Genomic DNA, 57671 nt, shown 5'->3' on the forward strand with positions numbered 1-57671 from the left:
GGCTGAGAGTTTCAGCAGCGTCAAAAAAGCCCGTCTGTGTATGCAGACGGGCTTTTTTAATGGGATTATTTCCACTCCTAAAAGGCACTCAGGGTAAGTAAGTGCTTACAAGAGGATTACCATTCGACGGTCACCAGCGTGGAATCCACCTTGATGCCGGGCGCTGCTGCCAGTACCGTTTCACTGATATGTGGCGGGCTCATGCTGCGGTTGGTGCAGATCACGGAAGTGCCCGAATGCGCTGCGTTCACCTGGCATGAAGGTAAAATAGTCAGACTGATGTGGATCTCGCCACTTGTCATGCCCGCGACAGCCGCCAGCGGGCTCAGGGCGAGTAACGCACTGAGTAATAAAGCTTTCATTTCTGTTTCCTGCTGGTGTCGTTCAATTTTTAGAGCAATAAAATCAGCGTGGCTGATTAAGGTTATCGGTCTTATTTTTGCGGTCTTTAATCCAAAACGTTTCCGTCCGGGAGCGTCGCCGCTGAGTCGTCGTATCAGATACCGTTATTTTATTATTTCGTTTGTATAACAAAGAGATAATCTTAAAGCGAAGGCAGTCATCGTACGAAGGATTTGACGACGCACATACTAACAGATAAAAGTGGCGGTTCATTGATTTTGGTTAATAAAGCAACGATTCAGAAAAGTGCCATAGCGGCGAGGGGCAAGAAAGTCACTGTACTGTTAGTGAGTATTCACCTCTGAGGCAGGGCCGCAATCCGGGGGCAAAGCTGTTGTGCTGCCAGTAAAATTCGCGGGCCTGCGCGGCTGAACCAGTCTGAATCCAGCGTAATGACCTGTGCGCTGAGCAGGGAACGCCAGTAATCTTCAATGACCTGCTTTTGTGATGGTCCGCCCGCAACCACAATCACCTGCGGATGACGGTTCAACACCTGCTCCCGGCTGACCTGAGGCCAGGGGACACGGCTGTCTGCGAAAATGTTTTTGGCACCACAGAGTTCCAGCACTTCACTTTGCATCGTCGCCGATGAGGCGGTAAACAGCGGCTGTGTGCCGAACTGAATAAAAGCCGGCACCGGTTTCTCACGGTGATATTTCAGCTTAAGCGCCTGCCATTGCTGACGGAAATCCGTTGCAGCGTGCTGCGCGGTGGCGGGATCGGCACTGTAGGGCGCCAGTTGTTCCAGCGCCTGGGCAATCTGCGCCGCATTTTGCGGATCGAGATACACCACGTTGATACCCAGCGAAGCCAGTTGCTCCAGTGGTCGCTGCGGATTGCCGCCGCGCCAGGCGAGCACCAGATCAGGTTTGAGCGTCACGATGCGTTCAACGTTGATGCCCTGCCAGTTCGCCACCTGCTCAATCTTTGCAGCCTGAGGCGGGTAATCGGAGTAAGCACTCACGCCAACCAGCTTATCGCCCAAACCGGCGGCAAACGCCAGTTCTGTCAGATTAGGTGCCAGAGTGATCACCCGTTGCGCCGGGGCCGCCGCGGCCACCCACGGCAGCATCAGAAAACCCGAAACCAGACAGAACCGGCGCATCATCACTCTTGTGAATCAGCCAGCGTTTTGAGCATAGCATCCACCATCAGGGTGGATTGCTGCGCCGCGGTGACCAGAAACTCTTCGAAGCTCAGGTGCGATTCGCCGTCGGCGACATCAGAAATGGCACGCACCACCACAAATGGTGTATCGAACAGATGACACACGTGGCCGATGGCGGCAGCTTCCATTTCGACGGCTGCCACATTCGGGAAGGTGGCGCGAATGCGGGCCAGCGGGGCGGCGCCGTTGATGAATGCGTCGCCGCTGCACACCAGACCGCGCACGGCGTTCAGATCCAGCTGACGGATACAGGTTTCAGCCAGTTCGATCAGCGCCGGATCGGCCTTGAACGCCGCCGGGCAGCCTGCCATCTGGCCGGGTTCGTAACCGAAAGCGGTAACGTCGGCGTCGTGATAACGCACTTCGTCAGACACCACGATATCGCCCACTTTCAGGGTTTTCGCCAGGCCACCGGCGGAACCGGTATTGATGACGACGTCTGGCTGGCAATGCTCGAGCAGCAACGTGGTACCCATCGCCGCCGACACTTTACCGATGCCGGATTTCAGCAGGGCAACGTCCACGCCGTGTAACTGGCCGGTATAGATTTCGCAGCCCGCGCGTTCGATAGTCTTGCGGTTAATGATTTTGTCGCGCAGCAGAGTCACTTCCTGCTCCATAGCGCCGATGATGCCTACTTTCATATGAATACTCGCAGATGTGGGTGAAATGGGCCGCAGCAGAGGCGGAATTGACGCTTTAATACCGAAAACAATGCGCGATAGTCTATCATGGCTAAAGGTAAGAGATAATGCGTTTGGGATGCGGGTTCCGCGTCTGCCGGGCGCGTGAGTGGCTGAAAGGGTGGAAAAGTATGTCCGGGATCGATTTTAAAGCGAAATTCAATTTTCAGCGTCCTTTCAGCTCGCCCATTGAGGCGCGGGATGAGTACGATGTGGTGCGTCAGTTTGAAAGCGATCGTGGCCGTATTATCAACTCCGCCGCGATCCGCCGTTTACAGCAAAAAACACAGGTTTTTCCGCTGGAGAAAAACGCAGCCGTCCGCAGCCGTCTGACCCATTCTCTCGAAGTTCAGCAGGTAGGCCGTCACATCGCCAAAGATGTGCTGCACCGTCTGCGCAAGCAAGAAAAGCTGGACACCTACGGGCTGACGGAGGTTACCGATCCTTTTGAAAGTGTCGTCGAAATGGCCTGTCTGATGCATGACATTGGCAATCCGCCTTTCGGGCATTTTGGTGAATCGGCGATCAATAACTGGTTTGGCAAACGCATGGATACCGCCAGCTGCGGCAAAGAATTTCAGCTGACGGATGCCTGCACTATCGGCTGTCTGCGTCTGGAAAAGAGCGCCGAACCGCTCAATGAACTGCGCAGTAAGATCCGCTACGATCTTTCCAATTTTGAAGGCAACGCCCAGGCGATCCGTCTGGTGTATACCCTGCTTAAACTCAACCTGACCTACAGCCAGACCGCCTGCATCCTGAAATACACCCGCCCGGCCTATTCCACTGAAAAATTGCCTTCGCATGATTATCTGATGAAAAAGCCCGGTTTTTATCTGGCGGAAGAGCCGTTTATCCAGCGTCTGCGCAGCGAGCTGGGGCTGGGCGAGTTCAATCGTTTCCCGCTGACGTACATCATGGAAGCGGCAGATGACATCTCCTATTGCATCGCCGACTTAGAAGATGCGGTAGAAAAGAACATTTTCAGCGTCGAACAGTTGTACGCCTATCTTTGTCGCGAATGGGGGGAGATCGAAAAGGGCGATTTCTTCGATAAAGTGGTGCGCACCGCCTATGAAAAAATGGATAAAGCCAAAACGTTCCGTAATCCGGTGGATTATTTCTTTATGGAACTGCGGGTACAAACGGTGAAACAACTGGTGCCACACGCGGCGCGAAGATTCATTGAAAACGTGCAGGAAATTTATGAAGGCACCTTTAACCATGCGCTGCTGGAAGATGACAGTCAGGCAAATCGCTTGCTGGAAATTTATAAACGCGTGGCCTTCAAACAGGTATTCAATCACCCGGAAGTGGAAGAGCTGGAATTACAGGGTTACCGGGTCATCAGCGGTTTGCTGGATATTTACAGCCCGCTTCTCGATATGTCTTTGAAAGATTTTACTCAGCTGGATCAGGAAGATACGCACCGTGCTTATCCGATTGAAACCCGGCTTTTGCATAAGATATCGGCCAAGCATCGTTTAGCCTATACCAATGCTGTGGTGGGGCTGGAGGGCAAACCGGAGAAAGTGTTTGCGGCGCTGGAGTTTTATTACCGGGCAAGGATGTTACAGGATTATATCAGCGGGATGACCGATCTCTATGCGTATGATGAATATCGCCGCCTGATGGCCGCAGAGTAATTATCATTCACATCAAAAAGGAAGACTTCTTTATTCTTCTTTACGAATCTGTCTGAAAAACCATCTTTTGTAAATATCGACAATACTTTTTTACTATTAACCGATCGACCCTGATGAACTTCGCGCTATTAATTACATCTCAGTATCACGACTACCAAGCAATGCAACTATTTTGGTTGCCACAATAATTTTAAGAGATCCTGAAAATGAAAAAATCGAGTTTATTCCTGAGCGCATTAGCGTTAAGTATCGGTATGGCAATGGCCCCGGTTTCTTCTGCACTGGCTGCTGAAACAGCCTCTTCCAGCACGTCACAGCTTCCAAGCCTGGCGCCTATGCTGGAAAAAGTCATGCCCTCCGTGGTGAGCGTGAACGTTGAAGGCAGCGCCCCGTCCAAGACGCCGCGTATGGGCCAGCAGTTCCAGCAATTCTTTGGTCAGAACTCGCCGCTGTGCCAGGACGGCTCGCCGTTCCAGGGTTCACCTGTTTGTCAGGGTGGCGGTCAGGAAGGCCAGCAGCAAGCGCCTGAGCAGAAAGAAGATTTCCGCGCTCTGGGTTCCGGCGTCATCATTGATGCCGCTAAAGGCTATGTCGTGACCAACAACCACGTGGTTGATAACGCCACCAAAATCAGCGTTCAGCTGAACGATGGCCGTAAATTTGATGCCAAAGTGATCGGCAAAGATCCACGTTCTGACATCGCGGTTATTCAGCTGCAGGATGCTAAAAACCTGACCGCCATTAAAATGGCTGACTCCGGTCAGTTACGCGTCGGTGATTACACCGTGGCCATCGGTAACCCGTATGGTCTGGGTGAAACCGTCACGTCCGGTATCGTTTCTGCGCTGGGTCGTTCTGGTCTGAACATCGAAAACTACGAAAACTTTATCCAGACGGATGCGGCGATCAACCGTGGTAACTCCGGCGGCGCGCTGGTTAACCTGAACGGCGAACTGATCGGTCTGAACACTGCGATCCTGGCGCCGGACGGCGGCAACATCGGTATCGGTTTTGCGATCCCAAGCAACATGGTGCAGAACTTGTCCAAACAGATGATCGAATACGGCCAGGTGAAACGTGGCGAACTCGGCATCATGGGGACTGAGCTGAACTCCGAGCTGGCGAAAGCGATGAAAGTTGACGCACAGCGCGGCGCGTTCATCAGCCAGGTCATGCCGAAGTCTGCGGCAGAAAAAGCGGGTATCAAAGCCGGTGACGTGATCCTGAGCATGAACGGTAAACCGATCAGCAGCTTTGCGTCGTTCCGTGCGGATATCGGCACCATGCCAATCGGCACCAAAGTGACCCTCGGCCTGCTGCGCGACGGTAAACCGGTGAACGTCGATGTGACCATTGAGCAAAGTACACAGACCGCGAAAGTCGAATCCGGCAATATCTATACCGGTATTGAAGGCGCAGAGCTGAGTAACAATGCAGCTGCCGATAAGAAAGGCGTGAAAGTGGACGAAGTGAAAGCCGGTTCCACCGCGGCGCGTATCGGCCTGAAAAAAGGCGATGTGATCCTCGGTGTTAACCAGCAGAAAGTCGCTAATCTGGGCGAACTGCGTAAAATCCTCGACACCAAACCTTCGGTGCTGGCGCTGGATATCTTACGTGGTGACACCTCAATTTACCTGTTAGCCCAATAATTCTTCATCCGTGAAATGATAAGGCACGCTCCGGCGTGCCTTTTTTATTTCTGCTTTGCCCCCGCCTCTCATCTTCGGCCCTGCGCGTCTCTGTGCAGGTGCATAAAACTGTGACTTTCCCCGCAACTTCAACGGGTTCTCCTGCTCTTTGGGCATTTGCATAATGTCTGGCTGACGGCGACTGAGTATGCTGGTCAAACTAACAAGAACAGCCAAGGCAGGAACCCCATGTCGGCGTATCATCTCGATGCAAAACTGGCGCAGCAAATTGTTGCCCGCACGATGCAAATTATTGATAGTAATGTGAATGTCATGGATGGCCGTGGAAAAATCATTGGCAGCGGCGACGATCAGCGTCTTGGCGAATTGCACGAAGGTGCTTTGCTGGCCATTTCACAGGAACGCATTGTCGATATTGATGAAGGCGTCGCACGGCATTTGCACGGAGTGCGTCCGGGCATCAACTTACCCCTGCGCATCGACGGCCAGATTGTCGGTGTGATCGGCCTGACCGGTAACCCGTTACAGCTGCGTCAGTACGGTGAACTGGTGTGCATGACTGCCGAAATGATGCTCGAACAGGCGCGTTTGCTGCACATGCTGGCGCAGGACAGCCGCTTGCGCGAAGAGCTGGTGCTTAATCTTATCCGGGTGGACGAACTTTCTCCGGCATTGAAAGAGTGGGCACAGCGTCTTGGTATTGATTTGAACCGTCCGCGCGTGGCGGCGGTGGTTGAAGTGGACAGCGGACAGCTGGGCGTGGATTCGGCGATGGCCGAACTGCAACAGCTGCAAACCTTGCTGACCACGCCGGAGCGCGACAACCTGATTGCGATCGTGTCCCTGACCGAAATGGTGGTGCTGAAACCGGCGCTCAACAGCTATGATCGCTGGGATCCGGACGGTCATCGCCAGCGCATCGATCACCTGTTGTCCCGCATGACCGAAACCGGGCGCCTGCGTGTGCGTATTTCTCTCGGCAACTTCTTCACCGGCCCCGGCAGCATCGCGCGTTCATACCGCACAGCGCGCACCACCATGACGGTCGGCAAACAGCGGATGCCGGAACAGCGTTGTTACTTCTATCAGGATCTGATCTTACCCGTGCTGCTCGACAGCCTGCGCGGCGGCTGGCAGGCCGACGAACTGGTGCGTCCGCTGGCGCGTTTAAAAGCCACCGACAGCAACGGCTTACTCCGGCGCACCCTGGCGTCGTGGTTCCATAATAACGTCCAGCCGACAGCCACGTCGAAAGCGTTATATATTCACCGTAATACACTGGAATATCGCCTCAACCGCATCTCGGAATTAACCGGATTAGATTTAGGAAATTTCGACGACCGTCTCCTGCTGTATGTGGCGCTGCAATTAGATAATGATCAGATTTGAATATTATTCCGTTCTGAAAGTATTCTCCCTGAGGGTATTTTCAGGATGGTTTATCTTTTCGCTTTTTTTATCGGTGTGATGCTCATCACAGCCGTTTCATTTTTTGTGAAACAACTCGCATGGCGCTGGGCATTCGCCTCAAGATAAATGCAAATATGCGCTGATGCCTGGCATTTTGCCTAATGAGTTGGTCACGGGTTGTTCTTATACTGGCAACGTTCCTTCCTCTCTGAACCCTACAGTTCTGTCGTGCGGAGGAATGGCTTGCCCTTCGGGTCGAGGCATTGTCATTAATTCCGGAGAACACCATGGAAACAATCGTTTCATCAGCCAGTGCCGTAAAAAAAAGAACGAATGCGCGCTACTGGATAGTGGTGATGTTATTTATTGTCACCTCATTTAATTACGGCGACCGTGCGACATTATCTATTGCCGGTTCGGCAATGGCGAAAGATATTGGCCTGGATTCCGTCGGAATGGGCTATATTTTCTCTGCATTTTCCTGGGCCTATGTCATTGGGCAAATACCCGGCGGATGGTTGCTGGATAAATTTGGTTCCAAGAAAGTTTATTTCTACAGTATTTTTATTTGGTCTTTATTTACCTTACTGCAGGGCTTTGTCGATGTATTCAGCGGCTTTGGCATTGTGGTTTCCCTGTTCGCTTTACGTTTCCTGGTAGGGCTGGCGGAAGCGCCGTCTTTTCCGGGCAACAGCCGCATCGTTGCCGCCTGGTTTCCGGCGCAGGAACGCGGCACTGCCGTCTCGATTTTTAACTCCGCACAGTATTTTGCCACCGTCATTTTCGCGCCAATCATGGGCTGGCTGACCCATGAAGTGGGCTGGTCACACGTGTTCTTCTTTATGGGTGGCCTTGGGATCATCCTGAGTTTTATCTGGCTGAAAGTGATCCACGATCCGAAAGATCATCCGGGCGTCAACCAAGCCGAGCTCGATTACATGGAAGCCGGTGGCGCGCTGATCAACATGGATCAGAAAACCACTAAAAAAGCCGCCGTCAAAGGCGAAAAACTCTTCCAGATTAAGCAATTAATGAAGTCACGCATGATGATTGGCATCTACATCGGCCAGTATTGCATCAACGCGCTGACCTACTTCTTCATCACCTGGTTCCCGGTATATCTGGTGCAGGCGCGCGGCATGTCGATCCTCAAAGCCGGCATGGTGGCGTCGGTTCCGGCGATCTGTGGTTTCCTCGGCGGAGTGCTCGGCGGGATCATTTCCGACTGGCTGATGCGCAGAACCCGCAACCTGACGCTGTCGCGCAAGGTGCCGATTGTGGTTGGCATGCTGCTGTCGATGTCGATGATTGCCTGTAACTACGTCGATACCGAATGGATGGTGGTTGGCATTATGGCCTTCGCCTTCTTCGGCAAAGGTCTGGGTGCACTGGGCTGGGCGGTAATGGCTGACACCGCACCGAAAGAGATCAGCGGGCTGAGCGGCGGGCTGTTCAATATGTTCGGCAACGTTTCAGGCATCGTGACGCCAATCGCTATCGGTTACATCATCGGCACGACAGGATCCTTCAACGGCGCCTTGATTTACGTCGGGATCCACGCACTGCTGGCGGTGGTGAGCTATGTATTTATCGTCGGCAAAATCGAACGCATCCAGCTACGCCCGTTCTGATCCCCGGCACAGAAAAGGAGACACATGATGAATACGCAATCCTCGCCGATCATCACTGACATGCAGGTGATCCCTGTGGCAGGGCACGACAGTATGCTGATGAATATCGGTGGCGCACATGGCGTTTACTTCACCCGCAATATCGTGATCCTCAAAGACAGCGCCGGGAATACCGGCGTGGGCGAAGCGCCGGGCGGCGAAGTGATTTACAACACGCTGATGGAGGCGGTTTCCCAGGTCAAAGGCCAGGAAGTGGCGCGAATGAACCGCCTGGTGCATCAGATTCATACCGGTAATCAGTCATCGGATTTTGATTCGTTCGGCAAAGGTGCCTGGACGTTTGAGCTGCGGGTCAACGCCGTTGCCGCGCTGGAAGCGGCCCTGCTTGATCTGATGGGCAAGTTTCTCGGCGTGCCGGTGTGCGAACTCCTCGGGCCGGGCAAACAGCGTGATGAAGTGACGGTGCTCGGTTACCTGTTCTACATCGGCGACCGTCAGAAAACTGATTTGCCGTATCAGGAAGGAGAACGCGGCAGCCACGACTGGTATCACCTGCGCCATCAGGAAGCGATGAGCAGCGAGGCGGTGGTGCGGCTGGCCGAGGCGGCGCAGGATCGTTATGGCTTTAAGGATTTCAAACTCAAAGGCGGCGTGCTGCCGGGCGAGCAGGAGATCGACGCGGTAAAAGCGCTGGCAAAACGTTTTCCGGATGCGCGTATCACCGTTGATCCCAACGGGGCGTGGCTGCTGGATGAAGCCATTGATTTATGCAAAGACCTGTACGGGATCCTCAGCTATGCGGAAGATCCGTGCGGCGCGGAGCAAGGCTTCTCGGGGCGCGAAGTGATGGCGGAGTTCCGCCGCGCCACCGGTTTGCCGGTCGCCACCAATATGATCGCCACCAACTGGCGCGAGATGCAGCACGCGGTGATGTTGCAGTCGGTGGATATTCCGCTGGCGGATCCGCATTTCTGGACCATGCACGGTGCGGTGCGCGTCGCCCAGCTGTGTGACGACTGGGGCCTGACCTGGGGCTGCCATTCCAACAATCATTTCGACATTTCTCTGGCGATGTTTACCCACGTCGGTGCTGCTGCACCGGGTAAACCCACGGCCATCGATACGCACTGGATCTGGCAGGAAGGCAATCAGCGCCTGACCAAAGAGCCGCTGCAGATCGTCAACGGAAAAATCAAAGTGCCGGAAAAACCGGGGCTGGGCGTGGACGTCGACATGGATCAGATCCATCGCGCTCACGCGTTGCACAAGACGCTGCCGACCGGGGCGCGCAACGATGCTGCCGCGATGCAGTATCTGATCCCCGGCTGGACATTCGATCGTAAGCGCCCGGCAATGGGGCGCGGTTAACGGAATCTGAATTCACTAAGGAGTAAGCATGACCTCTTCATCTGCACCTAAAATTGTCTCCATGCAGGTCATCCCGGTGGCCGGGCACGACAGCATGTTGCTTAACCTCAGCGGTGCGCACGCGCCGTTTTTCACCCGTAACATCCTGATCCTCAAAGACAGCAGCGGCAACACCGGCGTCGGTGAAGTGCCGGGCGGCGAAAAAATCCGCCAGACGCTGGACGATGCCGCGCTGCTGGTGATCGGCAAAACGCTGGGCGAATACAAAAACGTGATGACTGCGGTGCGGGAGAAATTCGCCGATCGCGATGCCTCCGGTCGTGGATTACAGACTTTTGATTTGCGTACCACTATCCACGTGGTCACCGCCATTGAAGCAGCGATGCTGGACCTGCTCGGCAAGCATCTTGGCGTGACCGTGGCGTCGTTGCTCGGCGACGGTCAGCAGCGTGATGAAGTCGAGATGCTCGGTTATCTGTTCTACGTCGGTGACCGCAATAAAACGTCGCTGGGCTATCAGAGCCAGCCGGGCGAGAGCTGCGACTGGTATCGCCTGCGCCACGAAGAAGCGCTGACACCCGCAGCGGTAGTGCGGCTGGCGGAAGCCGCGTACGAAAAATATGGCTTCAATGATTTCAAACTCAAAGGCGGCGTGCTGGCGGGCAGCGAAGAAGCGGAAGCCGTGACGGCGCTGGCGCAACGCTTCCCGCAGGCGCGGATCACGCTCGATCCGAACGGTGCCTGGTCGCTGAATGAAGCCATCGCGCTCGGTAAACAACTGCGCGGTGTGCTGGCGTATGCCGAAGATCCGTGCGGCGCAGAGCAGGGCTTCTCCGGGCGTGAAGTGATGGCGGAATTCCGTCAGGCGACCGGCCTGCCGACGGCGACGAATATGATCGCTACCGACTGGCGTCAGATGGGGCATACCATCCAGCTGAAATCGGTGGATATCCCGCTGGCGGATCCGCATTTCTGGACCATGCAGGGGTCAGTGCGCGTGGCACAAATGTGTCACGAATGGGGTCTGACCTGGGGCTCGCATTCCAACAATCACTTTGATATCTCGCTGGCGATGTTTACCCAGGTGGCTGCTGCGGCACCGGGCAAGATCACGGCCATCGACACGCACTGGATCTGGCAGGAAGGCAATCAGCGCCTGACCAAAGAGCCGTTGCAGATCAAAGGCGGCAAAGTGCGGGTGCCGGAACAACCGGGTCTGGGCGTTGAGCTGGATATGGATCAGGTGATGAAGGCCCACGAGCTCTACAAAGGCATGGGCCTCGGTGCGCGTGACGATGCGCAGGGCATGCAGTTCCTGGTGCCGGACTGGAAGTTTGATCCGAAAAGGCCGTGTCTGGTGCGTTGATCGCCGGGTGGATCCGCGCCATTAAAAAAGCCTCTCGTCTGAGAGGCTTTTTGTATTCATCAGGCGGGATTAACTGCGCGCATGTACCGCTGCCGCTTCAATCTGATCATCTGACGGGCGCACGCCGGTGTACAGGACGAATTGCTCGACGGCCTGTAATGTCGCGACTTCCGCGCCGGTGATCACTTTCTTACCGTGATCGCGACCATAACGGATCAGCGGTGTTTCTGCCGGTAAGGCAACAACGTCAAAGACGATGCTGGCGCGGTCGATCACCGCCGGTTCGAAGGCCAGTGAATCCACTTCCGGGCCACCGGCCATGCCGATTGGCGTGACGTTCACCACCATATCGACGGCCAAATCGCCGACTTCTGCCTGCCATTCGTAACCGTATTCTTCTGCCAGAGCGCGGCCATTGGCTTCATTGCGGGCAATGATGTAGCCCTTTTTGAAACCGGCATCACGGATGGCGGCAACCACCGCTTTGCCCATGCCACCGCTGCCGCGCAGTGCGAAAACGGCATCGCGCGGGACTTTGTGGCTGTCGAGCAGTTTAGCGACCGCGATGTAATCGGTGTTGTAAGCGCGCAGGAAGCCGTCATCATTGACGATGGTATTCACCGACTGAATGGCGGTGGCGGAAGGATCCAGTTCATCGAGGAAAGGAATGCAGGCTTCTTTAAACGGCATCGATACCGCGCAGCCGCGGATGCCCAGCGCACGCACGCCTTTGACAGCGGCTTCAATGTCTTTGGTGGAAAAGGCTTTATAGACGAAGTTCAGGTCTAACGCCTGATACAGGCTGTTATGAAAACGGGTACCGAAATTTCCCGGACGACCGGAAAGGGACATACACAACTGCGTGTCTTTATTGATTTCCCGACTCATTATGTTCTCCTGATAGGGTATTTAAATCTTCTCGAACCATAGCTGAAACGATACAACCCTACAATAATCCTCTTCCCCGCCCGGCTGAATAATGGCGGCGCTAAGCGTGGATGATTACGTTAAAACCTTCTTCCGGTTGCGGCGCAACAAAGTGACGGGATATCAGCTCAAACTGCTCATCAGTGACTCTAAACGGGTGCGTTCCGGCCTGATTGCGTGCCCGCAGCCGGGCTTTACACTCGTCTTCCGGCACGTTCAGATAATGCAGGCGGTGGTCTGCGCCTGACGCCGTGATGAGGCTCATCATCCACTCGCGGTTCGCCACCGTATTGGCCGGGAAATCCAGCACGACCGAGACACCGGCTTTGAGCAGGGAAATGGCATGAGGCGCAATGGCTTGCCTGAGTCTGGCGGCACAGCGCAGATAATCCGCCACCGTGTGCATCTCATCCTGATACAGATGAGCAAGCCAGGTGTCTTCACTCAGCACCACCGTGCCGGGGGGCTTGCCAGATTGCGGGACAGGGTGGATTTCCCGGAGGCTATTTTCCCGCATAAAATATGCAGAACTGCCTGATTTTCGGGCATGACATTGTCGGGGCGGGCTGTGGAATTCATGTTACCTCTCATGTTCAGTCGGGGTCTGCGTCGTTAAAACATCGCATTAATTTCTGAATAAGGCGCGGCATTTTCCAGCATCGGCATCATTTTATCGTGTTGTAAAAATCCGCTGACTAACTGCGCATGGTGCGCCCATAAGGTTTGCGGCAACCAGGAACCGGCGCTCAGGCGGCGTACGCCAAGGGCTGCGAGATCGCTGACCGGCGGCAGTCCCGGCCAGACCGCCACGTTGAGCAGCAGAGTTGTGCCCTCAGCAATGGCGCGCATTTCCCCTGCCTCCGTCAGCCCGAGCACGAAAAGCCCGTCGGCACCGGCACTGCTGTAACTCTGCGCCCGCGCCATCACTTCATCCGCTTTATCCGCGGCGCAAACCAGGTTACGGGCGTACACATCGGTGCGCACGTTGATATACAGATCTACGCCGCAGCGGACACTGGCGGCTCTGATGGCTTCGATTTTCCGGCACAACGCATGCGGATCGCCTGCGCCGTCCTCAATATTGATGCCCACCACGCCCGTATCCATAAACCGTGAGACGGTTAACGCCACCGTGGCCGGAATATCGCTGTAGCCGCCCTCAATATCCGCAGAAAGCGGCACTGAAATCACCCTGGCGATAGACGTCGCGCGGGCGACATAGTCTTCCACCGGCAACTGATTGCCGTCGCGATACCCCAAAGACCACGCGACGCCCGCGCTGGTGGTGGCAATTGCCGTGGCACCCAGACTCTCTGTCTGGCGTGCGCTGCCCGCATCCCAGACGTTGGGCAATTTCAGCGGAGTTGCTTGCAGATGAAGTTCGCGAAAGACGCTGGCAGACGTGGTTTTCATAAAATGTTCCTCAAAAAAGAAACATTCTAATCATGCTGAATTTTCTTGATAATAGCCGGAAATAACATTCATTCATTCTGTGAGAGCATCAATGAACGCGCCGTCGCTGCACTTGGTACAAACGTTTGTTGCGGTTGTTGAACACCATAGTTTTGCCCGTGCGGCCCACGCGCTCGGCATTACGCCGTCGTCGGTCAGCCGTTTTATCAAGACGCTTGAACGGCAACTGGGCGCGACGTTACTCAACCGCACCACGCGGGCGATGTCGCTGACCGAAAGCGGAAAACGGTATTTTGCCGAATGCCATCAGGCACTTTCGCAACTCACTCAGGCAGCTGACATGGTGCGTGACGAACAGACGTTACCCTACGGCGCACTGGTGGTCAGTGCGCCGGTGGCGTTCGGTCATACCCATCTGGTGCCTTATCTGAGTGAGTTTCTGGCGGCGTACCCGCAGGTGCAACTGGATCTGCATCTGACCGATGACTACGTGGATTTGGTGAGTGAAGGCATCATGCTGGCATTTCGCATCGGGCGTATGAAGGATTCGTCGCTGATCGCCCATAAATTGCTGGAGAACCGGCGGATCCTGGTGGCCGCGCCCGCCTACCTGAAAAAGCGTGGCGTGCCTGAGGTGCCGGAAGATCTTTATCAGCACGAGTGCATCGTCTCTTCGGCCAGTCAGGATGGGGTGCTGTGGCGGTTATTTTCTGCCGGTGAGGAGCGCACGCTGGCCCCGAAAGGATCGGTCAAGGTCGATAATGCCGATGCGGCGCGCAGGCTGTGTATGGATGCACACGGCATCGCTTTTCACTCGGCGGTCACCATGGCAGCGGCCATTGACGCAGGGGAACTGGTGCAGATATTGCCACAATGGACCGGGCGTGAAACCGGTGTTTACTGTGTGCGGCCCAACCGGCGTATCGGCCCGGCAGCGCAGGGGCTTCTCGATTTTTTAACCGCCCGCTGGCAGCAAAAATGACGATCTGGCGACATCCGTTATACTTAACGGACAGGCAAACGCGGAGGCTGACATGAATTTAGATCTTTTTGATCACCCCGATTTCCACCCCAACTGGCGCGAAGATCTGTGCCCCGGCGCGGTGGTGCTGCGCGGTGCGGCGCTGGCAGAGGATGTGGCGTTGCTGGCCGAGATCGACCGCATCGCCGGGCTGGTGCCTTTTCAGTATCGCGCGACGCCGGGCGGTTACGCGATGTCGGTGGCGATGACCAACTGCGGCGATGTCGGTTGGGTGACGGATAAAGCCGGTTACCGTTATCAGGCCATGTCGCCGGAAAGTCATCAGCAATGGCCGCCGATGCCGGAACTGTTTCGTGCTGTTGCGGTGAAGGCGGCCGAGCAGGCTGGGTTTACGGGGTTTGACCCGGACGCGTGCCTTATCAACCGCTATCAGCCGGGGGCGAAAATGAGCCTGCATCAGGACAAAGACGAGCACGATTTCGGCCAGCCGATTGTCTCTGTCTCGCTGGGTTTACCGGCCGTTTTTCAGTTTGGCGGCCTGGAGCGCAGCGATAAAACCCAGCGCGTGCCGCTGCTGCATGGCGATATTGTGGTGTGGGGCGGGCCGTCGCGGCTGCGTTATCACGGCGTGTTGCCGCTCAAAGCAGGCGAACATCCGCTGACCGGATCCTACCGGTTTAACCTCACGTTCCGTAAAGCGACGTAATTCCGCAGGCATCAGGCTGTAAAGCACAGGACTTTGTTCTCATTCTGCTTTACACTGCCGCCCTGCAAAAACTGACATGTTGAATAAATAATTACTTAGGCGGTAAGCGATGAACGGCGTAATCACAACCTGGTTTGAAGATAAAGGTTTCGGTTTTATCAAAGATGAAAACGGCGATAACCGTTATTTCCACGTGATTAAAGTTGCAAACCCTGAGCTGATTAAAAAAGATGCAGTGGTCACCTTCGAGCCGACCACCAACAACAAAGGCCTTTCTGCCTTTGCGGTGAAAGTCGAGCCGGAGAGCAAATACATCTTTATCGCCGGTGAGCGCATCAAAATCACCAGCATCAAATCTTTCCTGGCGTTTAATGAAGAAGTGCCGGGAGAAGCGAAGATCGACAAAGAAAACGCCGTGCTTTCTGTTGGCCTGCTGATGAACCGTATCCGCCCGCAGGAAGAAGAGAAAAAAGCGGAGATGCGCACCATGAAAAAGCTGCTCATCACCACCTTCCAGAACAGCACTTATGTGTTCACGGAAGATGAAATTGATGTGGATGCCACCATCAAAACGCTGAAAGCGCTGTAAAAACGGCGTTAAAACCGGTGCACACTCGCTGCACCGGTTCTGTTTTCCCCTTTCTTAATATCCTAATAAGTCACCGTGACCGTCACCGTATCGCTGTACGCGCCCGCGGGCTGATTGCTTTGTGCAAGATTCACCGACGCGGTATACGGGAACGACTGTGATGTGCCGGAGCCGGTCGCGCTGCTGTTGGTTGACGCGCTCCACACCGTGCTGTCGCTTTTAAATATCTGATATTGCAAATAACTGGTGGTGCCGTTGACCGTTGAGGCCATCCGCCGGTACTGGCCGGACTCCGAAACGCTGCTGGTCAGGTTGACGGAATAGCTGGCGTTGAGCGTGCAGCGCACGCTGAGGGTATTGGCGACCACCGTCGTCAGCCCGGAAGGCAGGGCGGCGCTGCCAAAACCCACGTTCGGCGCGCTGTCGATATAGCAAAAGTTGGTGATGTTGAGCGTCAGGTTGACGGTACCGTTCACGTTGCCGCTGTCGGCAATGCACAATAATGTCCCGATGGCGACCGAACAGATGTTCCACGTCCAGGCGATGGGGACAGTGTCGGTATACGTCCCGGCGGCCAGATTGGACAACGTTTTTGGCATCACATAAATCGGCAGTGTGCTGTTCGGGCCGGTAAACAGCCCGAGCAGGCCGAGTGCGGTGGTGCTGTTCCAGGTAATCACGTCACCTTGGTTATAGACGGTGCCACAACTGCCGTCCTTGCACAGGCTGTACGGCAAATACTGATTGGTGGCTGCACTGTAAAGCCGTGGCTGCGTGCCGCTCGGATGTAGCGTGGCGCCAATTGTTGCCGTCACGATATTGGTGCCGCCAATACTGAGCAAGGGACCGTTACAGCTCAATCCGCTGCTGCCTTGCGTAATCAGCGGAGAAGTGCTGACCGCAAAGGAGTTCTGTGTGCCGAGCGTAATGGTGCTTGCCGCCGTGGTACAGGCCGCCATCACCTGCCACGATGCGCCCAGCATCAACATCAGCAATACGCCATGACGTACCCACGGCCTGAAAATTTTCATGATTTATCTCCTGGCGTTGCGCCACCCGGACATGCCAGCGGGCCAACCTGCTCAATGCTGTGACGTTTAGGATCTAAAGTGAAACTGATCCGGCATACCGAACGGTCTTCCTGCCTGATATTCAGCACGTTGTTTTCCTGTAAGTGCGAGAAGTACACCAGCCCGTCGTAACCGGTGACGGTGGTTTGCTGCGTATTCTGTTCTGTGACCAGCGTGCCGGGCTTCAGCGGTTGTCCGGCGGCGTCGTGCAGCCTGATATTCGCCGACAGCACTTTCTCGACGTTGAATTTCACCACCACGCCGCTGCCTTGTTTCACTGCGATGCGGTCATTGACGTTATTAGCGACCACATCGGCGGGCAGCGGCAGGGTGTCGATTTCCACTTTGGCCGGATAATACGAACTGACGGTCGGGATCAGCAGGTGACCATTTTTATCGGTTTCGCCCATTTTCTGATTCTCGAACAGGACGGGCACACCGGCGTAGTGATCGGTATCGACCACGATAAAGGCGTCGTTGATCTTGTCGGAAAGGAACCAGTCATTGGCCATAAACACCACGGATCCGCTCAGATCTGCCCAGTTGGTGTAATCGCCCTGATTGCCGTAGAACCCGCCCTGAATCGTCGCGACGCGGGATTTCCAGGTGGCATCGGCCTGCTGATACGGATTATTGCCGCCGCTGTAGGCCAGATTCCAGCCGAGGCCGCCGTCGGTTGGCGTGGCTTTGCTGGCGCCAATCTGCTCCTGATAATTGCCCGCGCTGTCACGCTGCACGCCAGCGTTCATGTTGATATTGGTGCCAAGCGGAATGATGAATTGCAGCTGCGCGCTGTAACCGTTATCGCCCAGCGTTTTATTGAGCGATAAAAACATGCTGCTTTGCCCCCACAGCGAGCGGCTGTAGGAGAAATTCACCAGACGGGTATGCGAATTGTCATAGGCTTCGACGTCGTAATAGCCGATGCCCATGGTGCCGTTGGCCGGGCCGAACGGCGAGGTGCTGAACGTCACCTGATCCGACTGACGGCTTAAGCGCGTGTCGCTGGTGTAAGAGGTGATGTCCTGATAACCCACCGTGCGTTTTGAGCGCAGCGCCGAGAGGCTGAACACCGTCGAATAGTAGGAATAACCCAGCGTGTACTGGCTGCCGTCTTTTTTATCCGTCACGCTTTCGCCTGTCGGATTGAGGATCTGACCGCCTGAATTCGGGATGCCCGGCATCTGGCCGTTGTTATCGTTATCCGGCGTGTTGAGCGGAGTATCACTGCTGACCGGCGGGTGATCGGCTTTACTCTGGCTGCCGGAAACGCTCAGCGTGCCCCAGGTGCCGACCGCGATATCTGCGCCGGCACCGCCCAGCGTCAAACCCTGAACCATTTCGGTATGGCCGGAGAGCGTCAGGTAATTGGTCAGCCCGTAACGATAAATACCGCTGAAGGCCGCATCTGAATAATCGCCGTTGGTGACGCCATAATTGTTGCGCACCGCCCCGAGGGACAAATCGAAATCGCTGAGGTTTTTACGCAGCAGCGTGTTGGACACGTAAAAAGGGACGCTGGTGGACACCTGACGCCCGACTGCGTCGGTGGTCACAATGGTCGCTTCACCGGCACCGTTGATATAAGGCACGTTAGTCAGGGTAAACGGCCCGGAATTCAGGTTGTTACTGCTGGCCTTGTAGCCATTAAGGAACAAATCCACCGTGGTTGGCACCGCCGCCGACCCGCTGTATTGCAGTAACGGATAGGTCACCAGATCCGGGCGCACGCCAAAGTTACGGCTGATCCGCACACCGCCCATGCGCGCCGAATTACTCCACGTCAGGGAATCGCTGACGAAATCCCCGACCTGATAGCTGATCAGGTTTTTCTCGTCGGTAAACCGCCAGAAGGTGTCGTAACGCAGATAGCCGTCCTGCGCGGTGCTGCCGCCCGTGTTGCCGTTGCCCGCACTGTCGATGTTATAGCGGTAAGTGCCGGTATTGGTGAGCAGCCCGAGGCTGCTGAATAACCGCTGTTCCATCCAGGTGGCGACGGATTTCGGGCCGCCGGGCGGATCGGTGTAGTACGAATCATAGTTAAACAACAGGCCGGTGCTGCTTTGCGACGGCGTGTAGTTCATCAGCGGATCGCCGCTGACAGTCTGATTGGGCAGCCAGGCATCCGGCACGGTTAACACCAGCTGCTGGCTGGCTGAATCGTATTTCGCTTTCACGTCCGGCAGTTCACCGACGTTAATCAGCCCCTGCTGGCCGTTAATGTGGATGTGATTTTTTGCCAGCACCCCGGCTTCGACGAAATAGGCGTTATTGCGATAGGTCACCGGCACCACCTGATTATCCGTCTGGCCGTTGACCACAATCGACAGATAAAACATGGCGTCCGTGACCACCGGTGCCGCCCGCGGGGCATCGGGCAGGGAACCGTATTCCTGTGCCTGCGCGCTGAACGCACTCAGGCAGATCAGGCACAGGCTTCCCCGGAAACAGAGCGGTCGCTGCTGACCTTCACGGGGAAGACGTCTGATTGGCATGCGTTGCGGCTCCTGCTGTTATTCGCCGCGCGCAATGACAATCGGTTGGGTGTTGTCGGCAATCTGTGCATTCAGCTGCGCCCCCGGCGTCACGCCCGCCGGCACCGGCCAGCGCATCTGCTGCCCCGGCAACACGTACCCCATAAAGCCACCGACCATGGTTTTTACACCCTGTTTCTGGTTGCCGCTGGCTGACCAGAACACGTTGCTCAGACGTGCGTGAACGATGCCGGTATTGCGCACCTGCAGATAGTTTTTGCCGCCTTCCGAAACGGTGCGCCAGGTGAGGACAGGGCGCGTGGCGGTGGAGGCATCGCGTTTCACATCCGCACGGTCGTTGGTCCACAAACCGCCGCCATCCATAAACAGCGGCAGCAGATAACGCATCTGCAATTGCAGCCCGACCACCGCTTTGTCCTGACCTTCACCGGCGCTGTTCAGCGGAGAAGGGATCTCGTCAATGATAATGCGATACGCCTGCTCGGTATTGGCGGGCACCGGCGTGTTGCGGATCAAACGGATCAGCTGGCGCTGGCCCGGCGGCACGGTGGCAAAAGGCGGGCTGGCAACCACGTTGCTCTGATCGGCATACTTCTCGTTAAAATTCTCCTGCTTCCAGGCCAGCACGCGCACCTGCAACGACACCGGTTCCGCGCCCCGGTTTTCCAGCCACAGGGCGGATCCGTTCTGATCGGATTCAATAATCTGGTACACCGGCCAGACGAGCACCGAACTGGCGGCGTGCACCGCCGTACCGGAAAACAGCGCCACCGTCAGGGCCGTGGTGGCAATCATGCGTGAGAATATCGTCGTCATAGCTCATATCCTGATGATTAATAAGTGAGAGTCACGGTCACCGTGTCGGTGTAAGTTCCCGCAGTGGGTGACGTCGTGAAAGAAAACAACCGGCCATACACCGGATACGTTTGGGTGGTGGAGGGAAAGCTGCTGATGGTCATTGCCTGCGCGCCGGTGCCCCAAACCACGGTGCGCGCAGCATTCTGATAAAGCTGATAGGCCAGCGTTGCTGTCGCCCCGCTGTTGGCCATATAACGCCGGGCGGCAGATCCGCCGTGGATGCCGTAATCCATGCCAATCGCCACCGTGGTGCCGGGGGTGCAGGTCACCACAACGGAGCCTGCGCCCGACGTACTGACCACATCGACATTGGTGGGAACGGAAGGAAATGAACCGAAATTGAGGGTGCCCAGATTGGTGGTCGGGCTGGAAAGCGAGCTGCCGAAAACGCAGCCATTGGTCAGCGTTGCCGTCACGGTAAAGGTGGTGGTGGCCGTGGCGGCCAGCGCTGAGCCGCATAGCATCAGCAGCGGCAACAGCAGCAGACGGCCAGGCATGAACACCTCTACCAGGATACGGTGACATTCACCGTATCCTGATAAACCCCGGCAGCGGGCGTGACTTGCCCCGGAACGCGGCCATACACCGTGCTCCACTGGTCCGCGCCGTTGCCGGTTCCGCTCACGCCGGTGACGTTATCCCACACCGTCGTGCGTGCCGCCGTGGTGTAAAGGTTGTACTGCAGAGTTGCTGCGCTGTTGGTGGTGTTGACCATTCTGCGGGCAGTGACCACGCCGCTGCTGCCGCCATCCATCACGATTTTGTAGGTCAGCCCGTTCACGCAGTTCACGCGGATCGAGCCCGCCAGCTGCGCGCTGGTGGCATTGATGGCGCTGGTGAGCGACGCATAATTACCAAAGTTCAGCGTACCAAAGCTGGTGCTGCCGGACGTCGTGGTGCCCGCGCTGCAGGCGGGCAGCAACGTGGCACTGATGCCTATCGTGGCTGCCGGACTGAACGGAATGCGCAACTGCATCGACACCAGCAGGGCAGCTGGCAGGAGCAGCAGTACCTTGATGTCCATGATCTTTCCTTCCTTGAATCAAAAGCCAGTCAGAGGCGCAACCGACTCTGATGGAAAACGCTTACCAGGAAAGAGTGGCAACAACGGTATCGTTATAGGTGCCCGCAGCCGGTGTGGTGCTGGTCTGGTCAGCAGGCAGCACGCGGCCATAAATCGGGATATTTTGTGCAGCGGTGCCCGTACCGAGCGTGATCGGCGTATTGATGGCGATCTCGGTGGTGCGTGCGGTATCGGAATAGAGGCGGTAAGGAATGCTGTTGCCGCTGGAGGTCATGGTGCGCAGCCCGCCGGTTGCCGCCAGTCCGCCGTTGAGTGACAGCGTCGGGGTCAGCCCGGTGCTGCAGGTGATGGTGACCGCGCCGGTGCCGTCCGCACCAAACACCGTACCGTTGATGACGCTGGTCAAATCGGCGTAATTACCAAAGTTCAGCGTACCCCACTGGTTGGTGCCGCCGGTGGCCGTGCCATTACCGACGGTACAGCCGGTACTGATGGTTAACTGAACGCCCACTTGCCCTGTTAAAGTACCAGCCGCCTGTGCGCCTGCGGACAGCGCTAAGGTTGCCGCGGCCAGAATAGCCGGAAATAAAGAATGTTTATCGCCCATGATGACTCCCAATAACTGCTTATACACTGGTGTGCATGCATGCAATCGCGTTGCGGCTGCATGTGGAAATCCTCTGGTGGTCAATTTAAAAGCATAAAAAAATAAAAAGCATCAGTCATTCAGCCGGGATTTGCGTTTTACACTCAAGCAAAAGGGATCCCTGACCGCAGGCGCGTGGTGTCCCACGTCGCTACAGTTAAATATAAGTTAATAAATTTACCTTAAGAGGATCTTTACGCCATTTCGATGAATAAGGATAAAAAGACTAAGAAAACAAAATTAATGGTTTTTTATTCCGGTTTAATGGCTTTTTTTATGTTTAATGATGGGCGTCACGCCGCGTAACCGTGAGTTTTTTTAACCATTTTTTGAGTGGTGTTATAGGTTTATGATGGCTGCCCTTATCCGACGGAGGCTGCAAATGTTTTCTGACGCTGTGATTAACGATATAAACCGGCTGGCGCGTTTTCTCTCTTTTGATCAGACCGGGGGAAAAGGGCCAGCGGGAACCCCTTCGTTGCTGATCCTGCTGGGTAACGCGATTTTACCGACCGCCGAAGCGGCGTTTGAGGCGCTGGCGCAGGGCCGGGTTTCACGTTTGCTGATTGCCGGAGGCGTCGGCCATTCCACGCAATTACTCTGTCAGGCGGTGCAGGCGCATCCGCGTTACCGGCACATTTCCACTGCCGGGCGCAGCGAGGCGGACATTCTTAATGACATCGGCGTGCAGTGTTTTGGCCTGTCGGCGGACCAGATATTGCTGGAAACCGCGTCAACCAATTGCGGCGACAATGCCGTGCAGGCGCGCCGCGTGCTGGAAGCCGCGGGCGATACCCACACCCGGATTACCCTGACGCAGGATCCGCTGATGCAGCTGCGCACCGACGCCAGTTTCCGCCACGTCTGGCGCGACAGGCCGGACATCACCTTCACCAGCTGGCCGACGCTGATCCCGCAGCTTGAGCGGGCAGGCGACGGGCTGCGGTTTGCCGGCGGTCATCAGCAGGGGATGTGGTCGCTGCCGCGATTCGCGTCGCTGCTGCTGGGGGAAATCCCCCGTCTGCGCAATGCGCCGGGCGGTTATGGCCCGCGCGGTGCGGGCTTTATCGCTGAGGTCGACATCCCCGCCGACATCGAAGAAACCTATGCCCGGCTGCGGCCGGTACTGGAAGCCGATTACGGCGACAGATCTTTCTGACCGGCGGCGGTGACCTGGTCGCTTTCCTGATGATTGCCTTTCAGCGCCAGCAATACCACCAGCGCCGAAAACAGCGTGATCGCCATCAGGCACAGCAGTAACGGATGCAGAGAGGCGGCATAAAGCTGCTGAAGCTGGGCGGTGCTGGCTTCAGGGATCAGCTGTTGCGTCACTGTCAGATTACCGGTCGCCAGCCGCTGCGCCGCCTGACTGAGTTCGCCGGAGCTGAAATGTGCCGCCAGCGCGCGGTGGCTCATGGCCGCCAGGATCGCCCCGACGATCGCCAGCGAAATGCCTTCTCCCGCCACGCGTGTGGTGCTGAAAATACCGGTCGCCATTCCCGCGCGCTCTTTCGGCACCACGCTGACCGACAGTCCATCCATCAGCCCCCACGGCAGGCCGGTGCCGATGCCGATAAGCAGCATCGGGGCGATCATCGCCGTGACGTTTTGCGCCAGCACCGCCTGGCTCAGCCAGCCTAAACCGGCGGCGGCAATCACCAGCCCGGCGGTGCACAGCACGCCGGCTGAAATCCAGCGCGTCAGCCACGCCGCCAGCAACGGCACAATCAGCATCGGCACGGAAAGCGCCATCATCATCAGTCCGGCGCGCTCTTCGCTCAGGCCTCTCACGCCGATGAACAGCATCGGTAAAATCACCAGCAACACCACAAAACAGAAACCGGTCGCCAGCGGCAGCGCCTGCACTCCGATGAAGCGTATATAGCGAAAAAGTGAGAGATCCAGCATCGGCTGTTTGACCCGCAATTCCACCCCGACAAATAACACCAGCAACAGCGCCGCACCGGCCAGCAGCGCAACAACCTGTGTGCTTTGCACGCCGTATTGCGGGATCGCCATCAGCGCCCAGGTGAGCAGCGCCAGCATCGCGGTAAAGGTGACGGTGCCCGGCCAGTCGATGCCGGACGCCTGCGGATTGCGGGTTTCCCGCATTTTTGATGCGCCGTTCAGCAGGGCGATCAGCGCAATCACCGTGGCGGAGAAAAACACTGCGCGCCAGCCGAAATGAGCAATCAGCAGGCCCGCGAGAAACGGCCCGAAAGCCAGACCGACGCCAAAACTGCTGCCCATCAGGCTAAACGCGCGGGTGCGCGCCGCGCCGTCGAACTCCTGCGCCAGTGCCGCCGCGCCGCCCGCCAGCGCACCGGCGGCGGCGATGCCTTGTGCGCCACGCAGCACATCCATCCACAGCAAACTGTTGCTGAACGCCTGCAATAACGAAAGCAGCGCAAACAGCGAAACACCGCTGATGAACACTTTTTTACGGCCAATTTCATCGGCCAGCGCCCCGGCGGCCATCAGAAAACAGCCAAAGGTCAGCATAAAGGAATTGGTTATCCAGCTCAGCGCCTGCGCGCTGCCGCCGAGTTCGCGGGCAATCGCCGGGGTGGCTACCGCGCCGCTGACAAAATTGAGCGGCAGGATCACGGCGGCGATGCACACCGTTACCAGCACCCTGAGGCTGCCAGCCGGATGCGACGAGGATGTATTCATGATTTCTCCAGAAAGTGGTGTATAACGATGATGATAAAATGTCGGCAATCTGGCGGAAACAGGCTGGAAGTCCGATGATTCAGGACGAAAACGCTCGAATAGACGGGAGTGGAAAATGGAAAACCTGAACGGCCTGCTGGCCTTTGTGCGGGCGGCGCAGAGCCAGAGTTTTGCGGCGGCGGCGGAGCGCATGGGCATATCGGCGTCGGCGGTCGGCAAAAGTGTGGCGCGGCTGGAGGAAAAACTCAGTGTGCGGCTGTTCAACCGCAGCACGCGACGCATCAGCCTGACGGATGAAGGCCAGCTTTTTTTCGAGCGCTGCCAGAATATTGTCGCGCAACTGGAAGACGCTGAGCAGGAGCTGGTGCGGATTTCCGCCGTGCCGCGCGGCAAGTTACGCATCACCGCGCCGGCCATCGGTTACCGCATGTTGTTGCCGCACCTGCCGGAGTTTCGTCAGCGCTACCCGGAGGTCGAACTGGATCTGGATTTCAGCGACCGGATGGTGAATGTCATCGACGAAGGGTTTGATATCGCCATCCGCAGCGGGGAACTGAACAGTTCGCAGATGATGTCACGCCGCCTCGGGCCGTTCCGTTTTGTGATTGTCGGCGCTGCCGGTTATTTTGCCGAACATCCAGTACCGCTTACCCCTGACGATCTTTATCAGCACGCCTGCCTGCGCTACCGGTTTCCGGGTAACGGCCAGTGGCAGGAATGGGAGATGACCAGCGCGATGCCGCCGGAGCTGCCGCTGGCGCTGAGCAGCAACAATCTGGAATCGATTTTACAGGCGACGGTGCAGGGCCTCGGGCTGGCGTACGTGCCGGAATTTATCGTGCGGCCTTATCTGGCCTCTGGCGAGCTGATCCCGGTGTTGTCACCCTATCTGAAAGAGGGCGGCAAATTCTCTGTGGTGTGGCCGAGCAGCCGCCATATGCTGCCAAAAGTGCGGGTGTTCATTGATTTTCTGACCGAAAAGCAGGTGCTGGACTGAGCCGTTTCCCCCTACTGTTTATCCAGCCATTTGCCCATTTCGCCCAGCGCATCGTCGAGATTCTCCCGCCCGAAACCGATGCGCAGGAAATCTTCAGACACGGCGTTGAGCGCTGAACCGTAGGCCACGGAAGGGATCAACATCACTCCGGCTTCTTCCACCAGCCGCGTGGCGAACGCTTGCGCCCCTTCTGCGCCGGTGTAACGGGGGAAGGCGAGCACACCGGCTTTCGGCACGCTGAGCGTAAACAAGTGCGGGTATTTCGCCAGAAACGTCGTGAGCGTCGCCAGCTGACGGCGGGAACGTTCCATTACCCGTTCGAGAATGGGCGCACGGGCGTTGAGCGCGAGGGCCGTCAGGAACTCACCGGGCATGGAGTTACAGATCGATAAATACTGCTTCATGCGCTCCAGCTCCAGCATCCAGGCTTTATCCTGACAGGCTACCCAGCCGATACGCAGCCCCGGCAATCCGTAAGCTTTCGAGGTCACGTTCAGCGAAATGCCGCGTTCATAAATATCAGCGAGCTGCGGCAGCCGGTCAGCAGGGTCAAATTCGGTCAGCCGGTAGACTTCGTCAGAGAAAATCCAGATCCCCCGCTCGCGGCACATTGCGACCAGTTCGTCGAGTTGCGCGCGGCTTATCAGCGCACCGGTCGGGTTGTGCGGGAAATTTATCACCAGCACTTTGGTGTTGGCGCGCAACGCTGCCCGCACAAGACCTGTATCCAGTGCCCAGTGGTTATTTTCATCCAGCGCCACGCCGGTCACTTCGCAGCGCGACATCGGTACGCTTTCCAGCGACTGATAATTCGGTGTGATGACCACTGCGTGATCGTCCGCGTTCAGCAGCATCTGGAAACTGGCGTAAATCGCTTCATCGGCCCCGGCAAAGCTGATCACCTGCTGCGGCGTGATATGCCGGTACGTGGCGGCGATCGCTTCGAGCAGTTCCGGCGTACCGCGCAGGGGCGGGTAATCCAGCTGGGTTTGCATAAACGCCGCGCGATGCTCTTTCCCCGCCAGTTCAAACAACGTATCGATGCTCATCGATTCGGGATAGGAGGAGGACAACGGGAAACGGACGGCGTGTTCGAGGCGTGAGAGATAGCTGATTAAACGAAAATCTTCAGGAAAAGACATGGCGTATCCGTGATGAAAAAGGGCGAAATTAGCGGCGATGGCCTTGGGCAAAACGGCGCTCGAGGCGGCTTTGCAGCAGTTCTAACACAATCGACATGATCCAGTATATCGCCGCAGCGGTGGCCAGCATTTCCATATACCGGTAGGTGCTGCGGCCATAGGACTGCGCCAAAAAGTTAAGTTCCCACAGCCCCATCAGCGACACCAGCGAGGAATCTTTCAGCATCGAGATAAACATCGACCCGGCGGGCGGAATAATGATGCGCAGCGCCTGTGGCGCGGTAACGTGCACGGCCACCGTCCAGCGCGAGACGCCGAGCGCCAGTGCGGCTTCCTGCTGACCGCGCGGCACCGAGAGCACGCCGCTGCGGATCGTTTCCGCCAGATACGCGCCGTAGTTCATCGACAGCGCGATAATGCCGGAACTGAGTGCGCCGAGCACAATCCCCACCTGCGGTAACGCCAGATAGATAATCAGTACCTGCACCAGCAGCGGTGTGCCGCGAAACAGCGAGGCGTAAAACGTCGCGCAGCCAAACGCCAGCGCGTTATCGGACATCCTGCCCAGCGCGGTGATAAGGCCAATCAGCAGACAGAAAAACATCGAGCAGGCGGTGATCATAATGGTCAGCGCCGCGCCCTGAATAAAGCCGTCCGGCGACAGGCGCAGGCCGAGCAGGAACGGCAGTTTCTGGCTAATCAGGCTCCAGTCCAGCCCCATTTTGCTGAACGTGCCGAGCAGCAGGCTGAGCAAAATCAGCCACGTCAGCCCGGTTTTGAATTTAAACGCGTGTGCCTGGTGCCAGCGTTCGGGCGTTTCCACTTTCGGCTGGCTGTCCGGGATTTGTGGCATCAGGGTACCTCGTGGGTGATATCTTCACCCAGCCAGTGCTGGGAGATTTTAGCCAGCGTGCCATCGTCGCGCAGCGATTTGATGGTGTCCGCCACTTTCTTATCCCACTCGGCGTCGCCTTTGTCGGTCGCTACCCAGTTCGGTTCCGCATATAGCTCGGTGACGATTTTGAACATCGGCGCGCGTTTGATGCGTGCGTTAGCGGTGGCTAAATCCGACACCACGCCGTCAAGGCGCACACCCGGCCCGAGCGCCAGATTCTGGAACGCCACTTCTTCATCGCTTGGAATGACATGAACGTTATCAAACGGGAAGTTGATGGGCTTGCTGCCGGGGATCACCAGCGTTTTTTGCAGATACGTTTCGTAGGTCGAGCCGATGCCGACACCAATCTTTTTATTGCTCAGGTCGGCTGCCGATTTTATGCGGTCGTCTTTCTTATTGACCACTAACACTGCCGGCGAGTTGTAGTACGGCGTCGGGAAATCCAGCACTTTGGCGCGCTCGCTGTTTGGCGTCATCGAGCAGATACAGGTATCCCAGCGCCCCTGCCATTTACCGCCGACAATGGTTTCCCAGCCCGGCGCGATGATCTCAAGTTTCACGCCCATGCGCTGTGCCACGGCTTTTGCCACATCGACGTCAAAACCGGCCAGCTGGTTGTTGTCATCAATAAAGCCGAACGGCGGATAGTCATTCACGATGGCATTGCGCAGCACACCGGTTTTCGTGACGCGATCCAGCGTGGTGCCTGCCAGCGTGGTGGCGGAAAACAGCGTGGTGGCAAGGAGTGTCAGAGCAACAAACGAAGTGCGCATAAGCAGATCTTTCCTTAAATGTAACCAAACCAGGAGAATATTGTAAAAACCTACACTAAGTTTTAGACGTATAGAAGTCTGAATGCACGGTTTTCCGGCTTATAGTGATCTCTGCCGGAAATTTACCTGATGGCAGTGAATTGCTTTGCTCCGCTAGTTTAACAACCCCGCGCCCACGTTAATCGACAGCCCCAGGATCGCCAGATTAAAGACGAAAGAAATCACCGACTGTAACAGGGCAATCTGCCGCATGTCGGTGGTGCCCGTCTCCACGTCGGCAGTCTGTGAGGCCACGGCAATGGTGAAAGAGAAATAGAGAAAATCCCAGTAGCCGGGCAGTTCGGGCTTCTCCGGGAAAATCATCGGCGTCACCTCTTTGCTGCGGCGCAGATAATGATGATGGGCGTAGTGCAAGGCGAAAGAGGTCGGCAACAGCGCCCACGACGCGATAAGCGTGGTCGCGGTGAGCAAAATGTGCAGCACGCGCGGCGTGCCGGTCAGATCTTTGAGCGTACCGAGCTCCATCAGGATCGCCAGAATACTCACCAGACAGGTGAGGGTGACCATGCTCAGCACCAGCGTAGCGCTCTCATCCTGCGTTTTGGCGATGTGCGCAATATCCTTCGCTTCGGTGCGCAACATGCGAAACCACAGGAAAAACAGATACAGCCACGCCAGCACGTTCCAGCCAATCAACAGCCGCTGCAACAGCCCGAGCTGGGCAGGAAGAATAAAAAAACAGACCAGCCCGGCCAGAATCGAGAACAGCAGCCGGGTACGCACCTGAAGGTAATGTTTGAGAGAAAAGCTCATGGTGTTAAGCGCTTAGCAAGGAGGAACCTGTGCTTCAACTGTAGTCGCAGATTGCGGTGTTGTAATGCCACCGGGTGACACTTCCTGACGTCTGCGCAATTTCTTCCAATACCCGCTGTGATGACAGTGATGTAGTGAACTACCTCCCACGCGTACACAGGATTGGAAATCATGTTTACTACGTCATTCTGGCCAGCTGCGGCGGCCTATCAGGTTTCAATGATGGATCTGGATGTTCCGCATCATATCAATCCTAAAGCGGTGCAAACGATCCACTATTGTCTGCGCCTGACCGAGGCGATCAATCAGCTGGAGGTCACCTGCGAAAGTCGTTTGCTGGATGCTTTGCGTGAGGAAATGGCTATCCAGTGTTTCCGCCTCGCGCCGCTGTTTGACGATCCGGATACCCGGCGGGGGCTGTTTCTGCGCGCCGAAATCCTGGCGGACGAATCAAGTGGCAAAACGTTGCTGCCGCAAATTGCAGGTCTGAATGAACAGCAGCTGGTGCTGGGCATTGGCAAAACCTCAACGTGGATTGGAAAATCGAAGCAAAGTTATTACTCGTCATGGTTCGGCGAGCCCGCGCCGGTGTTGCAGGAAATCTCTGACGTGATGGACAGTCTGTTTCCGGAAAGCCTGCTGTTTCTGCAAAAAGAGATCGCCGCCGATTTACTGGCGCTGCCGGGCTGCGCCTACAAAATCATTACTCTTTTCGGCATTGCCGGAGAAGCCAATACCTATCCGAAACACTTCGCCTATTTCTTCCCGGAAGACGAAGGGCTGAAGCATTCCCCGGTCAAACGCACCGTGGTGTTTGCCAATACCTACCTGCAACTGTTCGAAATGTTCTCCCGTACCGAAGCCGTGCGCCTTGGCTGGGCGGAAGAGGATTTGCCGGAAAGCCACGTCTGCCAGCGTTATCTGATCGCCTGGTTCCGCGGGCATGATCTGGGGCATTCGCTGGTGCGTAACGAAAACGTCTTCCCGATGCTCAGCAAGATTGATCGCTGGGGATCGATGATGGTGCAGGAAGCGCTGGCGGATCAGTTCGGATTGCTGATGTGCCTGACGCCACAGGTGGCGGACGGATTACAGCTCGACAGAAATGTGCTGGCGCGGATCTACTTCCTGGAAATTCTGCGCTATTTGCGTCGCGGGCCGTCGAGCTATCCGGATGCCGGAGCGGCGTGGATCCAGTTCAACTATTTACGTGAGCACGGTTGTATCGAACTCTCGGCGGAGACGATCGGTTTCCACCCTGAGCTGTTCTTTACCCAGATGGCAAACCTGACACGCATGATGAGCGAAGAACTGCTGGGCGGCGACGCCGCGCGCGCAAAAGAGTTTATGCAGCAGTATTGCCCGCACAACAATCCGGAAGATGTGGAGATCCTGATGGCGCGTCTGGGCACCACCAACGACATGATTGAATACAACCAGATGATCAAGAGAGTCCCGCTATGATGCCGTTTTCCAATGGCTTTTTACTCAGCCTGTCGCTGTGTCTGGATATCGGCATCGCCAATATCGCCATGATCACGCTGGCAATGCAGCGCGGCTATTTTCACGGTTTCTGGCTGGGGATCGGCACCTGCATTGGTGATCTGATCTACGCGGTGCTGGCGCTGGCGGGCATGACGATTTTGCTGCAATACCAGAGCGTGCGCTGGGTGCTGTGGGTGGGCGGCTCGATGATGCTGATGTGGTTCACCTATAAAATGATCCGCGCGGCGATGGCGCCTGCGGAGGATATGTCCGCCGGGGATAACGGCCAGCCGCGGTCGGTGATGCGTAATTTCGGGCGCGGCGTGGTGCTGGCGATGTCATCACCGACGGCGATCCTGTGGTTTGCGGCGGTAGGCGGCGCGCTTATCTCGCGAATGGGGCAGGGCGGCACAGCGGAAGCGTCCTGGTTCCTGACCGGTTTCTTTATTGCCGGTGTGTTCTGGACCATCGTGCTGTGTTGCGTTGGCAGCTGGGGCGGGAAAATGCTCGGCACGAAAATGCTCAAATACTCTTACGTGGCCTCGGCGATCATCTTCTCGTATTTCGCGATCTACGTGGTGATTTCCGGCTATCGCGAATTTATTCTGGTGTGATCAGCCGCGCGCGACAGAGCCATTGAGCGACTGCGAATACAGGTGGGGAGTGATCCCCATCATTTTTCGGAACGTGTTGATGAAATGGCTTTGATCGTAAAAACCCAGGCTGATGGCGACATCCAGCGCATTGTTATTTTTACGCAACTGATTGCGGGCTTCGAGTAAACGCAGCTGCATATGGTATTGCAGCGGCGGCATGCCGATGTGCTGGCGGAACAGCCGCACAAAATGGAACTTACTCAGCCCGCTGACCTGCGCCAGCGTGTCGAGATGGATCTTGCGGGTCAGGTGGTCGCGCATAAAATCGAGCGCCAGCGTGACCGGCCGCAACGACTGCTCCTGCTCTTTCGCCGGTTCTTCCAGCAATGCGCCCAGCAACCACAATAAATTTTGCTCCTGATCGTCGTCGTTCAGCGTGCGTTTGTAATGGCGCAGCGCGGAAAACAATGCGGGATTACTCAGCACGCCTTCGGTCAGCACCGGCGCGCAGTGATCGGATCGCAGATTGTGATCGACGGATATCTGCCGCAGCAAAGACTGGGGAATGTGCACGCTGAGAAATTCCACCTTCTCATCGCCAAACAGCGATGACTGAACGGTGGACGGATTGTAGATGGTGATTTCGCCGGCACGGACCAGCTCGGTTTTGCCGTGCAGCCAGATCTCTTCCGTTCCCGTCAGATTGGCGCTGATCACGTATTCGTCGTGAGTGTGGCGCGGGAATGAGGAATTGCTCGCGGTCAGATGCGAGCACTCGATATCATTTGCCATCGTCCATTCAGAAATAGAAAGAGACACGTTACGCTCCACGAAAGATTGCTGTGCTAAAAAGACGACTCAGACATGGCATGGGTTTTTCTTATGCGAAATTTATAGCACAAACTTTTAACAACAAAAGTGAGGAACATTCATCAGGGCCGCCTTACGCCTGCAAACGGATGTCTTCGGTGCCCAGCATCACGCCATTCTTTCCGTGATGTTTTATCGCGTACATGGCACGGTCAGCGAGCAGCAGCGCCTCGCTGAAATCACTCTCGCCGGACACTTCATCAATCCCAATCGATGCGCCAATGTGTGCGTTGCCGTTATCAAGTTCAAACGGGATGGTGGCGGCATCGAGACAGGCCTGCGCCACCCGTTTGACCAGCGGATGGTTCAGCCCGTAGGGCATCAGCAACACAAATTCATCGCCGCCCAGCCGCCCCGGAATAATGCCCGGCGGGCAGGCTTCTCTGAACCGCTGACTCAGCCGCATCAGCACCTCGTCACCGCTGCGATGCCCGAGCGTATCGTTCACATGCTTAAAATTGTCCAGATCGATAAACGCCACACACAACGGGCCGCTGTTTTTTAACGCCGCAAATTGCTGGTGTAACGCGTGGCGGTTGGCCAGACCGGTGAGCGGATCGTGATTGGCCAGCGTCGCCAGTTGCTGTTCGTAATGTTTCTCTTTGGTCATGTCGATGTGCGTGCCGGTCACTTTCAGCGGACGCCCCAGGTCATCCCACTCAGTCACCCGGCCACGATCCAGCACCCAGGTCACGGTGCCATTTTTGGCCTGCATCCGGTGCAGCGCTTCGTAAAACGGCGTCTTCCCTTCCAGATGATTGTAAAAAGCCGCCAGCACATCGTCTTTATCTTCAGGGTGTAAATGTTCGCGCCAGACTTCAAAGCGTGCGCTCAGTTCTTTTGGCTGATAGCCCAGCATGGCGCCCCAGCGGCGGTTAAAGATCACCAGTTTCCCGCTGGGCACGTCGAGCTGCCACAGGCAGAGCCCGGTGCCGTCCAGCGCCGCACTGAGCTTATTTTTGGCATCGTGCGCAATCCGTTTCAGCCGGGCGTTATGCTTTTTCAGGTTCTGGAGTTGAAGCTTCAGTGAGGATTCAGACATTTCTTACTTTTAGAGCAAATAATTTTCATTCTTGCCACATGTCTGTCTTTTGTAAACCGGGAAGCCCAAAAAGAGCGCGTCGCGCCAGATTTTCAGATTTTGCCCATACCCTGGTCTGAGGTGGCTGAAGGCGCGGGGCACAGATGCAATGTTAAATAATGCGTGCGGAGGTTATTTTTTAATGTCCAATGCTGCCGCTTTATAAAAGCAATAACCGGACAATTCTTTTTGTTTTACATATTAAAAACAATTAATAAACCCGCAGGGAAAGGTATTTGGCAATACGTGCCAGATTTCGCTGAGTATTTTATTTAATCCCGGTGTGAGGCCTTCTTCATCTTGTCATTTCCCTGGTTATTAGGGCAAAATATGCGCCCCGCGAATCGGGGATGACCCGTTTAAAAACTTCATTCAAGTACACATTCTTCTTACAAGAAAACATTCAAAAACCAGAGGCCGGGCTTCGTACCGGATAGATATTTACTTTCAAATACCGACAGTCATGTCGCAAGGAAACATAAATGGTGCATCACTCTTTTTATGTGGCGTTCTCCGTCATGGGAATTAAACATCATGTCAGATAACGTCGTCACAGGCAGCACTTCCCGCGTGGAACTGCGTAAAACGCTTACGCTGATCCCGGTTGTGATGATAGGCCTGGCCTACATGCAGCCCATGACCCTGTTTGATACGTTCGGTATTGTCTCTGGCCTGACCGACGGCCATGTGCCTACGGCTTACGCTTTCGCGTTAATCGCCGTGCTGTTTACCGCCCTGAGCTACGGCAAACTGGTGCGCCGCTACCCTTCGGCGGGGTCGGCGTACACTTACGCACAAAAAGCCATTCATCCGGTGATCGGCTTTATGGTCGGCTGGTCGTCATTGCTGGATTATTTATTTGCCCCGATGATCAATATCCTGCTGGCAAAAATCTATTTTGAAGCGCTGGTGCCTTCCGTACCTTCGTGGATATTTGTGATCGTGCTGGTCGGGTTTATGACGATATCGAATTTACGCAGTATTAAAACCGTCGCCAATATTAATACGCTGGTGGTGGTATTGCAGATCATTCTTATTACGGTCATTACCGGCATGGTTATTTACGGCGTGAATCACGGCACCGGCTATGGCACGCTGGCCAGCACCAAACCTTTCTGGGGCGAGCATGCGCATACTGTGCCGATGATTACCGGCGCGACCATTCTGTGTTTCTCGTTTACCGGTTTTGACGGTATCAGTAATTTATCCGAAGAGACGAAAGACGCCGAGCGGGTTATCCCGAAAGCGATATTCCTGACGGCGCTGATCGGTGGCGTGATTTTCATCGGCGCGACCTATTTCCTGCAACTCTATTTCCCGGACATTTCCAGCTTCAAAAACCCGGACGCGTCTCAGCCTGAAATCATGTTGCAGGTGGCGGGCCGTGCGTTCCAGTTCGGCGCGCTGATTTTTTCCAGCATCACCGTGCTGGCTTCCGGCATGGCGGCGCACGCGGGGGTTTCCCGCCTGATGTACGTGATGGGGCGCGATGGCGTATTCCCGAACCGCTTCTTCGGTTATGTCCATCCGAAATGGCGCACGCCGTCATTCAACGTGATTCTGGTGGGCGCGATTGCTCTGCTGGCCATCAACTTTGACCTGGTGACCGCCACTGCGCTGATTAACTTCGGTGCGCTGGTGGCATTTACCTTCGTGAATCTGTCGGTGATTTCCCAGTTCTGGATCCGTGAAAAGCGCAACAAAACGTTGATGGATCACCTCCAGTATCTGTTCCTGCCAATGTGTGGCGCACTGACGGTCGGCGCGCTGTGGCTGAATCTGGAACAAGGTTCGATGATCCTCGGTCTGATCTGGGGCGCTATCGGATTCATCTATCTGGCCTGTGTCACCAAAAGCTTCCGCAATCCGGTGCCGCAGTATGAGGATGTGGCGTAACTTTGCTGCTTTAGAAAATGGCTCCTGAAACGGAGCCATTTTTGTTTCTGCTATTCCACACCGAGCCAGCGCATCAGCGCCGTGACCACCGCCGCCGCGAGAATAATCACGATAAGCGGTGCCTTCCGCCATGCTAAAAACAGCGCCACGCCGACCCCCGTGATGCGGGCGAATCCGGCAAAATGTGCCCCCTCAAACAGCGCCGACGTGGCGGCAACGGCCAGTAATAAAATGGTTGCGGAATCCGATAACATTGTCTGCGTCGCGGGCGACAGCGTCAGGCGCGAACCGAGTCGGTAACCGGCCACGCGCAGGATAAAGGTGCCGGCTGCCAGTAAAGCGATACCGGCCATCCAGAGCGAATGCTGCGTCATTTTTTATGCCTCCAGGCCAGTAATCCGAGCAGGGAAAACAGCACCGGCATGCCCGCTGCCACAAAAGGGACGGCCATCACCGAGATCAGCGCGCCGCAGGACGCCGGGATCAGCGTTCTGCGTTGCCTGAGTGCCGGAAAAATCAGCGCCAGCAGGATGGCCGGGAAAACCGCATCAAGGCCGATCGCCCTGATATCGGGAATAAACTGCCCGATGAAAGCGCCGGCAATCACGCTCAGCGGCCAGAACAGGGCGATCCCCAGCCCGCACAGCCAGTAAGCCATTTTACGTTTTTCATGCGAGGGCTGGGAGATGCCGAACACGACGCTTTCGTCATTCATGATGTGGCACCCCAGCCAGCTGACGTGTTTGCGGCCAACCAGATCTTTCACAGCAATACCAAAAGGCAAATGCCGTGCGTTAACCAGTAATCCCGCCGCCGCTGCGGCAAACGGGCTGCCGCCACCGCCGACGATGGCGATAAACAAAAATTCCGAAGCGCCCGCGAGCACCAGCAAAGAGAGCGCCAGAGGCACCCACAGCGGGAAGCCGCCTGCCACCGCCAGAGAACCATAAGAAATACCGACCAGACCGTCGGCCAGGCAAACCAGAAAGATGGCTTTTACCACATCATTGCCGAGAGGCGGGAAGAGCTGCTTACGCATGATTAAATCCCATAACGAACGAATATCCATTATAATGAACGTATCTGAATCGTTCTTCAAGTCGAACGATCGTTCGTTATGTAAATCAGGGTGTCGCCATGTCTCAACCTATCAGCGTTATTTCTAAAGGTCTGGTGCGCGAACGTCAGCGTACCGGGTTATCACTGGCAGAAGTGGCCCGCCGGGCCGGGATTGCCAAATCGACGTTGTCGCAGCTGGAAGCCGGGAACGGCAATCCGAGTCTGGAAACCCTGTGGGCGCTGTGCGTCGCGCTGGATATTCCTTTTGCGCGGCTGATGGAGCCGGAACTGAGTAAAATGCAGGTGATCCGTCGTGGCGAAGGCCCGACGGTGATCGCAGAAATGGCCGATTACAAAGCGGTATTGCTGGCAACTTGCCCGCCGGGCGCACGCCGGGATATCTATCTGCTGACCACTCAGCCGGGCGCGGACCGCATTTCCAGCCCGCATCCGTCGGGCTCGGTGGAGCACATCATCATCACCCAGGGCCGCGCGCTGGTCGGGCTGGTGGGATCGCCGGTCGAGCTCAATGCCGGCGACTATATTTCCTATACGGCAGACGTGGCGCACATCTTCAGGGCGCTGGAGCCGGAGACGATGGCGGTGCTGGTGTCGGAGCAGAACTGAAGGCCGGGTTTTTAAATAGTTCGTGATGCCACTCGCAAAAAGTCATTTTCGCTGTTGCTGACCTGACAAGGGTATGGCGATACTTCAGGCGCAACGGGTTATCACCGGTTGCCAACGCATTTTTATTGAGGCGTGTTACTGCTCAGGCAGGCAAGACCAAAATAAGAATGCACTTCTCCTTAGGGGAGGTGCATTTTCATTTTGGTCTTTTTTTTTGCTTTTTTTCACCGGGGAAAACCTATGGATTACACACAGCTGGGCAGTGAAATTTTAACGCACGTCGGCGGCAGGCAGAACGTCAATAAACTGACGCATTGCGCCACGCGTTTACGGATGGAATTCAATGATGACGCGAAGGTGAATGCGCAAGCCATCGAAGCGTTGCCGGGGGTGATCAGCGTGGTTCAGCGCGGCGGTCAGTTCCAGATTGTGGTGGGTAATAATGTGCAGCAAACGTTTCGCGCAATGCAAAAAGAGATCGGGGATCTCAGCGGGCAGGCGGGCGGACAGCAAAAACAGAAAGCCAAAGGCGGGATCGTTTCGCAGATCATCAGCGTGATTTCCACCACCTTTACGCCGGTTATTCCGGCCATCACCGGTGCGGGGATGATCAAGGCGCTGCTGGCTATTTTGAAACTCACCGGCGTCATGAGCGCCGCCAGCCCGACCTACCATCTGCTCGACACCATCTCTGACGCAGCGTTTTTCTTCCTGCCTGTGCTGCTGGCCTACGGCGCGTCGATCAAATTTGAATGTAACCCGATCCTCGCCATGACCATCGCCGGGGCGCTGTTACATCCCAATCTGGCGCAGATGATGGCCGCCGGAACGGCGATCGATTTCATCGGCATTCCGGTACGTCTCGCCGATTATGCCGGTTCAGTATTGCCGATTATTTTCACCGTCTGGCTGATGTCGTATATCGAACGCTTCGCCGAGAAAGTCTCGCCAACCATGATTAAATTCTTCACCAAGCCGATGATCATTTTACTGGTGACGGCACCGCTGGCGCTGGTGGTGGTCGGGCCATTCGGCATTTTCCTCAACGACGTGGTTGCCAGCGGCGCAGCCATGATTGATGGCAAAGCCAGCTGGCTTATCCCGATGCTGATGGGCGGGTTGCAGCCATTCCTGGTGATCACCGGCACGGCATGGGCCATGACGCCAATTGCGACCGGCCAGCTCAGCAAAAATGGTTTTGAGATGATCAACGGCCCCGGCATGCTGGCTTCCAACATCGCTCAGGGCGCGGCAACGCTGTGTGTGGCGTTTCGCACGAAAAACAAAAACCTGCGTCAGTTAGCTTCTTCGGCCGGGTTTACCGCACTGCTTGGGATCACCGAACCTTCGTTATACGGCGTGACGTTAAAACTGCGCAGACCGCTTATCGCCGCGATGATCGGCGGCGGATGTGCCGGTATTTATGCCGGGCTGAGCGGGCTGGTGCGCTACGCGTTCGTTTCTCCGGGCCTTGCCGCGTTACCGGCGTTTATCGGTGAAAACCCGATGAACATCGTTCATGCCCTGATTACCTGTGCCATCGCCATCGTGGTGACCTTTGCGCTGACCTGGATTTTAGGCTTCGATGATCCGGTGGAAGAGGTGACTGAACCGCAGGATACGGCACGCCTTTCCGGCGATCCGCAGCAGATCCTCAGCCCGCTGGCCGGTGAAGCCGTGGCGCTGGATCAGGTCAGTGATGATGTGTTCTCACAAGGGCTTCTGGGGCAGGGCATCGCGATTATCCCGCGTGAAGGGCTTTTGCGCGCGCCGGTTGATGGCGAAGTGGTGACCTTCCTTCCCTCCCGCCATGCGGTCGGTATTCGTGGTGATAACGGCGTCGAGATCCTGATGCACATCGGTATTGATACCGTCAGTCTGGGCGGTAAGCATTTTACTTCCGCCCTTCAGGTCGGGGATCGGGTGAAAACGGGCGATGAGCTGGTGCGCTTTGATATTCCTGCTATCACCGCGCTGGGATACGAGATCATCACGCCGGTTCTGGTGGTGAACAGTGAAGCCTATCCGCAGCTGATGTGTCGCCAGCCGGGTGAGGTCAGTTTCGGAGAAACCATCATCACGCTGAATACCGCGAAGGAGAACGCATGATTTATCAGAAGCTGCAGGGGTTTCCGGAAGATTTTCTGTGGGGCGCATCAACGTCGGCTTATCAGGTGGAAGGCGCATGGAACGAGGACGGCAAAAGTCCGTCGGTGGTCGATATGCTGGTGCATCCGGCTGACACGGCAGATTTCACCGTCGCCAGCGATCATTACCATCGTTTTCGTGAAGACGTTGCGCTGTTCGCTGAGCTTGGGCTGAAGGCCTATCGCTTCTCGGTGGCCTGGACGCGCATTCTGCCGCAGGGCACCGGCGAGGTTAATCAGGCCGGGCTGGCGTTTTATCAGCAACTGATCGACGAGTTACGCCATCACGGCATTGAACCGGTGGTCACGCTCTATCACTTTGACCTTCCGTATGTGCTCGAACAGCAGGGCGGATGGGCGAACCGGGCGACGATTGAAGCCTTTGTGCAATATGCCGATGTGCTGTTCACGGCGTTTGGCAGCAAAATAAAATACTGGCTGACCATTAATGAACAAAATACGCTGATTCTGCATCCGGGCGCGATCGGCTTGCCCGAGGGCGGGGAGTTACCCACGAAGCAGGTGTTGTACCAGCAAAATCATCACATGATGGTGGCGCAGGCCAGAGTCATGGCGCTGTGTCATCAGCGTTGCCCCGCCGCGAAAATCGGCCCGGCGATCAACACCACCTCGATGTATCAGGAAACCTGCCATCCGCTGGATGCCATCGCCGCCCATAACTGGGAAACCCTGCGCGGCTGGAGTTTTCTGGATGTCGCGGTGCATGGCCGTTACAACGCGCTGGCGTGGCGTTATCTTGAAGATCGCGGCCTGACGCCGGTGATGGCGCCGGAAGATGCCGCCATTCTGTTGCAGGGGAAACCGGATTACATCGCTATCAATTACTATTCCACCGCGACCATTGCCGCCAGCCGTGGCGATGCGTCTGATATCACCGCGCGGGCGGGCGACCAGCAAATTATGCTCGGTGAGCCGGGCGTATACCGCGCGGCTGACAATCCGTTTGTGGATAAAACGCCGTACGGCTGGGTGATTGATCCGGTCGGCCTGCGGCTGACCTTACGCAAGGTCTGCGAACGCTACCATCTGCCCATTCTGATCACGGAGAATGGCATTGGCGCACCGGACACCTTGCTGCCGGACGGATCGGTGAATGATGATTACCGCATGACGTTTATGCGTCAGCACATTGAGCAGATGCAACTGGCGATTAACGACGGCGTGGCGCTTATCGGGTATTGTCCGTGGGCGGCCATCGATGTGGTCAGCACCCATCAGGGTTACGCCAAACGCTACGGGTTTATCTACGTTAACCGGGGTGAAAAAGACCTGATGGATCTGCGGCGTATCAGAAAAAACAGCTTTAGCTGGTATCAGCGAGTCATTGCCTCAAACGGCGTGCAGCGCGATTAACACAGAGGATGATGGCTGAGAAGATGAAGGTCATTAAGGTACTCAATAATAGCCTGGTGCTATCAACGGATCACGATAACAACGAAGTTATCGTTATGGGCAAGGGTATTGGCTTTGGCAGCAAAGTGGGTGACGTTCTCGACCCGGCCAGCATCGAGAAAATCTATGCAGTACAAGATAATCAGAAAGGCCGTGAATATCTTCGTCTGATTGAAGATACGCCGGAAGCGCATATTGAGATTGTGCAGATGATCTTAAGCCTGGCAAACGCCGGGCTGAAGGGCCGGATCAACGAGCAGATTTTTTTCACGCTGGTCGATCACATCAGTTTTGCCATTGAGCGCTATCACAAGGGCATCACGATCCAGAACCGGCTGCTGTTCGAAGTAAAACGCTTTTATCCGCATGAGTTTAGCGTGGCCACACAGGCGCTGGTGTACATCAACCAGCGCCTGAATATCCAGCTCCCGCAGGAAGAGGCGGGGAATATTGCCTTTCATCTGGTTAACGGTCAGACCGATGTGCAAAACATGGAGCACACCCTGCTGGCGGTGAAAATGCTGAAGGATATTTTTAATATTATCCAATATCACTTTCGTCTCACCCTCGACACGGAGTCGCTCAATTACGCCCGTTTTCTGGTTCATATGCAGTTCTTTATTCAAAGAATGGTGGAGAAACAGCAGGTTGTCTCAAAGGATGATTTTATCTTTTCACAGGTCATTAAAGAGTATCCGCACGTTTACCGCTGCGCTCTGCTGATCCGCGATTATATTAAAAATCTGCTGGAGATGGAGATGTCCAACGATGAGCTGCTGTATCTGGTCATCCACCTGACGCGTATTACGCAAAGTGACGTCTGAACCCTCTCTCATTGCGGCAGTAAGGCCGGCGTCAATGAGTCAATAACGTGACCAGGCTGCTGACCACGTTATTGACTGTCAGCAGGATGGCTCAGCCATTTTTCCCGCCCGGTAATGTCTCTTTTCCCTTCAATAATCCGCCACCCTGGTTTTATCTCTGTGAGAATATTCATTTAATTATAAAATCCTGAAAATTCTAATAAACAGCAGAACCCCCCTCCCTAAATGAATTTTTATATTAAGAATGCTCTTAGTATTTCACTGCCAGATGAAACGACTTATTTCGCCTGACGCCATGAAATAATGGCGAAAATAGCTAATCTCTGCTTAATAAGAATGCTCTTATAAAACAGCCGCTGTTTCAAAATGTCACATCTGTGCTCATAAACAGCATTAAAAGGCTAATGAATTCTGATTCTAAATACTTTTTTAAGAATGTTACCCAGTATCGATAATTTTGTGATTAATTTGCGTAAAAACTTAAACTAAAATTCCGACTAAAAAAGTTCATTATCCTGTCCTAATCAAAAAATACAGTCCAAATCGCGTGTTAATAAAATTATTCTGACCCTGTGAATTGCGCTTAAGAAAGGTCTTAGATTTCAAGCCTTATTAATGCTAAAAGCGTTACATGGCTCACAATTCGAGTGAGAATACGAATGATTACTAGGACAACGCCTAGTGTTGAGTGGGGTAAATAACGATAAGAAAGCGTAAATCGATCGGTGAAACCTATTGTTGGGTGTAATAGTGAGCGAGATAAACGATTTGAAGAGTTTTGGCTGCGTATTACTCTACTGGAAGTCACTGGGAAGGAATAAATATGATGTGAGCAATGATGAATAATTTCGTTTTTTTAAGCGTTATGAAAGTGCTCTATTCTTCCCGCTCTGTTAGAGAAGTGTCTGAGCGTTTTTAAAAACCACACTATTAGGCGGCCCAATGCCTCGGGTAATAATCTGGAGTGAGTGCCAGTTTACTAAATTGGCGATAAAAGAAATAATCTCCAAGAAACTGCCTTACGTTAACGGTGTCATTTTTTTTAACCGTGACGATGAGGTGAACTTGTATACAAAAGATTATCTGATTATTGATCCATCGGGAGGCGGCTTTCACAAGTGTTATGAGTTTTTAAACGAAAATATCAATGTGCTGGATCCGGAACGAATACTTATCATTTCTTCAGAAGTAGACATGCTGATGCTGGGGTTACTGCTTAAAAAACAATTCAAATTTCTTAAAAAGAAAAAAGGGCTGTCAGAGATAGTCAGTGCAATACAGCAGTTCATTCAGCTTCAGAACATGACCAGTAACAAGGAGTCGTTTGATTATAAAATCACAAAAATGGAAGAAAAGGTTTTAGTCATGATGATGACCGGTCTTTCTGTGACCAGTATTTCAAACATACTCAAACTTAGCGTTAAAACGGTCAGCGTACATAAGTGTAATTCTCTAAGAAAGATAGGTGTTGATGCCAGCAGCAGTTCGGCTTTGTTCTTTCTGCATAAGCATGCTGTAGGTAACAGAATAACCTGATTGAATTTTAACAGACCAGGCACCTATTGCTGGTTTGAATAATGTCTCTTTGTATTATTTTTACCATGGGGTAAGGGATGCGTACGGTCAAAAGAAGTGATTCCAGTTATCTCTTTGAACCGATAGTGACAGTATCTGGCGGGATACTGGGTTTTGAACTGGTAAAAAAGTCAGCGCATCAGGCTGCCAATAAACAACATCCGCACGACGCGGGGAGCCAGACATTTCATTTATCTGCCGAAGAAAGAATCAAAAACTTTTTCGACGCGGTGACGCTGGCCTGTATTAATGCCGATATCTTTACCCACAATAATTTTTTACTTTCAATACGAATCGACTACGAGATTGCCAGCCATATCGTGAATAACGCAGCGATGCGCAACGTGTTACAGCAGCACAACTATATAAGACTCACGCTGGATGCGTTTTTCCCCGAGTTCAGTGCCAAACAGGACCGCCCGGTTCTGCACGCGCTGTCAGAGCATGGCCCCTTGTGGCTTGACCATTTTGGGGAAGGCAATACCAGCCTGACACTGGTCATGAATGAGAAGTTTGAACATATAAAAATAAGTCAGCATTTTTTTTGGCAACACCAGGGAACCTTATCTTTTCGACAAATTATTGAGCACCTTCAGCCATACAGTCAGGGCGTTATTATTGGCGGCATTGAAAGCGCCCGCCACCTGGAATATTTGAAAGGCAGTCAGATCCAGGGGATGCAAGGCATATTATGGTCTGCCTACAGTCAGGAGGAATTCATCCAGTCTTTTTTCTGACACTGTAAATATCAATAGGCATCAATTTTTTAATTCATTAAAGCAAGAATCGCCATCATCTGAATGCCCAAGGTGAGGGGATCCTGCTGCCCGGATAATTGCACTCTTTTTTTGGCAAATTGGTGGCCGTAAACCAGGGGCGGTAGCGTAGCTGAAATAACGGCACAATCAAAAAACATGATTATAAAAAAATTCCATGCTGACGCCCTGAATCTCAGCATCTTATTCACCATCATATCGTCTCTTTTCGGCTCACTGAAAAGGGTGGTTGATTATTTATTGTGGGGGGTATATGAAATTTCTCACCAGAAATGTTTGCGCCAGTTTATTTCTCGCTTTATCTGACTTCCTCAGTTTCACCCTTTCGCTTTATATAGCGAAGGGCATCCTAAATAATGTCATGACTCACTTTGAGCAACGTATTCCTGATGCTCAGACCGCCGGCTGGATTGTCCTGCATGGCGTACTGGCATTCTGCTGCGTTGCGTGGTTTCACCTGCGCCTCAGGCACTATTATTATCGCAAAACATTTTGGTTCGAGCTGAAGGAGATCCTTCGTACATTGCTGATTTTTGCTCTGATCGAAATCGCCGTGATCGCTTTCGCCAAATGGTATTTCTCGCGCTACCTGTGGGTCCTGACATGGATACTTGTTTTGATTGCGGTCCCTGTGGCGAGAATGCTGACCAAACAGGCGCTGCATGCCTTTGGCTTCTGGCAACGCGATGCCATCATTATTGGCAGCGGCAACAATGCCCGCGAAGCGTATAGCGCCATCAAAAGTGACAGGAATCTGGGGTTACGCGTCACCCAGTTTATTTCCAGTGAAGGTGCTGATCAGCCGGGAGATATGATTGAAGGCATACGTATCATGCCCTCTGACGAGAACTGGGTACGGACGCATGTCGATAAAAAAACGCAGTTTATTGTCGCGGTGGAGTCGCATCAGAGCGGCATCCGTAATGCATGGCTGCGGGTATTTATGATCCACGGTTACAGTTCGGTGTCCGTTATCCCGACGTTACGCGGTATGCCGCTGGATAACACCGATATGTCGTTTATTTTCAGCAAGGAAGTGATGATCTTCCGCGTGCATCAGAATCTGGCAAAATTTTCTTCGCGCGTCACCAAACGGCTGTTCGACATCGTCACATCTCTGAGCATCATCATCCTGTTATCGCCTCTGCTTATCTACATTACCCGCAAGGTCCGCAAAGACGGCGGCCCGGCTATCTATGGTCATGAACGTATTGGGCAGTCAGGCAAACCCTTCAAGTGCCTGAAATTTCGCTCGATGGTGATTAATTCCAAAGAGGTTTTGGAAGAGTTGCTGGCAGGTGACGCAGAAGCCCGGGCGGAATGGGACATGACCTTCAAACTCAAAAACGATCCGCGCATAACGTCGATCGGTCATTTCCTGCGAAAAACCAGTCTCGATGAGTTACCGCAACTGTTTAACGTACTTAAAGGGGAGATGAGCCTGGTCGGTCCGCGGCCCATTATTACTGCCGAACTGGTGCGTTATTACGATGAGGTCGAGTATTACCTGCTGAGCAAGCCGGGAATGACCGGATTGTGGCAGGTCAGTGGTCGCAGTGAGGTAGATTATTCCACGCGGGTTTATCTGGATGCCTGGTATGTTAAAAACTGGTCCATGTGGAATGATATTGCCATTCTGTTCAAAACCATCGGTGTTGTATTGAAAAAAGAAGGGGCCTATTAATTATCCTGTGATCATGGCAAGCATTGAATAACGCATTACCATAATGAGATCTGCAAAATAAATAATCTTACTTTTATTTCATGTCAGCAGAGCTTCTCTGTCGTGGACGTGAATTTTTTGATTGTTTTTTAATATCTTCACACAGGAATGATGATTCGCGACTGCCGGAAGGGAATACGGAATTACTCTGGAAGGCAGATTTAACACTAAATAGCAGATGATGTGAGATAATGAAAAATAGCTTTTTTAATATTTCTTTAGTGATATTAACGTCCGGTGTATTGAGTGCGTGCACCGTCATACCCGGACAAAGTTTAAATACAGGGGACAAGCACGTAGTTGAACAACCGGACAGCAATTTTGATATTGATAAACTGGTCAATGTATATCCGTTAACGCCACGACTGGTTGACGGATTACGGCCAGATGCTGTCACGGCGCGCCCCAATCTGGAATTAGATCAGCAGCTTAAAGCCTATCAGTATCGTATTGGTGTGGGCGATGTGCTGATGGTCACGGTGTGGGATCACCCGGAACTCACCACCCCTGCCGGGCAATATCGCAGTGCCAGTGATACCGGCAACTGGGTGAATGCCGATGGTACGATTTTCTATCCCTATATCGGCAAATTAAAAGTCACGGGTAAAACGGTCAGTCAGATCCGGGAAGATATCAGTACCCGTCTGGCGACCTATATAGAGAGCCCGCAGGTGGACGTCAGTATTGCGGCTTTCCGCTCACAGAAAATTTACACCACCGGTGAAGTCATAAAATCCGGTCAGCAACCCATCACTAACATTCCTCTCACGGTGATTGATGCGATTAACGCGGCGGGCGGATTAGCGCCGGACGCTGACTGGCGCAATGTGGTGCTAAACCACAACGGTAAAGACACGCAGATTTCGCTGCATGCGCTGATGCAAAAGGGTGACCTGACCCAGAACCGCCTGCTTTATCCCGGCGATATTTTATTTGTGCCGCGTAATGATGATCTGAAAGTGTTCGTGATGGGCGAAGTTGTCAAACAAAGCACGCTCAAAATGGATCGCAGCGGCATGACGCTGGCGGAAGCGCTGGGCAGTTCAGACGGTATTTCACAGAGCATGGCTGATGCCTCGGGGATCTTTGTTATCAGGCCGCTGAAAGGCAGCAATCAGGGCAAGATCGCCAACATTTACCAGCTTAACGCCAAAGATGCGGCGTCGATGGTAATGAGTACCGAATTCCAGCTGCAACCCTACGATATTGTCTATGTCACCACCGCGCCGATCGTGCGCTGGAACCGCGTGATTTCCCAGATTGTCCCGACCATTACAGGCGTGCATGACATGATTGAGGCCGGTCGTTTCGTGCGGCAGTGGAATCCATAATGTTTGATGCCATTTTGATTGTCTGCACGGGCAACATCTGCCGCTCACCGATAGCTGAAAGGCTGCTGAGGCAGATGTTACCCGATAAGAAAATAGACTCGGCTGGTATGGCGGCGCTGGTGAGTAACCCGGCTGACCCCGGAGCGATACAGGTCGCCAAAAAGCACCTGTTAGCGCTTGAAAACCACCACGCCACCCAGTTTACCTCTGCCCTTGGCCGCCAGTACGACCTGATCCTGGTAATGGAGAAATCTCACCAGGAGCAAATCAGCCGTATCTCACCTGAGGCGCGCGGCAAGATTATGCTGCTGGGGCACTGGCTCGGACAGAGGGAGATCCCCGATCCTTACCGAAAAAGTCAGGAAGCCTTTGAGTCTGTTTACCGGCTAATCGACCAGGCCTGTCAGTCCTGGTTACAAAAACTGAACGGATAACTCCATCAGGGAAATCAACGCATGTCTCCAGTCATATCAAAAACGCCCGCTTCACCCGATTCCGATGAAATAGATTTAAGTCGTTTAATTGGCGAACTTATTGACCACCGTAAATTAATTATTGCCATCACCTCGGTGATTACTGTGCTGGCTATTATTTATGTTCTCTTTGCCACACCGATTTATCAGGCTGATGCTCTGATTCAGGTGGAGCAGAAACAAGGTAATGCGATCCTCGAAAGCCTGAGCCAGGTATTGCCGGACGCCCAGCCTCAGTCAGCGCCTGAAATCGCGTTATTGCAGTCGCGAATGATCCTGGGAAAAACGGTAGATGATCTGAACTTACAGGCCGTGGTGAAACAGAAATACTTCCCGCTGCTGGGCCGGGGATGGGCAAGATTAACCGGCGACGTACCGGGTAAGCTGTCGATCAGTCGTTTGTATGTGCCTTCGGGCGGCGGCGATGTTCCTAAATTAGTGATTACGGTTATAGATAAAAATAATTATCGGGTTGAAGGCGATAATATCGACATCAAAGGCGTGGTTGGCAGTCTGCTTAATGAGAAAGGGATTTCATTGCTGGTCAATGATATTCAGGCTCCGGCGGGCAGCCGTTTCAACGTCTATTACCTGAGCAGATTACGGGCGATAAACGATTTGCTTGATGCCTTCAGCGTCACTGACCAGGGAAAAGACACCGGCATCCTGAACCTTTCGCTGAACGGCGATAATCAGGAACTGATCTCAGCCATCCTCAACAGTATCAGCCAGAACTATCTCGATCAAAATATCGCCCGGCAGGCTGCGCAGGACGCCAAGAGTCTCGATTTTCTTGACCAGCAATTACCACAGGTGCGCACGGATCTGAACACGTCTGAAGATGCCCTGAATACTTACCGTCGGCAGAAAGACTCCGTCGATCTTTCACTTGAGGCGAAATCCATCCTCGACCAGATAGTGAATGTCGAGAGCCAGTTGAATGAGCTGACGTTCCGCGAAGCTGAGATTTCACAGCTCTACACTAAAGATCATCCTACCTACAAAGCACTGTTAGAAAAGCGCCAGACCTTACTGAAGGAACGGGATCGGTTGAACAAAAGTGTTTCCGCCATGCCCGCGACCCAGCAGGAAGTTGCCAGACTTAGCCGTGACGCAGAGTCCAACCGCGCCATCTACATGCAACTGCTTAACCGTCAACAGGAACTGAGCATCGCCAAATCCAGTGCAATTGGTAATGTGCGGATCATCGACACGGCCGTGACTGAGCCGAAAGCAGTAAAACCGAAGAAAGTGCTGATTGTATTAATTGGACTGATATTGGGTGCTCTGATTTCAGTTGGATTGGTGCTTCTGCGCGTATTCCTGCGTAAAGGCATTGATTCACCTGAGCAGCTGGAAGAGAAAGGGATCAACGTTTACGCCAGTATCCCGCTTTCAGAGTGGCTGACCAGAAACAATAAGTCAGACAAAAAGCGGTCATTAAAGGCAAAAAGAAAAACATCGGCCACTAATTTTCTGGCGGTCGAGAACTCCGCCGATCTGGCGATTGAAGCGATTCGAAGTCTGCGAACCAGCCTGCATTTCGCGATGATGGAAGCCAAGAACAATGTGCTGATGATTTCTGGCCCAAGCCAAAGTGCCGGTAAAACCTTTATCAGCAGCAATCTGGCGGCGGTTATTGCTCAGGCAAACAAAAAGGTTCTTTTCATCGATGCGGATATGCGAAGAGGGTATGCCCACAAATTATTCAAAGTAGATATTGATGAGGGGCTTTCAAGTATTTTATCCGGCAAGACAAGCCCTGATAAAGCCGTCAAAAGTGTTTCCTCCGTGAATATTGATTTCATATCAAGAGGGGAATTACCTCCTAACCCTGCCGAACTTCTGATGCACCCGCGCTTCGAGACACTGATGACCTGGGCATCTGAACATTATGATCTGGTTATTGTGGATACACCGCCAATTCTGGCCGTGACAGATGCAGCAATTATCGGACGTTACGTCGGTACCACCTTGTTGGTTGCGCGTTTCGAAATGAATACCGTCAAAGAAGTGGAAGTCAGTATCAGGCGTTTTGAGCAAAGTGGCGTTGAGGTGAAAGGTTGTATTATTAACAGCGTGATTAAAAAGGCCAGCAGTTATTATGGCTATGGCTACAGCCATTATGGTTATGCCTACGCAGATAAAGAACATGACGATTAAATCATTAAAAGAACGCACGATATCCGGCCTGATATGGAATGCGATTGAACGATTTATGGTTCAGGGGGGGCAGTTTGTCATTCGAATCATGATTGCGCGAATGATTACCCCGGCAGAATATGGGCTGGTAGGTATGGTGGCTGTATTTCTGGTCCTTTCGGACGTCATTATTAATGGTGGGTTTTCTCAGGCGCTTATTCAGAAAAAAAACCGCACCGATCTGGACTATTCGACAGTTTTCTTTATTAACTTTTCTTTAGGTTTGATCATATATTGTCTGCTGTATTATTTTGCACCAGAAATTGCCCATTTCTACAAAGATGACCGGTTGATTGACGTAATCAGGTTAATTTCGTTGAGCATAGTGATTAAATCACTAAGTGTCGTACAAATCGCCAAGCTGAGTATCGAACTTAATTTTAGATTAAAAACTCTCGTTAATTTCTGGGCCGTATTGGTCAGTGGTATATTAGCCCTCTGTCTGGCCTACCGCGGTTATGGTGTATTGGCTTTGGTATATCAGGCAATCAGTTACTCTGCATTCGTGACTCTCTTAATGTTTATAGTGTCAAAATGGCGACCTAAATTTGAATTTTCTTTTTCAAGAACTAAAGAACTCTTTAACTTCGGCTCCAAGGTTTTCCTGGCTGGATTAATGGGAGTTTTATCTGATAATTCGTATTCAATTTTGATAGGCAGAATCTTCACCAGCAAGGAAGTCGGCTTCTATTCGCAAGGGCGAAACTTGCCTGATTTGCTTTCAGTAAATTTATTCAATGTATTGCAAGGTGTATTATTTCCGGTCATGGCGGCGGCGCAAGATGACCGGGAAAGATTGATGAGTATTTATAAAAAAAGTCTGGATATGACGGCATTTATAGTATTGCCTTGCATGGTCGGATTGGTTGTCATCGCCGAGCCTTTCGTGAAAGTGTTTCTGACAGATAAATGGTTACCTTCTGTTTATATCATTCAATGGTTGGCGTTGTCGCGTATGATTATTCCGCTGGGAGCTATCAATGCCAATCTGCTAAATGCGATAGGTCGGTCAGATTTGTATTTAAAAATCGATCTCATTAAGTTTCCTTTAACCATTGCGGGATTATTTATTTCTGCTCCATTTGGTCTTGAATATATGGTGATGAGTAATTTCGCCGTTTCAGTTTGCTACTTTTTTATTAATGCTTACTACCCAGGGAAACTGTTCGGATACGGTGCATTTAAACAGTTGAAAGATATGTTTACAGTGATTATTTCAACCATATTGATGTATTTATCGGTTAATTACATTCAGGTGGATAACGGTATGCTGGATATCTTTATAAAAATTTTCCTCGGGGGGGTTGTATATACCATTTCTTGCACTTTACTGAAAGTTAATGCTCTTCGTGAAGTCTTTAATTTTGCCAGAAATAAAATAACCGGGGGTGCATCGTGAAGCGTGTTTTGATATTTACAAATGAATTTTACCCCTTCAAAGGTGGCATCGGCAGGTATTGTGAAGAGCTGATAAATACCATAAAAAAAGATTACGCAGTGACGCTGGTTGCACCGAAGTATGACGGATCACTGATTCGAAGCCACTTAAGCGAAGGAATCAGTTTGAACCTTGTCCCTGGGGGGCAATTTAAGTATTGGCATTTGCCGAAGTTGATCAAAAAAGTTCGGTCAATAGACTTTACTCAATATGACTATATTCTCGCCGCTGACTGGCCATTTTGGATTGCGATACAATGTGTTAATGCGCTGAGATTGGGTAAAAAGATTGAATTTAACCTGATGTTGCATGGTAGTGAAGTGCTTAATCTCAAACACGGTAAAGCCTCTATCTTCGCGATGTTCCTGAATTTATTTTCTGGTGTTCAGACAATTTTTACAAACAGCCACTATACGAAACGTATACTTCTGGAAAATCATCATGTTCCTGCATCGGTGCCTGTTATTGTCACCTATCTTGGGGTATCTCAGGACATTATTTTAAGTAATGACTCTTATATCAGAGATGTTCTCTCGACCGAATTTAATTTATTAACTGTCGGAAGACTTGATGACAGGAAAGGATATGACTATGTCATTCAATCCTTAGGATTGCTCTCTGATGAAGTTCGCCGCCATATTTTTTACACTATCGTCGGTAATGGAAGTGATGATTTCAAAAGAAATCTTGAAGATTTAGCTAAAATAAACAAAGTTAATTTGCGAATTCGCTCCAATGTTGGAGACGCAGAACTTGAAGAAATCTATAAAAAAAATAAAGTCTTCATATTAGCAGCTAAGCACAGCAATAAAAAAATAGAAGGTTTCGGACTGGTGTTTTTGGAAGCAGGTAAATATGGCATGCCTTCCATCGCCACAGATGTCGGTGCTATCAGTGAGGTTGTGCAGCATAATAAAACTGGGCTGGTTGTTAAGGAAAATATTAACGATATTTCTGAGGCAATACTCAAGCTTTATCGGGAACGGGATTTACTTGTCAAATTTAGCGATAATTGTATAGATGCAGTTAAAATGTTCACTTGGTCAAAACTTGCAGAGTTGACTTTGAAAGATTTATAAGGGAACCCTAATATGAAGAAAGAAAAAGTTCTGTACGTTGATACCTGTCATGATGTTGCTGGAGGGCAACGAAGCCTGATTGCATTATTGGAGAAAATCAGCAGCGACATAGAATTTCGTATTATTATCGACCAGGGAAATCAGAAATATAAACAAGAGTTGTTAAAGTCTGGAATTAATGAAGGGAAAATAGAATATATAAATAGTAAACCTTTTAATTCCAGGTTTATGGGTGGTTTAAATCTTTTGTTAAAAACACTTTCAAAAAGCAGGGACTATTCGATAGTGCATTGTAATACTTTTTATGATGGTTTGTTTTCAATGCCTTCATTCAGATTACGTAACAAAAAGACTATATTCCGGGCGCGATGCGGTATTGAACTTTCAAACCATGGCTTTGTGGATAATATCATTTATAAACTTTCAACGGTTATTTTAGCCAACTCGGAATATGTGAAAAGTACTTTTAGTAGAGTCTCCGGTTCATTATCGAAAATCAATGTGATTTACAACCCGTTGGACCTTAAGTTTCTCGATAGGATTGACGTTGAAAATAGAGTTAAGGCAAAAGGATACGTCATTGCTGTTATCGGGGCTATTACTGAAGTCAAGAATCAAATGGAAGTGCTGAAGGCCTTTTCATTAATGAATGACCCTTGTGTAACCCTTAGGTTTATCGGTGAACCCAGAAGCACAGAAAAAGACCGTGAGTACCATAGGAAAATACTGGCCTTTGTCGAAAATAATCACTTGCAGGATCGTGTCGAGTTCACGGGTTTTGTTTCTGATGTCCGTGAAAAACTGATAGATGTAGGTTTGGTATGTGTACCTTCGGACCGTGAGCCACTCGGACGAGTCATTTTTGAAACGCAGTTGTACGAAATCCCGGTTTTAGCATCAGCTTCGGGTGGGAATTCTGAGCTCATTAAAGATAACATCACGGGTTTTCTTTATCAGCTAGGAGACGTCAATCAACTTTCTGAGAAACTAAAGTTAGTTAAAAATGATAACGCAACGGTTATTAGGGCGGGGAAAGAATTCATCATTCAGAGATTTTCACCGGAAAAAACTTATCTTGCAGAATTGAATCTTTACACTGACATTCAACGCTGATAATGAAGGTTTCAATGCAACAAGTGAATAAAGACAGTGTTGCAATTCAGTTTGCCTGTATTGCGATGGCAATAATTACATTAATTCCCTTTGGGCGTGGAAATATATCAGGTCTGGAAATTGGATTTCCTTTTATGATGCTGTCAGTATTGTTTTTTCTTTTAACCAAGAGAAAAAAGAATAAACAGTCCATTTTTATTATCACGTTTCTTCTGTTCTGGGCTGCCTGGGTATTAGTGGGTATCACTTACAGCTATTTATACTATCCCGGTAATGCAGACCATATTTCAGCGTACCTAAGATTTTTTCGGATGCTGGAAATGTACCTTCCCGGAGTACTTATCCTGGTTTTCAGTCGCGGGATGAATGAAAAACAGCACAATCGTATTGCGATATTTGTGTTTACACTCTTCTTTCTGGTGACATTGGAATCGACAATAGGTTTTTTTCTACAAAGTACTGCGCTAACTGCAACGCAAATGTATAAATATCCTGGCATGGGGTATGTGTACCGCGCCGGGGGAGTGGCAAAAGACTCCAGTGCATACAGTAATCTTATTCTACTGCTGGCGATAACCGCTTTTATCGAACTTAAACGCATGGGGAAAAGTCCGATAATTTTCCTTGGATTAATGACTTGCCTTCTTATCAATATTTATCTGTCCATGTCGAGAAGTCTTATGGTAGCTATGTTGGTTTACTTCATCACCAATCTGATTTTAGAGAGGAAAATTAAGCCAGGTACGTTATTTATCATAATTGCGGGTATCGTTTCTCTGCTGATCGTGGGCATGAATAATGAATATCTGACCTCTTTTTGGGCAAGAATTTCTGGTGCTAATCAAGAAGACATCAGTTCGGGACGGTTTACAACTTGGGCTTTATTACTAGGCTTGGTTGGCGATAATCCATTACTGGGTGTGGGGTATCGTTTATCCACTGAAAAGTATGGTCTAATCCCTGATAATATGTTCCTTTCCCTTTCTGTAGAAACGGGTGTCATTGGTTTACTTCTCTATTTATCATTTCTTATGTCACTCTGTGTGTCGGTGTATAAAAACAACAGAGATAAGTTCGCTCTGATCATTGCTTATGTTGTTTCTGGGGTTTTTATAGATATATCTACCTTTTGGGTCAGCGTACCTTTCTTTTTATTTACGATGGCTATATACAAAAGAGAACCGGAAAATTAATGATGGAGTTATAAGTGATACATAAAAACGTTTCTCTCAACATAAACAATGGGGTCAATCGGCGCTTATTTTTACGCCTGCTAGGCCTTTCAACCTTGAGTACCTGGTTTATTCAGAATACGGCCTTCTCGCAATTGGTCGATCTTAGCCAGTTGACGTTGTTGAATATCGTCGATTTTGGTGCAAGGGGTGACGGGATCCATGATGATTCTCCGGCATTTCAGAAAGCCTGTGATTACGCGAAACAAATAGGTGGCGCGAGGATTCACCTGCCCGACCCCATTAAGTATTACCGGTTAACTTTCCCAATTTATTTGTCCAGTAATACTGAAATTTACGGGCAGGGAGCAACAACAAAAATCATCTTCGAAGATCCTATTTTTAATAAAGGGCGGGGTGGTTTCGTTATTGGTTCCAGTCTGGAAGCAAACAGCTATTTTGCTCATGAATGGTACCGAAGCAAAAAAAAATCAACAACCATCAATCCAGACTTTAAAAATCCGGCTCAAAGACAATATCTTAGAGATAACCCTGAGTTTGTGCAGGCAGAAAATTCACTCATTCATGACGTACTGCTTCAGGCAATCTTTACATCCGAAAATGAACAAGCCTGGGGGGGATATGGTATTAACTTTGTCAACGCAAGAGATTGTCACGCATACAATATCTGGGGGATGGGCTGGACGCAGCTGATTGGCATGGGCTCCGATGTTCCACCAGAAACGCCTTCTAACCATAACTGCTCTGCGAAAAATCTTGTCGTCATAAAGCCGGATTTAAGAAGAACTTATTACTCCATCGGGTTCATTGCCAATTCGACAAACTGCACGATAGATAATGCCAGACAAGATGCGCCAATGACTGCCAATACCCCTAATGGTAGTGGTGTTGCTACAAATCTGTGCGAAGATTGCATCATAAAAAATATTACTATTCCCGATTTGGGGAGAACAAATACTTCGGAAGGTATCCTCATTAATAACTCTTCAGGCTGTGTGGTGGAAAATATTTTTATAGGTAACGCAAAGACTGCGGTATCAGTATTTTACAGTATGAAAGACACTTTAAACCCCCTGAAACCTAACACATTGAACAAGATAGAGGGTAAAAACTGTGATGCCGTATTGACAATATATTCTAAATACAATGTCATCAAGAATGTCACCGGTGAGGATTGCAGCGCGATCATTGTCTTGAAAAATAATAACGCAACTCATAATGAAATATATTCTTCTCCAGGAAATGTAAGTGCACCTGAAAATCGACTGAGAAAATTTACTTCTAATAATACCTTCATCAGTTCTCAGTTAAAGTAGCGCAAGTAAGTTTTAGGATCTTGCCCTGATTTAAATTTAATTCCTGAGTGAGACGATATGCCTTCAACAATAAATGAAAGAAACCAGTCTGCTGATATATTCAGATTGTTGCTAATTTTTATGGTGGTTGCTATTCACGTCAATGTTTTTTCTGAAATTAGAAAAATTAATTTTTTCACTGTTGATGGTTATTTCAGAATGGCAGTGCCCATTTTTTTTATCATCAATGGATACTTTTTTCAACAATATGTGACGGATAAATTCCTTTTCAGGAAGTGGCTGTGCCGGGCCCTGTTATTATTTGCAGTCTGGCAGATAATATACTTACCAATGTATATCCCGACTGACGGACTCACACCGCAACATATTGCTGTTTTTATTTCTCAGGCTCTATTTGGCTATCACCACCTCTGGTATGTTGCTGCTATGGCATCAGGAGGCGTGATTTTATATTACGTCAAAGATCTCCGGTATGCTTTGTTATTGTGTGTCTCCTTGTTTATCATCGGATGGATTTTGCAGTATGCGCGAATATTTTTGCAGGCTGATAGTCTGATGTTTAAAGTTTTCTCACAGTACTGGATATTTAGAAACGGTTTGTTCTTTGGTTTTCCTATGATGTTTATAGGAGTATATATTGCCAAAAATAATCTGATTGAAAAATTGTCAAAAACCAGATGCGTAATTTTGCTATTCTTTTCTTTCCTCCTTCTCTCACTGGAACTTTGTTTAACTAATATATATTTGTTCAAAAAAATATCGTACCACATTGATTTTATTATCTCGCTGCTGATTTTCTGCCCATTGCTTTTTATATTATTAATGAAAAGTAACGTTGTTTATTTTACGCATTTAAAATCAAAAAGCTTCGCTTTGATTGCAGCAGCTGTTTATTTTGTTCATCCTTATGTTATTTTCTTTTTAGAAAAATATCTTAACCTCTCTGTTTCACTTCTTTATGCATTGACTCTTGTTTTTTCTCTTATTGTCGCCTTTTTATTATTCTCACTGCGAAAGAAATTATTTTTTATATTTTAACTATCAATATCATTTCAGATTAAATTATTAGTCTCATTTATGGGGCTAATCTTGAAATGAATAAATTTCAGAGGGTAATTATGATCCTTCCCGTCATTATGGCCGGTGGTACCGGTAGCCGTTTATGGCCAATGTCCCGCGAGCTTTATCCCAAACAATTTTTACGCCTTTATGGCGAGCAATCTATGTTGCAGGAAACAGTTACCCGTTTAAAAGGTTTAGAGACTTCTAACCCCCTGGTGATCTGTAATGAAGAGCATCGGTTTCTGGTGGCGGAACAATTACGACAAATTAATCAGCTGTCGAATAATATTATTCTTGAACCTGTCGGAAGAAATACGGCTCCGGCTATTACACTGGCGGCACTTAGCGCTATCGATGAGGATTATGATCCTTTATTACTGGTACTGGCGGCTGACCATGTTATCGAGAATATCGAGGCCTTTCATCAGGCGGTTAACAACGCCATTCCTTTTGCCGAACAGGGGAAATTAGTCACCTTTGGTATTGTTCCCACCGGGCCTGAAACCGGCTATGGCTACATTCAACGCGGCACGGAATTTAACAACCCGTCTGCCCCCGTTTTTCGGGTGCAGCGTTTTGTTGAGAAACCTGATTTACAGACCGCTCTGCAATATCTGGAAACCGGCGAATATTACTGGAACAGCGGAATGTTTTTGTTCCGCGCGAAACGCTTTCTGGAAGAGATGGCAACATACCGGCCGGATATTCTCGATGCCTGTCTCAAAGCCATTGAAACAGCGCAACCTGATGAGCAGCAAGAATTTATCCGTGTGGATAAAGCGGCCTTTATCGCCTGCCCGGACGAGTCTGTCGATTATGCCGTGATGGAGAAAACCACCGAGGCTATCGTTGTGCCGCTGGATGCAGGCTGGAATGACGTAGGTTCCTGGGCGGCGCTGTGGGAGGTCAATAATAAGAATCCGAACGGCAATGCTGTGACCGGTGATGTCTTCACTCATAACGCCACAAATTGTTATATCAATACCGATGAGAAATTTATTGCGGCCATTGGTGTTGAGAATCTGGTGATTGTGAATACCAAAGATGCCGTATTGATTATTGA

The 57671-nt window shown here is 52.2% G+C and carries 52 protein-coding genes and 1 pseudogene (1 of these 53 running past the window's edge); 31 read left to right on the forward strand and 22 right to left on the reverse strand.

What is annotated here, in order from left to right:
- Positions 1 to 116 precede the first annotated feature (116 nt).
- The 3 genes from ABSH60_RS13455 to mtnN form a co-directional block, all read right to left on the reverse strand.
- Positions 117 to 362 (reverse strand): hypothetical protein, encoded by a 246-nt coding sequence (locus ABSH60_RS13455; RefSeq protein WP_390974325.1) that lies wholly within the window; start codon positions 360 to 362, stop codon positions 117 to 119.
- 335 nt (positions 363 to 697) lie between these two features.
- The gene (gene btuF, locus ABSH60_RS13460) at positions 698 to 1510 is read right to left on the reverse strand and encodes a vitamin B12 ABC transporter substrate-binding protein BtuF (protein WP_390974327.1); all 813 of its coding nucleotides are present in this window, start codon (positions 1508 to 1510) and stop codon (positions 698 to 700) included.
- Positions 1510 to 2214: a 5'-methylthioadenosine/S-adenosylhomocysteine nucleosidase gene (gene mtnN, locus ABSH60_RS13465; protein WP_122096320.1), complete on the reverse strand. Its 705-nt coding sequence runs from the start codon at positions 2212 to 2214 to the stop codon at positions 1510 to 1512. Before mtnN ends, btuF begins: the two co-directional genes overlap by 1 nt.
- A 170-nt stretch (positions 2215 to 2384) precedes the next feature.
- Here mtnN and dgt point away from each other — a divergent pair, with 170 nt between their 5' ends.
- The 6 genes from dgt (at position 2385) to gudD (ending at position 11323) form a co-directional block, all read left to right on the forward strand.
- Positions 2385 to 3899, forward strand: coding sequence for a dGTPase (gene dgt / locus ABSH60_RS13470; RefSeq protein WP_390974330.1), 1515 nt, complete (start codon positions 2385 to 2387; stop codon positions 3897 to 3899).
- A 206-nt stretch (positions 3900 to 4105) separates the two neighbouring features.
- Positions 4106 to 5548, forward strand: a complete 1443-nt coding sequence (degP, locus tag ABSH60_RS13475) for a serine endoprotease DegP (RefSeq protein WP_056774806.1) — start codon at positions 4106 to 4108, stop codon at positions 5546 to 5548.
- Positions 5549 to 5776: 228 nt separating this feature from the next.
- Positions 5777 to 6937: a CdaR family transcriptional regulator gene (locus tag ABSH60_RS13480; protein WP_056774812.1), complete on the forward strand. Its 1161-nt coding sequence runs from the start codon at positions 5777 to 5779 to the stop codon at positions 6935 to 6937.
- Between the two features lie 308 nt (positions 6938 to 7245).
- On the forward strand, positions 7246 to 8589 hold the full coding sequence (locus ABSH60_RS13485; protein WP_390974332.1) for a D-galactonate transporter: 1344 nt from the start codon (positions 7246 to 7248) through the stop codon (positions 8587 to 8589).
- Positions 8590 to 8613: 24 nt separating this feature from the next.
- Positions 8614 to 9957: an enolase C-terminal domain-like protein gene (locus ABSH60_RS13490; RefSeq protein ID WP_390974334.1), complete on the forward strand. Its 1344-nt coding sequence runs from the start codon at positions 8614 to 8616 to the stop codon at positions 9955 to 9957.
- Between the two features lie 28 nt (positions 9958 to 9985).
- Entirely contained in the window at positions 9986 to 11323 is a 1338-nt protein-coding gene (gene gudD / locus ABSH60_RS13495; protein WP_390974336.1) for a glucarate dehydratase, read from the forward strand.
- Between the two features lie 69 nt (positions 11324 to 11392).
- Here the strand turns inward: gudD and ABSH60_RS13500 are convergent, their stop codons facing one another.
- From ABSH60_RS13500 to ABSH60_RS13510, 3 genes and pseudogenes are all read right to left on the reverse strand, one after another.
- Positions 11393 to 12211, reverse strand: coding sequence for a shikimate 5-dehydrogenase (locus tag ABSH60_RS13500; RefSeq protein WP_390974338.1), 819 nt, complete (start codon positions 12209 to 12211; stop codon positions 11393 to 11395).
- Positions 12212 to 12311: 100 nt separating this feature from the next.
- Positions 12312 to 12799: pseudogene (locus ABSH60_RS13505) on the reverse strand (AAA family ATPase).
- A gap of 63 nt (positions 12800 to 12862) precedes the next feature.
- Positions 12863 to 13663 (reverse strand): isocitrate lyase/phosphoenolpyruvate mutase family protein, encoded by an 801-nt coding sequence (locus ABSH60_RS13510; protein WP_390974340.1) that lies wholly within the window; start codon positions 13661 to 13663, stop codon positions 12863 to 12865.
- Positions 13664 to 13754: 91 nt separating this feature from the next.
- Here ABSH60_RS13510 and ABSH60_RS13515 point away from each other — a divergent pair, with 91 nt between their 5' ends.
- The 3 genes from ABSH60_RS13515 (at position 13755) to ABSH60_RS13525 (ending at position 15940) form a co-directional block, all read left to right on the forward strand.
- Positions 13755 to 14645, forward strand: a complete 891-nt coding sequence (locus tag ABSH60_RS13515) for a LysR family transcriptional regulator (RefSeq protein WP_217202840.1) — start codon at positions 13755 to 13757, stop codon at positions 14643 to 14645.
- A 52-nt stretch (positions 14646 to 14697) separates the two neighbouring features.
- Complete coding sequence (gene alkB / locus ABSH60_RS13520) at positions 14698 to 15351, forward strand: DNA oxidative demethylase AlkB (RefSeq protein ID WP_122096326.1); 654 nt, start codon at positions 14698 to 14700, stop codon at positions 15349 to 15351.
- 109 nt (positions 15352 to 15460) lie between these two features.
- The gene (locus tag ABSH60_RS13525; RefSeq protein ID WP_056774844.1) at positions 15461 to 15940 is read left to right on the forward strand and encodes a cold shock domain-containing protein; all 480 of its coding nucleotides are present in this window, start codon (positions 15461 to 15463) and stop codon (positions 15938 to 15940) included.
- A 62-nt stretch (positions 15941 to 16002) separates the two neighbouring features.
- Here ABSH60_RS13525 and ABSH60_RS13530 read toward each other — a convergent pair whose 3' ends face one another.
- From ABSH60_RS13530 to ABSH60_RS13555, 6 genes are all read right to left on the reverse strand, one after another.
- Positions 16003 to 16971 (reverse strand): spore coat protein U domain-containing protein, encoded by a 969-nt coding sequence (locus ABSH60_RS13530; protein ID WP_390974343.1) that lies wholly within the window; start codon positions 16969 to 16971, stop codon positions 16003 to 16005.
- Positions 16968 to 19505, reverse strand: coding sequence for a fimbria/pilus outer membrane usher protein (locus tag ABSH60_RS13535; protein WP_390974345.1), 2538 nt, complete (start codon positions 19503 to 19505; stop codon positions 16968 to 16970). The genes ABSH60_RS13530 and ABSH60_RS13535 overlap by 4 nt, the downstream gene beginning before the upstream one ends.
- Positions 19506 to 19523: 18 nt before the next feature.
- The gene (locus ABSH60_RS13540) at positions 19524 to 20321 is read right to left on the reverse strand and encodes a molecular chaperone (protein ID WP_136376439.1); all 798 of its coding nucleotides are present in this window, start codon (positions 20319 to 20321) and stop codon (positions 19524 to 19526) included.
- Between the two features lie 17 nt (positions 20322 to 20338).
- Positions 20339 to 20860, reverse strand: a complete 522-nt coding sequence (locus tag ABSH60_RS13545) for a spore coat U domain-containing protein (RefSeq protein WP_056774939.1) — start codon at positions 20858 to 20860, stop codon at positions 20339 to 20341.
- Positions 20861 to 20868: 8 nt separating this feature from the next.
- Positions 20869 to 21387 (reverse strand): spore coat U domain-containing protein, encoded by a 519-nt coding sequence (locus tag ABSH60_RS13550; protein ID WP_122096330.1) that lies wholly within the window; start codon positions 21385 to 21387, stop codon positions 20869 to 20871.
- A 61-nt stretch (positions 21388 to 21448) separates the two neighbouring features.
- Complete coding sequence (locus tag ABSH60_RS13555; RefSeq protein ID WP_056774943.1) at positions 21449 to 21994, reverse strand: spore coat U domain-containing protein; 546 nt, start codon at positions 21992 to 21994, stop codon at positions 21449 to 21451.
- Between the two features lie 421 nt (positions 21995 to 22415).
- On the opposite strand from ABSH60_RS13555, the gene ABSH60_RS13560 reads away from it, so the two are divergent.
- Positions 22416 to 23192 carry an ElyC/SanA/YdcF family protein gene (locus ABSH60_RS13560; protein WP_390974348.1) on the forward strand — a complete coding sequence of 259 codons (777 nt, stop codon included), beginning with the start codon at positions 22416 to 22418 and terminating at the stop codon, positions 23190 to 23192.
- Here ABSH60_RS13560 and ABSH60_RS13565 read toward each other — a convergent pair.
- A complete protein-coding gene (locus tag ABSH60_RS13565; protein WP_390974350.1) occupies positions 23171 to 24706 on the reverse strand; it encodes an MFS transporter in 1536 nt (511 codons plus the stop codon). The two genes, ABSH60_RS13560 and ABSH60_RS13565, sit on opposite strands and share 22 nt — an antisense overlap.
- A 115-nt stretch (positions 24707 to 24821) precedes the next feature.
- Between ABSH60_RS13565 and ABSH60_RS13570 the strand changes: the two genes are divergently transcribed.
- Positions 24822 to 25703: a LysR substrate-binding domain-containing protein gene (locus ABSH60_RS13570; protein WP_122096364.1), complete on the forward strand. Its 882-nt coding sequence runs from the start codon at positions 24822 to 24824 to the stop codon at positions 25701 to 25703.
- An 11-nt stretch (positions 25704 to 25714) separates the two neighbouring features.
- Here the strand turns inward: ABSH60_RS13570 and ABSH60_RS13575 are convergent, their stop codons facing one another.
- The 4 genes from ABSH60_RS13575 to ABSH60_RS13590 form a co-directional block, all read right to left on the reverse strand.
- Positions 25715 to 26845, reverse strand: coding sequence for an aminotransferase class I/II-fold pyridoxal phosphate-dependent enzyme (locus tag ABSH60_RS13575; protein ID WP_390974352.1), 1131 nt, complete (start codon positions 26843 to 26845; stop codon positions 25715 to 25717).
- Positions 26846 to 26873: 28 nt separating this feature from the next.
- On the reverse strand, positions 26874 to 27698 hold the full coding sequence (locus tag ABSH60_RS13580; protein WP_056774879.1) for an amino acid ABC transporter permease: 825 nt from the start codon (positions 27696 to 27698) through the stop codon (positions 26874 to 26876).
- Positions 27698 to 28516: a transporter substrate-binding domain-containing protein gene (locus ABSH60_RS13585; RefSeq protein ID WP_136376644.1), complete on the reverse strand. Its 819-nt coding sequence runs from the start codon at positions 28514 to 28516 to the stop codon at positions 27698 to 27700. The genes ABSH60_RS13580 and ABSH60_RS13585 overlap by 1 nt, the downstream gene beginning before the upstream one ends.
- Positions 28517 to 28669: 153 nt before the next feature.
- The gene (locus ABSH60_RS13590; RefSeq protein WP_056774886.1) at positions 28670 to 29329 is read right to left on the reverse strand and encodes a DUF1345 domain-containing protein; all 660 of its coding nucleotides are present in this window, start codon (positions 29327 to 29329) and stop codon (positions 28670 to 28672) included.
- 171 nt (positions 29330 to 29500) lie between these two features.
- Here ABSH60_RS13590 and ABSH60_RS13595 point away from each other — a divergent pair, with 171 nt between their 5' ends.
- Together ABSH60_RS13595 and ABSH60_RS13600 are read left to right on the forward strand one after the other, a co-directional pair.
- Positions 29501 to 30793: a hypothetical protein gene (locus ABSH60_RS13595; protein WP_056774890.1), complete on the forward strand. Its 1293-nt coding sequence runs from the start codon at positions 29501 to 29503 to the stop codon at positions 30791 to 30793.
- Complete coding sequence (locus ABSH60_RS13600) at positions 30790 to 31428, forward strand: LysE family transporter (protein ID WP_056774892.1); 639 nt, start codon at positions 30790 to 30792, stop codon at positions 31426 to 31428. The genes ABSH60_RS13595 and ABSH60_RS13600 overlap by 4 nt, the downstream gene beginning before the upstream one ends.
- Here ABSH60_RS13600 and ABSH60_RS13605 read toward each other — a convergent pair whose 3' ends face one another.
- Positions 31429 to 32229 carry a helix-turn-helix domain-containing protein gene (locus tag ABSH60_RS13605; RefSeq protein WP_390974356.1) on the reverse strand — a complete coding sequence of 267 codons (801 nt, stop codon included), beginning with the start codon at positions 32227 to 32229 and terminating at the stop codon, positions 31429 to 31431.
- 124 nt (positions 32230 to 32353) lie between these two features.
- A complete protein-coding gene (locus ABSH60_RS13610) occupies positions 32354 to 33322 on the reverse strand; it encodes a diguanylate cyclase domain-containing protein (protein ID WP_390974358.1) in 969 nt (322 codons plus the stop codon).
- Between the two features lie 573 nt (positions 33323 to 33895).
- On the opposite strand from ABSH60_RS13610, the gene ABSH60_RS13615 reads away from it, so the two are divergent.
- Complete coding sequence (locus ABSH60_RS13615) at positions 33896 to 35257, forward strand: APC family permease (protein WP_217202849.1); 1362 nt, start codon at positions 33896 to 33898, stop codon at positions 35255 to 35257.
- Positions 35258 to 35307: 50 nt separating this feature from the next.
- On the opposite strand, the gene ABSH60_RS13620 is transcribed toward ABSH60_RS13615, so the two are convergent.
- Both ABSH60_RS13620 and ABSH60_RS13625 read right to left on the reverse strand, forming a co-directional pair.
- A complete protein-coding gene (locus tag ABSH60_RS13620; RefSeq protein WP_056774901.1) occupies positions 35308 to 35631 on the reverse strand; it encodes an AzlD domain-containing protein in 324 nt (107 codons plus the stop codon).
- The gene (locus tag ABSH60_RS13625) at positions 35628 to 36296 is read right to left on the reverse strand and encodes an AzlC family ABC transporter permease (RefSeq protein WP_390974361.1); all 669 of its coding nucleotides are present in this window, start codon (positions 36294 to 36296) and stop codon (positions 35628 to 35630) included. The genes ABSH60_RS13620 and ABSH60_RS13625 overlap by 4 nt, the downstream gene beginning before the upstream one ends.
- A 98-nt stretch (positions 36297 to 36394) precedes the next feature.
- Here ABSH60_RS13625 and ABSH60_RS13630 point away from each other — a divergent pair, with 98 nt between their 5' ends.
- The 6 genes from ABSH60_RS13630 (at position 36395) to ABSH60_RS13655 (ending at position 43639) form a co-directional block, all read left to right on the forward strand.
- The gene (locus ABSH60_RS13630; protein WP_390974363.1) at positions 36395 to 36943 is read left to right on the forward strand and encodes a helix-turn-helix domain-containing protein; all 549 of its coding nucleotides are present in this window, start codon (positions 36395 to 36397) and stop codon (positions 36941 to 36943) included.
- A 240-nt stretch (positions 36944 to 37183) separates the two neighbouring features.
- Positions 37184 to 39052 (forward strand): beta-glucoside-specific PTS transporter subunit IIABC, encoded by a 1869-nt coding sequence (locus ABSH60_RS13635; RefSeq protein WP_390974365.1) that lies wholly within the window; start codon positions 37184 to 37186, stop codon positions 39050 to 39052.
- Positions 39049 to 40464, forward strand: a complete 1416-nt coding sequence (locus tag ABSH60_RS13640) for a family 1 glycosylhydrolase (RefSeq protein WP_390974367.1) — start codon at positions 39049 to 39051, stop codon at positions 40462 to 40464. Before ABSH60_RS13635 ends, ABSH60_RS13640 begins: the two co-directional genes overlap by 4 nt.
- A gap of 23 nt (positions 40465 to 40487) precedes the next feature.
- Positions 40488 to 41327: a BglG family transcription antiterminator LicT gene (licT, locus tag ABSH60_RS13645; protein ID WP_056774919.1), complete on the forward strand. Its 840-nt coding sequence runs from the start codon at positions 40488 to 40490 to the stop codon at positions 41325 to 41327.
- Between the two features lie 942 nt (positions 41328 to 42269).
- Positions 42270 to 42863, forward strand: a complete 594-nt coding sequence (locus ABSH60_RS13650; RefSeq protein WP_056773360.1) for a helix-turn-helix transcriptional regulator — start codon at positions 42270 to 42272, stop codon at positions 42861 to 42863.
- 77 nt (positions 42864 to 42940) lie between these two features.
- Entirely contained in the window at positions 42941 to 43639 is a 699-nt protein-coding gene (locus ABSH60_RS13655; RefSeq protein WP_390974370.1) for an EAL domain-containing protein, read from the forward strand.
- 29 nt (positions 43640 to 43668) lie between these two features.
- Here the strand turns inward: ABSH60_RS13655 and ABSH60_RS13660 are convergent, their stop codons facing one another.
- On the reverse strand, positions 43669 to 43875 hold the full coding sequence (locus ABSH60_RS13660) for a hypothetical protein (protein ID WP_122096344.1): 207 nt from the start codon (positions 43873 to 43875) through the stop codon (positions 43669 to 43671).
- Between the two features lie 56 nt (positions 43876 to 43931).
- On the opposite strand from ABSH60_RS13660, the gene wbaP reads away from it, so the two are divergent.
- The 11 genes from wbaP to ABSH60_RS13715 all read left to right on the forward strand — a co-directional run.
- On the forward strand, positions 43932 to 45362 hold the full coding sequence (wbaP, locus tag ABSH60_RS13665; protein WP_122096345.1) for an undecaprenyl-phosphate galactose phosphotransferase WbaP: 1431 nt from the start codon (positions 43932 to 43934) through the stop codon (positions 45360 to 45362).
- A gap of 230 nt (positions 45363 to 45592) precedes the next feature.
- Complete coding sequence (locus tag ABSH60_RS13670) at positions 45593 to 46732, forward strand: polysaccharide export protein (protein ID WP_390974373.1); 1140 nt, start codon at positions 45593 to 45595, stop codon at positions 46730 to 46732.
- Positions 46732 to 47166 carry a low molecular weight protein-tyrosine-phosphatase gene (locus ABSH60_RS13675; RefSeq protein ID WP_390974375.1) on the forward strand — a complete coding sequence of 145 codons (435 nt, stop codon included), beginning with the start codon at positions 46732 to 46734 and terminating at the stop codon, positions 47164 to 47166. Before ABSH60_RS13670 ends, ABSH60_RS13675 begins: the two co-directional genes overlap by 1 nt.
- Positions 47167 to 47187: 21 nt before the next feature.
- Positions 47188 to 49368: a polysaccharide biosynthesis tyrosine autokinase gene (locus ABSH60_RS13680; RefSeq protein ID WP_390974377.1), complete on the forward strand. Its 2181-nt coding sequence runs from the start codon at positions 47188 to 47190 to the stop codon at positions 49366 to 49368.
- Complete coding sequence (locus tag ABSH60_RS13685) at positions 49310 to 50806, forward strand: oligosaccharide flippase family protein (RefSeq protein ID WP_390974379.1); 1497 nt, start codon at positions 49310 to 49312, stop codon at positions 50804 to 50806. Before ABSH60_RS13680 ends, ABSH60_RS13685 begins: the two co-directional genes overlap by 59 nt.
- Positions 50803 to 51924 (forward strand): glycosyltransferase family 4 protein, encoded by a 1122-nt coding sequence (locus ABSH60_RS13690; protein WP_056773348.1) that lies wholly within the window; start codon positions 50803 to 50805, stop codon positions 51922 to 51924. Before ABSH60_RS13685 ends, ABSH60_RS13690 begins: the two co-directional genes overlap by 4 nt.
- Before the next feature lie 12 nt (positions 51925 to 51936).
- Entirely contained in the window at positions 51937 to 53037 is a 1101-nt protein-coding gene (locus tag ABSH60_RS13695; protein ID WP_390974382.1) for a glycosyltransferase, read from the forward strand.
- A gap of 14 nt (positions 53038 to 53051) precedes the next feature.
- Positions 53052 to 54230: an O-antigen ligase family protein gene (locus ABSH60_RS13700; RefSeq protein ID WP_390974384.1), complete on the forward strand. Its 1179-nt coding sequence runs from the start codon at positions 53052 to 53054 to the stop codon at positions 54228 to 54230.
- Between the two features lie 14 nt (positions 54231 to 54244).
- Entirely contained in the window at positions 54245 to 55546 is a 1302-nt protein-coding gene (locus ABSH60_RS13705) for a glycosyl hydrolase family 28-related protein (RefSeq protein WP_235533409.1), read from the forward strand.
- Between the two features lie 57 nt (positions 55547 to 55603).
- Positions 55604 to 56584 (forward strand): acyltransferase family protein, encoded by a 981-nt coding sequence (locus ABSH60_RS13710; RefSeq protein ID WP_390974386.1) that lies wholly within the window; start codon positions 55604 to 55606, stop codon positions 56582 to 56584.
- An 80-nt stretch (positions 56585 to 56664) separates the two neighbouring features.
- A protein-coding gene (locus ABSH60_RS13715) for a mannose-1-phosphate guanylyltransferase/mannose-6-phosphate isomerase (protein WP_390974388.1) crosses the window boundary here: on the forward strand, positions 56665 to 57671 show its 5' portion. It continues 415 nt past the right edge of the window; 1007 of the gene's 1422 nt are visible here — the first part of the coding sequence; its start codon is at positions 56665 to 56667; the stop codon falls past the right edge of the window.

The sequence above is a fragment of the Rahnella sp. R3(2024) genome, assembly GCF_042920125.1.
Lineage (GTDB): Bacteria > Pseudomonadota > Gammaproteobacteria > Enterobacterales > Enterobacteriaceae > Rahnella > Rahnella rivi.

What these genes read in the sequence shown, in the direction of transcription:
- ABSH60_RS13535 (WP_390974345.1), bottom strand. Translation starts at nt 19,505, where the DNA reads ATGCCAATCAGACGTCTTCCCCGTGAAGGTCAGCAGCGACCGCTCTGT.
- ABSH60_RS13600 (WP_056774892.1), top strand. Translation starts at nt 30,790, where the DNA reads ATGATGCCGTTTTCCAATGGCTTTTTACTCAGCCTGTCGCTGTGTCTG.
- ABSH60_RS13635 (WP_390974365.1), top strand. Translation starts at nt 37,184, where the DNA reads ATGGATTACACACAGCTGGGCAGTGAAATTTTAACGCACGTCGGCGGC.
- ABSH60_RS13515 (WP_217202840.1), top strand. Translation starts at nt 13,755, where the DNA reads ATGAACGCGCCGTCGCTGCACTTGGTACAAACGTTTGTTGCGGTTGTT.
- ABSH60_RS13480 (WP_056774812.1), top strand. Translation starts at nt 5,777, where the DNA reads ATGTCGGCGTATCATCTCGATGCAAAACTGGCGCAGCAAATTGTTGCC.
- ABSH60_RS13485 (WP_390974332.1), top strand. Translation starts at nt 7,246, where the DNA reads ATGGAAACAATCGTTTCATCAGCCAGTGCCGTAAAAAAAAGAACGAAT.
- ABSH60_RS13540 (WP_136376439.1), bottom strand. Translation starts at nt 20,321, where the DNA reads ATGACGACGATATTCTCACGCATGATTGCCACCACGGCCCTGACGGTG.
- ABSH60_RS13550 (WP_122096330.1), bottom strand. Translation starts at nt 21,387, where the DNA reads ATGGACATCAAGGTACTGCTGCTCCTGCCAGCTGCCCTGCTGGTGTCG.
- ABSH60_RS13680 (WP_390974377.1), top strand. Translation starts at nt 47,188, where the DNA reads ATGTCTCCAGTCATATCAAAAACGCCCGCTTCACCCGATTCCGATGAA.
- ABSH60_RS13675 (WP_390974375.1), top strand. Translation starts at nt 46,732, where the DNA reads ATGTTTGATGCCATTTTGATTGTCTGCACGGGCAACATCTGCCGCTCA.
- ABSH60_RS13640 (WP_390974367.1), top strand. Translation starts at nt 39,049, where the DNA reads ATGATTTATCAGAAGCTGCAGGGGTTTCCGGAAGATTTTCTGTGGGGC.
- ABSH60_RS13710 (WP_390974386.1), top strand. Translation starts at nt 55,604, where the DNA reads ATGCCTTCAACAATAAATGAAAGAAACCAGTCTGCTGATATATTCAGA.
- ABSH60_RS13455 (WP_390974325.1), bottom strand. Translation starts at nt 362, where the DNA reads ATGAAAGCTTTATTACTCAGTGCGTTACTCGCCCTGAGCCCGCTGGCG.
- alkB (WP_122096326.1), top strand. Translation starts at nt 14,698, where the DNA reads ATGAATTTAGATCTTTTTGATCACCCCGATTTCCACCCCAACTGGCGC.
- mtnN (WP_122096320.1), bottom strand. Translation starts at nt 2,214, where the DNA reads ATGAAAGTAGGCATCATCGGCGCTATGGAGCAGGAAGTGACTCTGCTG.
- ABSH60_RS13545 (WP_056774939.1), bottom strand. Translation starts at nt 20,860, where the DNA reads ATGCCTGGCCGTCTGCTGCTGTTGCCGCTGCTGATGCTATGCGGCTCA.
- ABSH60_RS13565 (WP_390974350.1), bottom strand. Translation starts at nt 24,706, where the DNA reads ATGAATACATCCTCGTCGCATCCGGCTGGCAGCCTCAGGGTGCTGGTA.
- ABSH60_RS13580 (WP_056774879.1), bottom strand. Translation starts at nt 27,698, where the DNA reads ATGCCACAAATCCCGGACAGCCAGCCGAAAGTGGAAACGCCCGAACGC.
- wbaP (WP_122096345.1), top strand. Translation starts at nt 43,932, where the DNA reads ATGAAATTTCTCACCAGAAATGTTTGCGCCAGTTTATTTCTCGCTTTA.
- ABSH60_RS13585 (WP_136376644.1), bottom strand. Translation starts at nt 28,516, where the DNA reads ATGCGCACTTCGTTTGTTGCTCTGACACTCCTTGCCACCACGCTGTTT.
- ABSH60_RS13660 (WP_122096344.1), bottom strand. Translation starts at nt 43,875, where the DNA reads ATGATGGTGAATAAGATGCTGAGATTCAGGGCGTCAGCATGGAATTTT.
- ABSH60_RS13695 (WP_390974382.1), top strand. Translation starts at nt 51,937, where the DNA reads ATGAAGAAAGAAAAAGTTCTGTACGTTGATACCTGTCATGATGTTGCT.
- licT (WP_056774919.1), top strand. Translation starts at nt 40,488, where the DNA reads ATGAAGGTCATTAAGGTACTCAATAATAGCCTGGTGCTATCAACGGAT.
- ABSH60_RS13525 (WP_056774844.1), top strand. Translation starts at nt 15,461, where the DNA reads ATGAACGGCGTAATCACAACCTGGTTTGAAGATAAAGGTTTCGGTTTT.
- ABSH60_RS13610 (WP_390974358.1), bottom strand. Translation starts at nt 33,322, where the DNA reads ATGTCTGAATCCTCACTGAAGCTTCAACTCCAGAACCTGAAAAAGCAT.
- btuF (WP_390974327.1), bottom strand. Translation starts at nt 1,510, where the DNA reads ATGATGCGCCGGTTCTGTCTGGTTTCGGGTTTTCTGATGCTGCCGTGG.
- ABSH60_RS13530 (WP_390974343.1), bottom strand. Translation starts at nt 16,971, where the DNA reads ATGAAAATTTTCAGGCCGTGGGTACGTCATGGCGTATTGCTGATGTTG.
- ABSH60_RS13490 (WP_390974334.1), top strand. Translation starts at nt 8,614, where the DNA reads ATGATGAATACGCAATCCTCGCCGATCATCACTGACATGCAGGTGATC.
- ABSH60_RS13670 (WP_390974373.1), top strand. Translation starts at nt 45,593, where the DNA reads ATGAAAAATAGCTTTTTTAATATTTCTTTAGTGATATTAACGTCCGGT.
- ABSH60_RS13630 (WP_390974363.1), top strand. Translation starts at nt 36,395, where the DNA reads ATGTCTCAACCTATCAGCGTTATTTCTAAAGGTCTGGTGCGCGAACGT.
- ABSH60_RS13560 (WP_390974348.1), top strand. Translation starts at nt 22,416, where the DNA reads ATGTTTTCTGACGCTGTGATTAACGATATAAACCGGCTGGCGCGTTTT.
- ABSH60_RS13650 (WP_056773360.1), top strand. Translation starts at nt 42,270, where the DNA reads ATGCCTCGGGTAATAATCTGGAGTGAGTGCCAGTTTACTAAATTGGCG.
- ABSH60_RS13620 (WP_056774901.1), bottom strand. Translation starts at nt 35,631, where the DNA reads ATGACGCAGCATTCGCTCTGGATGGCCGGTATCGCTTTACTGGCAGCC.
- gudD (WP_390974336.1), top strand. Translation starts at nt 9,986, where the DNA reads ATGACCTCTTCATCTGCACCTAAAATTGTCTCCATGCAGGTCATCCCG.
- ABSH60_RS13700 (WP_390974384.1), top strand. Translation starts at nt 53,052, where the DNA reads ATGCAACAAGTGAATAAAGACAGTGTTGCAATTCAGTTTGCCTGTATT.
- ABSH60_RS13685 (WP_390974379.1), top strand. Translation starts at nt 49,310, where the DNA reads ATGGCTATGGCTACAGCCATTATGGTTATGCCTACGCAGATAAAGAAC.
- dgt (WP_390974330.1), top strand. Translation starts at nt 2,385, where the DNA reads ATGTCCGGGATCGATTTTAAAGCGAAATTCAATTTTCAGCGTCCTTTC.
- ABSH60_RS13655 (WP_390974370.1), top strand. Translation starts at nt 42,941, where the DNA reads ATGCGTACGGTCAAAAGAAGTGATTCCAGTTATCTCTTTGAACCGATA.
- ABSH60_RS13575 (WP_390974352.1), bottom strand. Translation starts at nt 26,845, where the DNA reads ATGTCTTTTCCTGAAGATTTTCGTTTAATCAGCTATCTCTCACGCCTC.
- ABSH60_RS13510 (WP_390974340.1), bottom strand. Translation starts at nt 13,663, where the DNA reads ATGAAAACCACGTCTGCCAGCGTCTTTCGCGAACTTCATCTGCAAGCA.
- ABSH60_RS13625 (WP_390974361.1), bottom strand. Translation starts at nt 36,296, where the DNA reads ATGCGTAAGCAGCTCTTCCCGCCTCTCGGCAATGATGTGGTAAAAGCC.
- ABSH60_RS13555 (WP_056774943.1), bottom strand. Translation starts at nt 21,994, where the DNA reads ATGGGCGATAAACATTCTTTATTTCCGGCTATTCTGGCCGCGGCAACC.
- ABSH60_RS13500 (WP_390974338.1), bottom strand. Translation starts at nt 12,211, where the DNA reads ATGAGTCGGGAAATCAATAAAGACACGCAGTTGTGTATGTCCCTTTCC.
- ABSH60_RS13570 (WP_122096364.1), top strand. Translation starts at nt 24,822, where the DNA reads ATGGAAAACCTGAACGGCCTGCTGGCCTTTGTGCGGGCGGCGCAGAGC.
- ABSH60_RS13595 (WP_056774890.1), top strand. Translation starts at nt 29,501, where the DNA reads ATGTTTACTACGTCATTCTGGCCAGCTGCGGCGGCCTATCAGGTTTCA.
- ABSH60_RS13615 (WP_217202849.1), top strand. Translation starts at nt 33,896, where the DNA reads ATGTCAGATAACGTCGTCACAGGCAGCACTTCCCGCGTGGAACTGCGT.
- degP (WP_056774806.1), top strand. Translation starts at nt 4,106, where the DNA reads ATGAAAAAATCGAGTTTATTCCTGAGCGCATTAGCGTTAAGTATCGGT.
- ABSH60_RS13590 (WP_056774886.1), bottom strand. Translation starts at nt 29,329, where the DNA reads ATGAGCTTTTCTCTCAAACATTACCTTCAGGTGCGTACCCGGCTGCTG.